We start from the raw sequence: 57,671 nt of genomic DNA, 5'->3' as shown, positions 1-57,671 counted from the left end.
GGCGCCCTGACCGAGGTGGAGACGGCGCCGAGCGGCCGGGTCGGCCGTCCCGGCCGGGCGCTTGCGCTGAGCGACCGGGGGCCGGCCGGTCTCGGTCTGGAGATCGGCGTCTCGCACCTGGCCGCCTGCGTGGCGGACCTGCGCGGCGAGCCCCGGCTCTGGCGGCGGGTGGAGCGGGCCAACGCGGGCCGGCCGGCCGGGCAGGTGCTGGCGGAGCTCGCCGAGCTGGGCGCCGAGGCCGAGGCAGCGGCCGCCGGGCTCGGACTGCGGGTCGAGGGCCGGGTGCTGGCGGTGCCCGGGGTGGTGCCGAAGGCGGCGCAGGGCCTGGTCGAGCACGCCCCCAACCTCGGCTGGCACGCCGTCCGGCCCGCCGAGCACTGGCCGCGGCCGCAGCAGGCGCCGGTTCCGGAGAACGAGGCCAACCTCGGTGCGCTGGCCGAGTACTGGCAGGCCGAACAGGGCGCCGAGACCATCGTGCACGTCTCCGCCGGGGCCGGGATCGGCGCCGCGCTGATCGTCGACGGGCAGCTGTTCCGCGGGGCCGGGGGATTCGCCGGGGAGCTCGGCCACATTCCCGTCCACCCCGACGGCGTGCCCTGCCCGTGCGGTTCGCGCGGCTGCCTGGAGCAGTACGCGGGCGAGGCGGCCGTGCTGCGCGAGGCCGGGCTGACGGCGGGCGGCGATCCGGTCGTCCTGCTCGCCGAGCGGGCGCGCGCCGCGGACCCGGCGGCGCTGCGGGCCCTGGAGCGGGCCGGCCGCGCCCTGGGCCTCGCGCTGGCCTCGGCGGTGAACCTCGTCGACCCCGACGGCCTGGTGCTGGGCGGCGCCTACGCCGAACTCGCCGAGTGGCTGCTGCCGGCGGTCCGGGCGGAGCTGGCCGCCCGGGTCACGGTCCGGCCCTGGCGGCCCGACACCCTGCGCAGCTCCGCGCTCGGGCGGCGCGGCGCGCTGCTCGGTGCCGCGCTGCTGACGGTCCGCCGGATCATCACGGACCCGACCCGGCTGCCGCTGGCCTGACCGGCCCGGCCATCCGCCACCCGACAGCCCGGTGAAGGGAGGCTGACGGCATAATGACCGGTCAGGCAGCTCAGCACTGGAGGCACTGACGTGGCCGTGACGGACGAGGCGATCGAGAAGATCAAGGTGATGATCCTCTCCGGCCGGCTCAAGCCCGGTGACCGGCTGCCCAAGGAGCCCGACCTGGCCGCCCAGCTGGGCCTCTCCCGCAACTCGCTCCGGGAGGCGGTGAAGGCGCTCTCCCTGCTCAACGTGCTCGACGTGCGCCAGGGCGATGGCACCTATGTGAGCAGCCTGGAGCCGGGGCTGCTGATGGAGGCGCTGACCTTCCTCCTCGACCTGCACCAGGACGGGTCGGTGGTGGAGCTCTTCCAGGTGCGGGCGCTGCTGGAGTCGGCCGCCGCCGGACTGGCCGCCCAGCGGGCGACCGAGGAGGAGCTGGCCCGGATGGCCGAGCTGCTGGACGGCCTCGGGCCGGACCCGACGGTCGAGGAGCTGGTGGCGAACGACCTCGAGTTCCACCAGCTGATCGCCCGGGCGAGCGGCAACACCGTGCTGGCCTCGCTGCTGGACTCGCTGGCCCAGCGCACCGCCCGGGCCCGGATCTGGCGCGGCGTGACGCAGGCCCAGGCGGTGGAGCGCACCATGGCCGAGCACCGCGGCCTGCTCGACGCACTGGCCGCGCACGACGTGGAGACCGCCAAGGCGCGCGCCACGGTGCACGTCAACGGCGTGCTGGAGTGGCTGCGCAAGGCGCTCTGAGGGCGGCCGGAGAAGGATCGGCGGCGGGCTCCGGGAACGACGCCACGGCCTCCTCACGGGGGAAGGCCGCCGGGATCCGGCAGCCGCGCCACCCAGGCTGGCTCGGCCGCCGTCGCGAGGCCGCCCACGGCAACTGAGGCACCGTCAGCGCCCCGGCGGGTCAGGGACGCTGGCGGACCGGCGGGTTCAGACGGTGGCGGGCGGGGCGGCGGTGCTGCTCCGCTCCACCAGGGTGGTCGCCAGCTCCACCCGCAGGGTGCTGGGCTGCGCCCCCCGGGCCAGGTCGAGCACCATCCGGGTGGCCACCTCGGCCATCTCGGTGAGCGGCTGGCGCACGGTGGTGAGCGGCGGCCCGACCCAGCGGGCCAGCGGCAGGTCGTCGAAGCCGACCACGCTCAGGTCGTCGGGGATCCGCAGGCCCAGCTCGCGGGCCGCCTGGTAGAGCCCGAGCGCCTGGAGGTCGTTGCCGGTGAAGACGGCGGTCGGGCGGTCCGGTGCGCGCAGCAGCTCCAGACCGGCGCGGTAGCCGGCCTCGTGGTGGAAGTCGCCGTCCCGCACCAGGGCCGGGTCGAACGGCAGGCCGGCGGTCTCCAGGGCCGCCCGGTAGCCGTCCACCCGGGCGCGGCTGCACATCATCCGGGCCGGGCCGGCGATCACGCCGATCCGGCGGTGGCCCAGGTCCAGCAGGTGCCGGGTGGCGGCCAGGCCGCCGTTCCAGTTGGTGGCGCCGACCGCCGGCACCTCCAGGCCCGGGTCGCCGGCCGGATCCACCATCGCGAACGGGATGCCACGGCTGTTCAGCTGCTCGCGCTGGGCCGCGTCGAGGCCGGAGAGCACCAGCACCACGCCGGTGGGGCGGCGGGCCAGCACGCCGTCCACCCAGGACTGGCCCAGGCTGAGCCGGCCGGAGGACTCGGAGAGCACCACCCAGAGCCCCTCCTGGCGGACCACGTTCTCCACCCCCCGGATGACCTCCATCGCCCAGGGGCTCTCCAGCTCGTGGAAGACCAGCTCCAGCAGCGGCGCCGCATGACCGGCGCCGCGCCGCTGGTAGCCGTGCTGGCGCAGCAGCTCCTCGACCCGCTCCCGGGTGGCGGGCGCGACGTCGGCGCGGCCGTTCAGCACCTTCGAAACTGTCGGGGTCGAGACGCCCGCCTCGCGGGCTATCTCCGCCAGGGTCGCCGTTCCGGTCACCGCTGCCTCCCCCTCGGTCCCTGCCTGCGCCTTCGCACTCCCCGAACGTGTCACGGGACGGATGGTAGCCCCTGACCGGCATCCGTGGACAGCAGTGCGAACCTCTGGTCGAGCCCTGGGGCGCCTGGGGTGCGGAACACGCCCCTCCGGCAAGCTTCGGAAATGCCTTCGAAACAATCGAGGTGCCGGCCGGCGCGGCCGGGGCGGCGCGCTGATCCGGCCCGATCCGCCGCCGCCGTCCTACGCTGGAGACCGGGCGCCGGATGCGGTTCCGGCACGCTCGGCGGTCCGGACGGAGGCATCGCTCGTGGAGACGTTCGGTGGACGGGACGCGCCCACGGCGGTCATCGCGGTGGACCCGGACGGCACGGTCAGCGGCTGGAGCGAGGGCGCTTGCCACCTGCTCGGACGGACGGCGGCGGAGACCGTCGGACGCCCGGCCGCGGAGCTGCTGGTGGATCCCCCGGCGGGGTTCCCGGAGAGCTGCGGCACCGGCACCGACCCCGCGGGTCCGGTGGCCTTCCGCCACCCGGACGGTTCCACGCTGGACGCCGTGGTGACGGTGCACCCGCTGCACGGCACCGACGGGCAGCTCCTCGGCCGGGTGGTGACCGCGCAGCGCTGGGACCGCCGCCCGGTGATCGCCGACCGCGCCTTCGAGCAGTGCCCCTTCGCGCTCGGGGTCTATGACCCGGAGCTGCGCTTCCTCTGGATGAACGCCGTGGCCGGCGACGTGATCGCGCACTCGGAGGAGCAGGTGCTCGGTGAGAAGTACCGCGAGCTCTTCCCGGAGCTGGAGGGCCTCGCCTACACCAACCAGCTCTCCGAGGTGGCCAGGACCGGCGAGCCCGCGCGGCTCATCACCGTCTTCCGCCCCCGCGGCAGCGACTACGCCAACGCCTGGGCCACCAGCATGTGGCCGGTCCGGGACGCCGAGGGGCGGATCCGCGCGGTCGCCAACTGGGGCTTCGACATGAGCGCCGAGTACTGGGCCCGCCAGCGGCTGCTCATCCTCAAGGAGGCCGGCAGCGGCATCGGACGGACCCTCGACGTGGTCAGCACCGCCGGGGAGCTGGCCGGGGCGGCCGTGCCGGGCTTCGTGGACCTGGTCACCGTCGACCTCTTCGAGGAGGTGCTGCGCGGCGAGGAGCCGCCCTCCGCCACGAGCTTCGCCGCCGGCGGCACCGTCGTGCTCCGGCGGGCCGGCCGGAGCGGGGCTGAGCAGGAGGAGGACCGGGCCGCCGAACCCCCGCCACCGGTGCACTACTCCCCGAACTCCCTGGTGGTCCGGTGCATGGCGGCCGGCCGGTCGACGGTGCAGCTCGCGGCCGAACCCGGCCCGGGCGGGGAGTGGGGCTTCGGCCCGGGTCTCGCCGCCGACCCGGCGCACTGGCCGCCGGGCAATCCGGTGATCGACGGAACCCTCGGCGCGGTCGGGCAGACCGGCCGGATCATCGTGCCGCTGCTGGCGCGCGGGGCCCTGCTCGGCGTGGTGACCTTCGCCCGCGGGGACCGGCCCGAGGCCTTCACCGCCGACGACCTGATCCTCGCCGAGGAACTGGCCGCCAAGGCGGCCGTCGCCATCGACAACGCCCGCCGCTACACCCGCGAGCACACCACCGCGCTGACCCTGCAGCGCAGCCTGCTGCCCCAGCGGCTGCCCGGCCACCAGGCGGTCGAGGCGGCCACCCGCTACCTGCCGGCCGCCGCCGGGGCGGGCGTCGGCGGCGACTGGTACGACATCATCCCGCTCTCCGGGGCCCGGGTTGCCCTGGTCGTCGGCGACGTGGTCGGGCACGGGCTGCACGCCTCGGCCAGCATGGGCCGGCTGCGCACGGCGGTCCGGACCCTGGCCGACGTGGACCTGCCGCCGGACGAGCTGCTGACCCACCTGGACGACCTGGTCCTGCGGCTCTCCAGCCTCCGGCCGGAGGAGGACGGATCGGCCGGCGAGTCCGGCGCCACCTGCCTCTACACCGTCTACGACCCGGTCTCCCGCCGCTGCACGCTGGCCAGCGCGGGCCACCCGCTGCCGCTGGTCATCGCCCCGGACGGCACCAGCCTCCCGGTGCCCGCCCGCCACGGGCCGCCGCTCGGCATCGGCGGGCTGCCGTTCGAGGCGACCGAGCTCGAACTGCCCGAGGGCAGCCTGCTCGCCCTCTACACCGACGGCCTGGTGGAGAGCCGGGAACGCGACGTGGACCAGGGCGTCGCGGAGCTGCGCCGGGTGCTGGCCGGGCCGTCCTCCTCGCCGGAGGCGCCGTGCGACCTGGAAGCGCTGTGCGACACGGCGTTGGAGGCCATGCTCCCCGTCGACCGCACCGACGACGCCGCGCTGCTGCTCGCCCGCACCCGGGCCCTGGACCCCCAGCACGTGGCCTCCTGCGACATCGAGCCGGACACCTCGCAGGTGGCCGAGGCGCGGCGGTTCGCCGCCGAGCGGCTGCGCGCCTGGGGCCTGGAGGAGGCGGAGTTCGTCACCGAACTGGTCGTCAGCGAGCTGGTCACCAACGCCATCAAGTACGGCCGGCCGCCGATCAGGCTGCGGCTGATCCGCGACCTGGAGCTGATCTGCGAGGTCTCCGACGCCAGCGACACCAGCCCGCGCCTGCGCCGGGCGCGGGACGTCGACGAGGGCGGCCGCGGCCTGATGCTGGTCGCCCAGCTCAGCAAGGCCTGGGGCACCCGGCACGGCACCAACGGCAAGACGATCTGGTGCGCGCAGACCCTCGGCCCGGAGTAGTCAGCGCTCGGCCGGCTCCGCGCGGCGGGGAGCCGGGGCGGTGCTGGCCCGCAGGGAGACCGGCGGGGCGGGCAGGAGGTGGCGCGGCGATCCGCTCCACCAGCAGCTCGACGGCCCGGGCGCCCATCTGCTGGGCCGGGACGTCCGCGGCGGTGAGCGGCGGGCGGAAGTCCTCGGCCCACCGCCGGGCGGCGACGCCGGCGAACGAGAAGCCGCCGGGCACGGGCAGGCCCGCCTCCGCCAGGGCGTGCTGGATGCCGGGCAGGGCGGCCTCGTCGAGGGTGACGGCGGCGGTCACCTCGGGGTGTTCGGCGCGGATGCGCCGGACCACGGCGTGGCCGGCGGCAGCGTCGTCGCCGCACGGGTAGGCGAAGCCCGCGAGGCCGCGTTCGGCGACCGCGGCGGCGAAGCCCTCGGCGGCGCGCAGTCCGGGCCCGTAGCCGGCGGCGACCAGCTCGGGGGAGCGGTTGATCAGGGCGAGGGCGCGGTGCCCGAGGTCGGCCAGGTGGTGTACGCAGCCGGCGATGAGGGCGGCGTAGTCGACGTCGATCCAGGGCATCCGGTGGTCACCGGCGGTGTGGCCGATGCCGACGAACGGCAGGTCCTCGCGCAGCAGCCGGAGGGCGCGCGCCGCGGCGTCGGGCTTGTAGTCCAGCTCGTCGATGACCCGCTGGATGCGCCGCCTGGTGGCCTCGGAGACCGGCCGCTTGCCGCTCAGCGCGTACGAGACGGTGCTGCGGGACACGCCGGCGCGGCGCGCGATCTCCCCCATGTCATCGTGCTCCCGATGCCGGATGTCGCGGCTGATCGAATCGGTTCGATACCCCTAGCCATCCGGCAGCCCGGCTAAACCCCGACTCCTGTCAGAGCTCTTGACGACCCCGTACCGCTCTCCCTACCGTCCTGTCGAACCGGTTCGCCGAACCGGTTCGATGAGCTCGCGCTCCCCACCCGGAGGAGAACCGCCGTGCACCTCACCAGAAGGGCCGGGGCGCTGCTGTGCGCCCTGACCGCCGCCCTCGCGGCCCCGCTCACCGCCACCCCCGCGCACGCCGCCGACACCTCGGTGACCGTCGACTTCGCCACCGCCGGTGGCGCCCCCACCTACCACGCCTCCGGCACCCTCTACGGGATGAGCCCGGACGGCTCCCTGCCGCAGGACCACTTCTACACCGACATCAAGTGGCACCTGGAGCGGGCCGGCGGCGCCCAGCTCAACAGCGGCGGCTACGCCACCAGCCTGGCCGACTACCAGACCCGCTGGAACGCCACCCTCGCCCAGTACAAGCGCACCGCCGCCCTCGGCGGCACCTTCGTCCTGCTCCCGCACGACCTGTGGGGCGCCGACGGCACCACCAACCAGGGCTTCCCCGGCGACAACGGCGACTGGACCCAGTTCGACGCCTTCGTCAGCCGGCTCTTCTCCGACGTCAGGGCCAACGGCATGACGGTGGAGTGGGACCTGTGGAACGAGCCGGACGGCAGTGGCTTCTGGGCCCGGTCGCAGACCCAGTACCTGCAGATGTGGTCGCGGTTCTACGCCGACGTGCGGTCGGCCTTCCCCGGCCAGCTCATCGTCGGGCCGAGCAGCGCGAGCCAGCCGGCCTCCGGCAACTCCTGGTGGAACACCTACCTGAGCTACGTCAAGGCCAACGGCGTCGCCCCGGACATCTACAGCTGGCACGACGAACCCGCCGACCCCGTCCCCGGTACCGCGAGCGCGGACTCCACCCTCGCCGCCCACGGACTCGCCAACACCCGTCCGTACCAGATCAACGAGTACGGCGCCTACTCCCAGCAGAACCCCGGCGGCGCGGCCTGGTACATCGGCCGGCTGGAGCGGTCCGGTGCCGACGGGCTGCGCGGCAACTGGGCCTCGGGCACCGGCCTGCACGACTACGAGGCCAACCTGCTGACCCGGAACAGCGCGGGACAGTACCTGCCGCGCGGCGAGTGGTTCATGTACCGCTACTACGGTGCGCAGACCGGAAACATCGTCAACCTCGTTCCCGGCAACGGCATCGACGGCCTCGCCACCAAGGACGACACGGCGGGCAACGCCAAGGTCCTGCTGGGCTCCAACGGCAACACCGGCAACGTCACCGTCAACCTCACCGGGCTGAACACCACCTCCGTGGTGCAGAACGGGCGGGTCCGCGCCGTGGTGCAGCGGGTGCCCGACGGGGCGGCGGTGGACGGCCCGGTCACCGTCTCCGACAGCACGCTGTCCGTCGGCAACAACGCCGTCTCGGTGACCGTCCCCTACACCAACGCCAAGGACGGCTACACGGTCACGCTGCTCCCGCCCGCCGACACCACCGTCGCCACGGTCGCGGTCAGCGAGAACAGCGGGCAGTGCCTGGACGACACCAACGTCTCCGCCAGCCCCGGCACCCAGTACCAGCAGTACTCCTGCGAGGGCGGGTACCAGCAGATGCTCGACCTGAAGCCGGTGGCCGGCGCGGCCGACACCTACACCGTGGTGAACGAGCACAGCGGTCTCTGCCTCGATGTCTCCGGCGCCTCCACCGCCGACGGCGCGGCGGTGATCCAGTGGAGCTGCAACGGGCGGACCAACCAGGAGTTCACCCTCCGTCCGGTCAGCGCCCTCGGCAACGGGCAGGACTACCAGCTGGTCGCCGCCCACAGCGGCAAGTGCGTCGACGTCACCGGCGTCTCCACCGCGCCGGGTGCCCTGGTCCACCAGTGGACCTGTGACACCGGCAGCACCCTCGGCACCAAGACCAACCAGGTCTGGCGGCTGCTCGGGAAGGGCTGACGGCCCGGCCTCAGCCCGTGAGCTGGTTGGCCCAGAGGCCGGGGTCGTCCACGTTGGCCTTGGTGACCAGGGGGGAGGGCAGCTGGTCCTCCAGGCCGTTGGGCAGGGCGATGACGGTGGAGCCGTGGTCGGTCGGGCCGGGCTTGAGGACCGTGCCGGCCGCCGCGGCCTGGGCGTAGGCGAGGGCGTACTTGGCGTACTGGTCGGCCGGCTGGCTGATCGTCGCGTCGATCGAGCCCTTGCGGATCGCGTCGAGCTCGGCGGGCGTGCCGTCGTCGGCGACGACGGTGATGTGGCCGGCCTGGCCGGCGGGCTTGAGCACGCCCTTCTGCTGGAACAGGTTCAGCACGGGCTGCAGGAAGGCGCCGCCGGACTCCAGGTAGACGGCGTTCAGGTCCGGGGTGGCCGCCAGGGCGTCGCCCAGCTTCGCGGCGGCCACGTCGGGCTTCCAGTCGGTGGGCAGCTGGTACAGCTGGATGCCGGGGAACTCGGTGTGCAGGCAGTGGGCGAAGGCGGTGGACCGGTCGTAGCCGTTGATCGAGTCCTGGGCGCCCTGCAGGTCGGCGACCTTGCCCTTGCCGCCGAGCTGCTTGCCCAGGTACTCGCAGGCGCTGGTGCCCATGGCGCGGTTGTCGGCCCGCACCACCATGTAGACCTCGCCGCTCTCGGGCACGGTGTCCACGCTGATCGCGTGGATCCGCTTGGCCAGCAGCTCGTCCAGCACCGTCTCGGTCGTGGTGGTGTTCTGCGGGGCGAGCACGACGGCGCTGGGCCGCTGGGCGGCGAGCGACCTGACGTTGGCGGCGAACCTGCCGTCGTCACCGTCGGACTGGGTGATGGGCAGGACGTCGAGGTGGCCGGCGGTGATGTCCTGCCGGAGGAACTTGGCGTACGCCTGCCAGAACGCCGTGTCGGTGCGCGGGATGTCGATGCCGATGCCCGCTAATGGCGCGGCGGGTTGGCTGGGGGAGCTGCTGTCCGGTGCGCAGCCGGCCAGGGTGCCGGTGAGCAGCAGGATGCTGCCGCCGATCGCCGTGGCGGGCCCGGTGGTGGGTCTGATCACTGGTCGGACCGTTCTGGGGGTTCGGGCGGGGTTCACGGGTCGAGCAGGCCGGAGCCGTCGGCTGCGCCGCCGGCCAGCCACTCCTCCACCGCGGCGACGTGCACCGCGCTGGCGCTCGCCGCGAGCAGCGCGTCCCGGGCGGTGAGGGCGCGCCAGATCGCCTCGTGCTCGCGGTGGGCCTGCTCGCGCGCGGTGGTGGAGGGGGCTCCGCCGGCGGCGGGCCGGGGGGCCCTGCCGCGGATGATCCGCAGGCGCTGGGTGTGGGTGGAGAGGATGCCCAGCAGGGTGGAGAGCACCGGGTTGCCGACGGCATCGGCGATGGTGCGGTGGAACTCGATGTCCAGCTCGATGAACTCCTCGATGTCCTCCGCCTCGGCGCTGCGGTCGAGGAGGGCGCGCAGGGCGCCGAGCTGGTCGCCGGTCAGCAGGCCGGCCGCCAGGGCGGCGACCGGCGGCTCCAGCAGCCGCCTGACCTGGAGCAGTTGCTGGGCGCTGGCGCCGTGCGAGACGTCCGCGGCGAAGGCCATCGCCTCCAGCAGCAGGTGCGGCTCCAGGCCGGAGACGAAGGTGCCGTCGCCCTGCTTGGTGACCAGGATCCGCATCGCCGTCAGGGCGCGCACGGCCTCGCGCAGCGAGCTGCGGGAGAGGCCGAGCTGTTCGGACAGATCGGCCTCGTTGGGCAGCCGCGCCCCGGGACGCAGGACACCGCCGACGATCATCTCCTTGATCTTCTCGATCGCCTGGTCGGTGACCGCCACGGTCACTCCTGCTTCTCGCCGGAGGCGAAGCGGGAGACGATCAGGGCGAGGATGATGATCGCGCCGTTGAGGAACTGGTTCCACAGCGGCGGGACACCGGCCAGGGTCATCACGTTGACGACCAGCTGGAGGGTGAGCACGCCGGTGAGGGCGCCGAAGAGGGTGCCGCGCCCGCCGTTGAGGCTGACGCCGCCGATGACGGTGGCGGCGAAGACCTGGAAGATCCAGCCGTTGCCCTGGTCGGCGGAGATGGAGCCGTAGTGGCCGGTGTAGAGGACGCCGGCGAAGGCGGCCAGGGCGCCGCCGAGGATCAGGACGCTCCAGACGATCCGGTCGACCCGGATGCCGGCGGCGCGGGCGGCTTCGGCGTTGCCGCCGATCGCGTAGAGCGCGCGGCCGTGGCGCAGCCAGGCCAGGGCGCAGCCGCCGAGGAGGAAGAGCAGGGCGCAGATCCAGATCGCGGCGGGGGCGCCGAGCCAGCTGGCGCCGCCGAGGTAGCGGAAGGAGCTGGGCACGTTGACGATGGACTGGCCCTGGGAGACGGCGACCTGGAGGCCGCGCAGCAGGGTGAGGGCGCCGAGGGTGACGATGAAGCCGTTGAGGCGCAGCTTGAGGATGAGGAAGCCGTTGATCGCGCCGATGGCGGCACCGACGGCCAGGCAGACCGGGATGGCGGTCCAGCTGGGGAGCAGGCCGATGCCGTTGAAGCGGCCGCCGTGGTCGGGCAGGACCAGCCACATGGCGATGACGGGGGCGACGCCGATGGTGGACTCGAGGGAGAGGTCCATCCGGCCGGCGATCAGGATCAGCGCCTCGGCCAGCACCAGCAGGCTCAGCTCGGTGGCCTGCTGGCCGACGCCGAGCAGGTTGTCGGTGGTGAGGAAAGCCGGGGAGACGGCGAAGCCGATGATCCCGAGGACCAGCAGCACGGGGACCAGCGACAGGTCCCGGTAGCGGGCCAGGTCGATCCGACGGCCGGTGGGAGCCGGTGCGAGGGCGCTCGGTTCAGTGGTCGCAGACATGCTCTTCCTTCGGATCGTTCGTGGCGGTCATGCCCTCCATGGCGGTGACCAGTTGTTCGTCGCTCCAGCCGTGGGCGAACTCGGCGACCACCCGGCCGTGGAACATCGCCAGCACCCGGTCGCAGACCCGCAGGTCGTCGAGCTCGTCGGAGACGATCACCGCGGCCTTCCCGCTGTCGGCGACCTGGCGGATGGTGCCGAGCAGGGACTCCTTGGACTTGATGTCCACGCCGTTGGTGGGCCGGATGGCGACCAGCACGTGCGGCTCGGTGGCCAGCGCCCGGGCGATCACCACCTTCTGCTGGTTGCCGCCGGACAGGTCCGAGACCGGCACCTGCGGCCCGGGGGTCTTGATGTCCAGGCCGGCGATCATGCGCTCGGCGAAGGCCCGGGTCCGGGAGGGGAGCACGGTGCCGAACGGGCCGAGCTGGTCGGTGACCGTGAGGGTGGCGTTCTCGGCGACGCTGCGCTGCGGGACCAGGCCCTGGAGGTGGCGGTCCTCGGGGACGAAGCCGATGCCGGCGGCGAGCGCGGCCGGGACCTGGCCGCCGCGGACCGGCCGGCCGGCCACGGTGATGGTGCCCTCCTTGGGGCGGTGCAGTCCGGCCAGGGTCTCGCCGACCTGGACGTTGCCGCTGCCGGCGGCGCCGGCCAGGCCGACCACCTCGCCGGCCCGGGCGGTCAGCGAGAAGTCCCGGTAGGCGCCGGCCAGGCTCAGCCCGGCGGCCTGGAGAAGCGGTTCGCCGTCCGGCACCGTGCGGCCGGCCACCGACCAGGCGGGTTCGGCGCCCCGGCCGGCCTCCCCGGTCATCGCCTCGACCAGGGCCTGCTGGCCGAGCTCGGCCACCGGGGCGGTGAGGATGTGCCGGGCGTCCCGGTAGACGGTGACCGTCCGGCAGACCTCGTACACCTCCTGGAGGTGGTGCGAGATGAAGAGGAAGGCGACGCCCTGCTCCTGGAGTTCGCGCAGCTTGGCGAAGAGCCGCTCGATGCCGCGGGCGTCCAGCTTGGCGGTCGGCTCGTCCAGGATGATGAACCGGGCGCCGAACGAGAGCGCGCGGGCGATCTCAATGAACTGGCGCTGCTCAACGGTCAGTTGCTCGGCCCGCGCGGTGGGGTCGACGTCCACGCCGTACTCGGCGAGCAGCTCGGCCGCCCGGCTGCGCAGCTGCTTCCAGCTGACCGGTCGCAGCGCGCCGGAGCTCTGCCGGTTCAGGAACAGGTTCTCCGCGACGCTGAGCGCGGGGATGATGGTGGAGCGCTGGTAGACGCAGGCCACCCGGGAGCGCCAGGCGTCGGTGTCGCCGGGCGCGGGGGAGGGCTCGCCGTTGAAGCGCAGGGTGCCGGTGTCCGGCTGCTGAAGGCCCGTCAGGATCGAGACGAGCGTGGACTTGCCGGCGCCGTTGCGCCCGACCAGCGCGTGCGACTCGCCGGGGGCGACGGAGATGCGGGCGTCGCTGAGGGCGACGGTGGCGCCGAAGCGCTTGCTGATGCCGTCGGCCTCGACGACGGGGCTGGGATCCGCCATGGCGGGTGTCCTTTCGCGGTGGTACCCGGGCCCGAACGGAGCGGGCCCGGGGACGGATCAGTGGCCGACGTTGTTGCCCCAGAGGGACTTGTCGTCCACGTTGTCCTTGGTCACCAGCGGGGCGGCGAGCTGGTCCTCCAGGCCGTTGGGCAGCGTGATGATGGTGGAGTCGTGGTCGGTCGGGCCGGCCTGGAAGGTCTTGCCCTCGGCGGCGGCCTCCGCGTAGAAGAGCGCGTACTTGGCGTACAGGTCGGCCGGCTGGGAGACGGTGGCGTCGATCTGGCCCTGGCGGATCGCGTCGAACTCCTGCGGGATGCCGTCGTTGGAGACGATGGCGATGTGGCCCGGCTGGCCCACCGGCTTGAGCAGGCCCTTCTGCTGCAGCAGGGCGAGGGTGGGCTGCAGGAAGGCGCCGCCGGCCTGCATGTAGATGCCGGCCAGATCGGAGTTGGCGGCGAGGGTGGACTGCAGCTTGGCGGAGCCGACGTCGCCCTTCCAGTCGGTGGCCAGCTCGATCACCTGCATGTCGGGGAACTCGCTCTTCATGCAGGAGGCGAAGGCCTCCGAGCGGTCCCGGCCGTTGATCGAGTCCAGCGCGCCCTGCAGCTCGGCCACCTTGCCCTTGCCGCCCAGCTGCTTGCCCAGGAACTCGCAGGCCTTGGTGCCGTACGCCTTGTTGTCGGCGCGCACCACCATGTAGACCTGCCCCTTGTCCGGGCGGGTGTCCACCGAGACCACCGGGATCTTCTTCGAGGCCAGGGTGTCCAGGGTGGAGGCGATCGCGCCGGTGTCCTGAGGGGCCATCACGACGGCCTTCGCGCCGGTGTTCTCGAAGACCTGCACGTTGGCGACCAGCTTGGTCACGTCGTTCTGCGAGTTGCTGACCGGCAGGGTGTTCAGGCCCTGGGACGAGGCGTCCGACTTGATGTACTGCCCGTAGGAGTTCCAGAAGTCGGTGTCGGCCCGGGGGAGGTCGATGCCGATCTTCGGCTTGCCGGCGGCGGCGGAGCCGGAGGAGCTGCCGCGGTTGCAGGCGGTGGCGAAGCCCGCGAGCAGGACGACCGAGGCGGCCGTGGCGGCGATTCTGGCGGTGCGAGCCTTCATGGTGGGTGGGTCTCCTTGGCTGGGAAGGCCTGGGCCGTGACGTGGACCGGGAAAGGGGCCGATCGCGGCCGGGTTGCGGTGCCCAGCCTCGTATCCCCTTCCGCAGTCATCGGATGGATCGCGGTAGGGAGGACCATACGAGGCAGTCATCCGGCTGACAAGGGGAGTCCTCGGATGATTCGCAACCGTGACACAGAACCCGCTAGATAGCAGGTCCCATGGGACATCGGATGAGTCCTTGCGGCGGCGGCGAGGTCGCTCGTATGGTTCGGAGTGCGCTTATAGATCGGATGTATCGAAGCGTGAGGAGTGACGGACCATGAAGGTTATGCAGCTCGGCGATCCCGGAGCCGAGACGCCTGCGGTGCTGGCTGAGGACGGGCGCACCTACGCGCTCTCCGGGCTGACCATGCGGGTTGACGGGGCGTTCCTTGCCGGGGGTGGGATCGAGCGGGTTCGCCGGGAGTTGGCGGCGGGTGCGCTGCCCGAGTTGGATCCCGCGGGTCTGCGGGTGGGGGCGCCGGTGGCGCGGCCGGGCAAGGTGGTCTGCATCGGGTTGAACTACCGGGACCACGCCGAGGAGACCGGCGCTGCGATCCCGCCCCGGCCGGTGGTCTTCATGAAGGACCCGGCGACGGTGGTCGGGCCGTATGACGACGTGCTGATCCCCCGGGGTTCGGTGAAGACCGACTGGGAGGTGGAGCTGGCGGTGGTGATCGGCCGCCGGGCCCGCTACCTGGCCGACCCGTCCGAGGCGGCCGGTGTGATCGCCGGCTACGCGGTCAGCAACGACGTCTCCGAGCGCGAGTTCCAGCTGGAGTTCTCCAGCCAGTGGGACCTGGGCAAGTCCTGCGAGACCTTCAACCCGCTGGGCCCCTGGCTGGTCACCCCCGACGAGGTCGGCGACCCGCAGGCACTCGGCCTGCACCTGGCCGTCAACGGTGAGCAGCGCCAGTCCGGCAACACCAAGCACATGATCTTCGACGTGGCCCACGTGGTCTGGTACCTCAGCCAGTACATGGTCCTCAACCCCGGCGACGTGATCAATACCGGCACCCCGGCCGGCGTGGCCCTGGGCCTGCCCCACACCCCCTACCTGCGTGCGGGCGACACCGTCGAGCTGTCCATCGACGGCCTGGGCACCCAGCGCCAGACCCTCGTGAACGCGTGAAAGGCACCACGTTGTCCGTCATCACCGCCATCGACACCCACGACGTCCGCTTCCCCACCTCACGGGAGCTGGACGGGTCGGACGCGATGAACCCCGACCCCGACTACTCCGCCGCCTACCTGGTCCTGCGCACCTCCGACGACAGCCACCAGGGCCACGGCTTCACCTTCACCATCGGCCGCGGCAACGACGTGCAGGTCGCCGCCATCCAGGCACTGCGCCACCACGTCATCGGCCGCCCGGTCGCCGAGCTGTGCGCCGACCCCGGCGCGCTCTACCGCGACCTGATCGGCGACAGCCAGCTGCGCTGGCTGGGCCCCGAGAAAGGCGTGATGCACATGGCCATCGGCGCCGTGGTCAACGCCGTCTGGGACCTGGCCGCCAAACGCGAGGGCAAGCCGCTGTGGCAGCTGCTCGCCGACGCCGAACCCGAGTGGCTGGTCTCCCAGATCGACTTCCGCTACATCAGCGACGCCCTCACCCCCCAGGACGCCCTGGACCTGCTGCGCAAGGGCAAGCAGGGCGCGGCCGAGCGGGCCCAGCGGCTGCTGGAGCGCGGCTACCCCGCCTACACCACCTCCCCGGGCTGGCTGGGCTACTCCGACGAGAAGCTGATCCGCCTCGCCAAGGAGGCCGTCGCGGAGGGCTTCACCCAGATCAAGCTGAAGGTCGGCGCCGACCTGGCCGACGACGTCCGCCGCTGCGCGGCCGCCCGCACAGCGGTCGGCCCCGACATCCGGATCGCCATCGACGCCAACCAGCGCTGGGACGTCGACCAGGCCATCGAGTGGACCAACGCCCTGGCCGCCTTCGACCCGTACTGGATCGAGGAGCCCACCAGCCCCGACGACATCCTCGGCCACGCCGCCATCCGCCGCGGCGTCGCCCCGGTCAAGGTCGCCACCGGCGAGCACGTACAGAACCGCATCGTCTTCAAGCAGCTGCTCCAGGCCGGCGCCATCGACATCCTCCAGCTCGACTCCGCCCGCGTCGCGGGCGTCAACGAGAACCTGGCGATCCTGCTGCTGGCCGCCAAGTTCGGCATGCCGGTCTGCCCGCACGCCGGCGGCGTGGGCCTGTGCGAACTGGTCCAGCACCTGTCCATGTTCGACTACGTGGCCCTGTCCGGGACCACCGAGAACCGGGTCATCGAGTTCGTCGACCACCTCCACGAGCACTTCCTGGACCCGGTCGTGATCGAGCACGGCCACTACAAGGCGCCCACCCTGCCCGGCTTCTCCGCCGAGATGCACCCCGCCACCATCACCACCTTCGAATACCCGAACGGCGAATTCTGGACCGCCGACCTGGCCGGCACCCAGCTGCCCGCCCAGGCCGCCGATACCGCCGAGAAGGAGCTGACCGCGTGAGCACTCCCGAACTGGACGGCCTCAGGGCCGTGGTCACCGGCGGCGCCTCCGGCATCGGCCTGGCCACCGCCATCCTGCTCGCCGGGCGCGGGGCCCGGGTCGCCGTGCTCGACCTCGACCCCAGCGGCGCACCTGAGCCGCTGCTCGGCTTCACCGCGGACGTCAGTGACGACGAGTCCGTGCGCACCGCGGTCGCGGCCGCGGCCGGGGCCCTGGGCGGGATCGACATCCTGGTCAACAACGCAGGCATCGGCGCCGCCGGCACCGTCGCGGACAACGACGACGAGCAGTGGCACCGGGTCCTGGACGTCAATGTGCTCGGCATCGTCCGCACCACCCGGGCCGCACTGCCCCACCTGCGGGAGTCCGCAGACGCGGCGATCGTCAACACCTGCTCGATCGCCGCCACCGCCGGCCTGCCCCAGCGCGCCCTCTACTCGGCGAGCAAGGGCGCGGTACTCTCGCTCACGCTGGCGATGGCCGCGGACCACGTGCGGGAGGGGATCCGGGTGAACTGCGTCAACCCCGGCACGGTGGACACGCCGTGGGTCGGGCGGCTGCTCGACGCCGCCGCCGACCCGGGCGCCGAGCGCGCCGCGCTGAACGGACGCCAGCCGACCGGACGGCTGGTGAGCGCCGAGGAGGTGGCCGCCGCCATCGCCTACCTCGCCTCCCCCTCGGCCGGCAGCACCACCGGCACGGCCCTCCAGGTGGACGGCGGTATGGCCGGGCTGCGGCTGCGGCCGGAGCCCCGGGAATGACGTTCCGTCAGAGACCGCTCGGCAGCAGCGCCGTGGCGATGACCGAACTCGCCTTCGGCGCCGCCGCGATCGGCAACCTGTACACCCCGGTCGACGACGCACAGGCCGAGCAGGCGGTGGAGGCCGCCTGGCAGGAGGGCATCCGCTCCTTCGACACCGCCCCGCATTACGGGCTGGGCCTCTCCGAGCGCCGGCTCGGTGAGGCCCTGCGCGGCCGGCCCCGGAGCGAGTACACGGTCTCCACCAAGGTCGGCCGGATCCTGGAGCCGGCCCCGGCAGCCACCGGCGACGACCTGGCCAACGGCTTCGCGGTGCCCGCCACCCACCGCCGGCGGTGGGACTTCACCGCCGACGGGGTGCGGCGCTCGATCGAGGAGAGCCTGAACCGGCTCGACCTGGACCGGATCGACATCGCCTACCTGCACGACCCCGACGACCACGCCGAGCAGGCCCTCACCGAGGCCTACCCTGCGCTGCACCGGCTGCGCGAGGAGGGCGTGCTCGGCGCCATCGGCATCGGCATGAACCAGGCCGAAGTACCGGCCCGGTTCGTCCGCGAGACCGATCTCGACGTGGTGCTGCTGGCCGGCTGCTACAGCCTTCTGACCCAGCGCGGCCTGGCCGAACTGCTGCCGCAGGCCGCCGAGCGCGGGGTGGGCGTGGTGATCGGCGGCGTCTTCAACTCCGGCCTGCTCGCCGACCCCAAGCCCGGCGCCACCTTCGACTACGCGGCCGCCCCGCCCGAGGTCCTGAACCGCGCCCTGGAGCTGAAGGCGGTCTGCGAGCGGCACGGCGTGCCGCTGCGCGCCGCCGCGCTGCGCTTCCCCTTCGGCCACCCGGCCGTCGCCTCGGTCCTGGTCGGCACCCGCAGCGCCGCCGAGGTCCACGACTGCGCCGAGATGCTCCGCCACCCCGTGCCGGCCGCGCTCTGGGCCGAACTCAAGGAGCGCGGACTCCTGCCGCCCGAGGTTCCCACCCCCGAGGAGAGCTGCCGATGAGGATCGCCCTGCACACCCGGGTCCGTGAGGACCGGATCGCCGAGTACGAAGCCGCCCACCGCGAGGTGCCGGTGGAGCTCACCGACGCCATCCGCGCGGCCAGCGCCACCGAGTGGACGATCTGGCGCAGCGGCACCGAGCTCTTCCACCTGCTGGAGTGCGAGGACTACGCCCGGCTGCTCGCCGAACTGGAGGAGTTGCCGGTCAACATCGCCTGGCAGGCCCGGATGGGCGAGCTGCTGGCGGTCTCGCACGACTACTCGGAGGCGGGTGCCGAAGCCGGCCTCCCGGTGGTCTGGCAGCTGTGACAGCCGCTCGGAACGGCGCCCGGCCGGGGTCCGCCCCGGCCGGGCGCCGTTCCGTTGAAAAAAGTCCGGACCGTCCGGCAACCTTCTGGGCAGCAGCGGCAACCGAGCAGTGAGAGACCGGCTCGATCGACCGAATGGATGGCCATGAAGGCAACGAAGCACTCCGCCCCGCGACCCTGGACCGGGCGCGGGCCGACCGGTGGTGCCCCCCTGGCACTGCTGGCCGTCGGTGCCCTGGTCTGCCTGGCCGTGGTGTTCGCCTTCGGCGGCGGATCGGTCCGCGGGCACGCCACCGCGGCCTCCGCCGCCGCCACCACGGCGGCGCCGACGAGCCCGCCCTCCGCCGCCGGCGCCTCCGCGGAATCCGGCAGTGAGGCCGCCGAACCGTCGGCCGCCGCCACCGCTCCGGCCCCGGCATCCGCCACCCCGGCAGCCGCGCCCTCGGCCGTGCCTCCGGTCGCACCCGCGGCGACCCGCTCGGCCGCACCGTCATCCGCACCCCCGGTCCCGCCCGCGCCCGCGCCCACGCACACGGCCCCGGCCGCGCCGGCCGCAGCCGCGAGCGGCAGCGCGGGCCCGGCCCCCGCCACGGCCACCCTGGCGGGCCGGATCAAGCCGGGCGCCGCCAACCAGGGCGTGGCCACCGCCTACGACGCCGCCGACGGCAACGGCTCCTGCCTCTACGGACCCGCCGACGACATGATGGTCGCGGCGATGAACTACACCGACTACGAGACGGCCAAGGCCTGCGGCGCCTACGTCTCGGTCCGCACCGCGAGCGGCGCCGCCATCACGGTGCGGATCGTCAACGACTGCCCCGCGCCCTGCGCGCCCGGCCAACTCGACCTCAGCCAGCAGGCGTTCGCCAAGCTCGCCGACCTGTCGGTCGGCCGGCTCCCGATCACCTGGACGCTGCTGAGCCCCGAGACGGCCGGCACGATCTCGATCCGCTACAAGACCGGCTCCAGCAAGTGGTGGTGCGGCATCCAGGCGATCGGCCACCGGAACCCGCTGGCGGAGCTGGAGGTCCGCGACGGCAGCGGCTGGCGGCAGCTGCCGCGGGCCGACTACAACTACTTCATCTCCGCGGACGGAACCGGCTGCGGCGGCGAGCTGCGGCTCACCGACATCTACGGCCAGCAACTGACCGTGGACGGGACCACCGTGCAGCCGGACGTGGTGCAGCCCACCCGAACGCAGTTCGCCCGGCATTGACCGCGGCCGCAGCGGGCCGTTGCCGGGCGCTGTTATGCTGCCTCCCCGTTGTTAACGCGCACAAGCGTTTGACCTGTACTGATGAGAGGGCGACCGAGGGATGCTCCTCGATGACGCGTCCGCGGAGTTCCACGATTTCTTCGAACGCCACTACGCCGAACTGTCCCGGCTCGCCCATCTGCTGACCGGCGAGAGCGACGCCGCGGACGACCTGGCAGCCGACGCACTGGTGGCCCTCTGGCAGGGCTGGGACCGGCTGCGCAGGGCCGACCATCCGGTGGCCTACGCTCGCGGAGTGGTGGCCAACATGGCGCGGGAACGGATCCGCGGCGCGGTCCGCGAGAGACGGCGGATCACGCTGTTCTGGACCCGTGCCCCGGAACGGACCGACGGGCCGGACGTGGCGGCCGTACTGGACGTGCGCACGGCGCTCGCCCGCCTGCCGTTCCGCAAGCGGGCGTGCGTGGTGCTGCGCCACGCCTTTGACCTGTCGGAGAAGGAGACCGCGCTGGCCCTGGGCATATCGGTCGGCACGGTGAAGAGCCAGACCTCGAAGGGAATGGCCGAGTTGCAAGGGCTGCTCGGCTCACGAGCGGCCGGCCAACTGGTGGCAGGGAGGAGGAACCGGTGAACGAGGACATTGCCCAGCGGCTGCGTGAGGCCGCCTGGGCACACCAGCCCGACCGCGCCAGGATGCTGGCGAGGGTCGAGCGCGGCGCCGCTGCCGGCGGAGCCGGCACCGGCGCGGTCCGCCGGCACCGGCCGTCGCGCCTGCGGGCCCTGCCGAAGGCCGCGCTCGCCGGCCTGGCGGCCGGCGGACTGCTGGCGATGGGCGGCCTGGCGATGGCCGGCATCGCCGTCACCTCGCCGTCCACGGGCACCGTGACCGTGACGACGCCGGCCGAGCCGTCGCCGTCGGGGACCACCGGTGCGCCCGAGACGCCGTCCGCCCCGCCCGCCCCGGTGGTGCCGCCCCCGGCCGCCACGCCCAGCAGCCCGCGCCCGACCCCGTCGGCCGGCGCGCAGGCGCAGAGCGGGTCACTCTGGTCGGCCGGCTCGGTGGACTCGCACAGCTCGGTCTACTGGAGCCAGGAGAACCTGGTCCTGAAGACCGGCCAACCGCTCACCTCGCTCACCGTGGAACTGCGCTTCGCGCAGACCGGCGGCCTGCAGGACACCGGCAACTGGCGCACCCTGCCGCCCGACGACTTCACGGTCACGGTGCAGCAGAGCGGCGGCACGCTGGTCTACCGCTGGGTCCTCAAGCCGGGCCGCACGGTGCCGGCGGGGCAGCACGAGTTCGCCGGCCAGTTCAACCACGCCGTCGGCATGCGCAGCGCCACCGGCGACACCTACCGGGTGGACGCGCAGGGCCCGGCCGGCCCGGCCACGGTGCAGGGAGGCTTCGGCCCGGGGCGCTGACGCCCGCGACACGACCCGTGCGCCCGCTCGGCGCACGGGTCGTCAGCGCTGCCCCGAGCCTGTGACATCGGATGAATCAGGCCAGTCGACCGTGTTCGGCCGCTGAGGTGACCCGATGTCCCCGCCGCTGGCACAGTGGCCAGCTAGCCGGTCAGTGAACCCGATCCACCGCTCTGGCCTGGATACTTGCCCGCTCCTTCGTGATCCGTCCGATCACCGAAGGCGGATGATCCGCTTCTCGCGGTCGGCGGCGGGCGGCATTGATCGTCACGATACATCGGGTTGATTGCCGCTCAGGGCCTTGACATGTCATGGCAACAGCCGGGATACATGAACTCTGGCTCGCGGAGCCACCCCAACGAGCCTCCCAGAGCAATCGGAGCAGCCATGTCAGGATCCATCGATCGCAGAAGTGTCCTCACCGGTATGGCAGTTGCGAGCGTCGCCGGTGTCGTCGGCTTAGGGCCGGGCGCCGTCGCGGCCGAGGCCGCGGTAGTCGAGGGCGACCCGCTGCCCCTGGTGCCGCTGCGCGTCCCGAAGCAGGACCAGGGTGTCTGGCAGCAGCCGGACAGCAAGATCCAGTGGATGCGTGACAACAAGCTGGCCCTGTTCATCCACTGGGGCGTCTACTCCGCGGCGGCCCAGGGCGAGTGGTACGAGTTCAACTCGAAGGTCCAGCCGAGCGCCTACCGGTCGCAGTGGGCCGGCTCCTTCGCCAGCCAGTCCGCGCACTACGACCCCGCCGCCTGGGCCCAGTTGGCCACCCAGCTCGGCGCCGCGCAGGTGGTGCTGACCACCCGTCACCACGAGGGCTTCGCCCTGTGGCCGAGCGGCCACCCCAACGCCTGGACCGCCGGCGACACCCCGTTCCCGGCCGGCACGGACTTCGTCAAGGGGTATGTGAACGCGGTGCGCGCGGCCGGCCTGCGGGTCGGGCTCTACTACTCGCCGATCGACTGGCGCTACCCCGGCTACTACGACGTCACCGGCGCGACGCCGCCGAGCCCCGCGCTCACCTCCGACTGCGTGCTGCCGAACAGCCCCTACCCGTGGAACTACGAGGGCACCAACCCGGCCGGCTTCGACTACCACGAGAACGCCCGGACGTTGAAGAACGAGGTGTACCAGTCCGTCAAGGAGCTGGTCACCGACTACGGCGCGATCGACGACATCTGGTGGGACGGCGGCTGGCTGGCGCAGCAGGGCACCGACGCGGCCGGCTCGTTCTTCTGGGAGCCCGGCCAGTACCGGGACCCGAACAACGGCTGGCAGGTGGACGCGGCGTACGGCGAGACCGAGGCGGGCACCGGCAGGCCGCTGGGCCTCGCCGGACTGGTGCGCCGGCACCAGCCGAACGCCGTGGCCAACTCGCGTTCGGGCTGGGTGGGCGACTACGACCTGGAGGAGGGCAGCTATGTCACCAGCGGGCCGATCAAGTCCGGCCGCCTGGTCCAGAAGGCCTTCAGCCTGGGCGGCGCCTGGGGCTACAACGGCAGCAACAGCTCGATGTCCTTCTCCTCGGCCCTGGCCGTGCTGGTCAACGCCTTCGTCCGCGACATGTGCGTGATCGTCAACGTCGGCCCGGACGCCACCGGCGCGGTCCCGAGCGCCCAGGCGGCGGTGATCCAGCAGCTCGGCGGCTTCATGAGCGCCAACCACGAGGCCGTCTACAGCACCCGTGGCGGCCCGTGGAACCCGGTCGACGGCCAGTACGGCTTCACCTTCGCCAACAGGACCGTCTACGCGCACCTGCTGGCGGGCTACAACGGCGGCAACAGCTTCACCACCCCCTCGCTGGGCGACGCCAAGGTCACCGCCGTCTACGGCGTGGTCTCCAAGAACGCGCTCTCCTTCAGCACGAGCGGCGGCAACAGCGTCACCGTCACCGGCATCGACCGCACCCGCTACCCCGACGACACCATCGTGGCGATCGTGCTCGACCGCACGGTGGTCCCGACCGACCTCGCCCTCAACCGCACGGTCACGGCCGACAGCCAGCAGACCGCACAGGGGAACCCGGCGTCCAACGCGGTGGACGGGGACACCTCCACCCGCTGGTGCGCGACGGACGGCGACACCGGCCACTGGCTCCAGGTCGACCTCGGTTCGGTGCACTCGCTCACCGGTGTGCGGATCGCCTGGGAGCAGCTCGGCAACGCCTACGCCTTCCGGATCGACGGCTCCAGCGACGGCTCCAGCTGGTCGACCCTGTCCGACCAGACCCGGAACACCACGCCCGCGCAGGTGCAGGCGCTGACCTTCACCGGCCAGGCCCGCTACGTCCGGGTCACCGTCACCGGCGGGGTCAACTCCAACGTCTACGCGTCGATCCGGTCGCTGGAGGTCTACGACCGCGCCTTCCTGGACCCGTCGCTCGTCGGCGGCGACCTGGCGCTCGGCAAGCCCGCCAGCTCCTCCTCCAACGAGAACAGCTCGCTGGCGGCGGCCAACGCCTTCGACGGCAACCCGGCCACCCGGTGGTCCAGCCAGTTCTCCGACCCGCAGTGGCTCCAGGTCGACCTCGGCTCCAGCCAGTGGATCAGCCGGGTGATCCTCAACTGGGAGTTCTCGCACGCGACGGCCTACCAGATCCAGATCTCCAACGACGCCGCCAACTGGACCACCCTCTACTCCACCACCAGTGGCAACGGCGGGGTGGAGAACATCAGCGGCCTGGGCGGCTCCGGGCGCTACGTGCGGATGCTCGGCACGGCCCGCGCCACCCAGTGGAGCTACTCGCTGTACTCGATGCAGGTGTTCAGCAGCTAGCGGCGGACCGACGGACCCGCACCAACGGGGCGGACGAGCCGGGGCCTCCCGGGGATCGGGAGGCCCCGGCCCGTCAGGCCGCCCTCGCCGGGAGCCCGATCAGCTCGGCGCGGCCACCGCGGTCTCGGCGCTCCCGCCACAGCTCCAGGGCGCTGCGGCAGGCGTGGTCGAGATGGCGCACGCCGGAGAGGTCGAGCCTGACCGGGCGGTCGGCGGGCAGCGCCTCCAGGGATTCCAGGGTCTCCAGCAGCCGGGGCAGCCGGAGGAAGGTGGCGTTCCCGTGCAGGGTCACCCGGACGGCACCGTCGGCCGGCTCGGTGACCGTGATGTGCAGGTGCGAGGTGTCCCAGGCGCTCTTGAGCACGGCGAGGAGCAGGCCGAGCAGCACGCCTTCGAGCAGGTTGGTGACCACGATGGTCAGGGCGGTGACCGTCAGGATCACCGCTTCGCCGCGATCGGCCCGCCAGAGCGGCCGCAGCGAGCGGACCGGGACCAGCTTCGCGCCGGCGTGCACCAGCACCCCGGCCAGGGCGGCGAGCGGGATGGCGGAGAGCGCGGCCGGGAACAGCGCGGCGAAGAGCAGCAGCCACAGTCCGTGCAGCACCCGAGCGGCCCTGGTGCGCGCGCCGGCCTGCACGTTGGCGGCGCTGCGGACGATCACGGCGGTCATCGGGAGCGCGCCGAGGAGCCCGCAGACGAGGTTGCCGACGCCCTGGGCGAGCAGTTCGCGGTCGTAGTCGGTGCGGGGGCCGTCGTGCAGGCGGTCGACCGCCGCGGCGCTGAACAGGCTCTCGGCCGAGGCGATCAGGGCGAACGCGAGCGCCGTGCCGAGGACGCCGACGCTGCCGAGCGCCGCGAGTTCGGCTCCGCCCGGCAGATTGACCACCCCCGCCAGACCGGCCACCCGGACCCGGGCGACCGGCAGGTCGAACAGGGCGGTGGCAGCCGTCGCGGCGGCGACGGCGGCGAGCGGTGCGGGCACCACCCGGATCCGGGCGGGCAGCCGCTTCCAGAGCACCAGGACCGCCACCGTTCCGGCACCGATCGCCACGGCGGCGAGGGCGTGCGGGCTCCCGGCGACGTCGGTGGCCAGGCCCGGGAGGCCGGCCAGCTTGGCGAGTCCGCCGGCCGGTCCCTTGGTGTCGGCCAAGGAGTAGAGCTGACCGGCGATCAGGACCAGGCCGATCCCGGCGAGCATGCCCTGGACGACGGAGACGGAGATGGCCCGGAACAGCCGGCCGAGCCGGGCGGCGCCCATGGCGAGCTGCAGCAGGCCGGCCGCGGCGGTGATGACGCCGAGGGCGGCGAGGCCGTGTTGCTGGACGGCGGCGAAGACCAGCACGGTCAGGCCGGCGGCGGGGCCGGACACCTGGAGGCTGCTGCCGGGCAGCAGCCCGGTCACCAGGCCGCCCACGATGCCGGTGAGCAGGCCGAGTTCGGCCGGCACGCCGGAGGCGACGGCCACGCCCACGCAGAGCGGGAGGGCGACCAGGAAGACGACGAGGGAGGCGGGGAGGTCAGAGCGCAGAGTGCTCAGCCGAAGGGCGGGACGACTGGTCATCGGGTCCTCGGGAGAGTGGTGGTGCGGACGGTGTCGGGAGGGCACGGGTGCACGGCAGGAGCCGCGGTCCGCTGTTCGTTCGCCTCGACTTCACGGCCCCTTCACAGCGGAAGGAAGAGGCCGGTGTCGGGCCGGTGCGCGAGCACCAGCCCGGTGTGGATCTCGTAGAACCAGCCGTGCAGCCGGATCAGGCCCTCGCGCGAGCGCCGCGCCACGGCCGGGTAGCCGCGGAGCCGGTCCAGCTGGGTGAGGACGTGGCGCTGCACGGGCTCGGCGACGGTGGGGTCGAACACGTCCGCCCCGTCCCCGCCGAGCTCGGCGGGATCGGCCTGGCGCAACCAGGCACGGACGGCGGGCACGACGCTGAGGTCCTCGCCGCAGACCACGGCGCCGACGGCACCGCAGTGCGAGTGGCCGCAGACCACGATGTCGCGGACGCCGAGCACCTCGACGGCGTACTCGATGGTGGCGCTCTCGCCCGAGGCCCGGTCGGACCGGTAGGCGGGGACGATGTTGCCCGCGGTGCGGAGTTCGAAGAGGTCGCCGGGGTCGGCGTTGGTGATCAGCGCGGGCACCACGCGCGAGTCCGAGCAGGTGATGAAGAGGGCCTGCGGTGCCTGGCCGCCGGCGAGGCCGGTCAGTTCCCGGCCGGTGTCGCCGGCGCGCTGCGGAAAGGCCCGGGCCCGGTCGATGAGCGGATCCATGGGGTTGATGCCTCCTTGGTGGTCCCGGCGGTCTCGACCGCGGGAGCGCTGTGCGGGCAGTGCCTAGGGGGCGTGCGGTTCCGGGCGGAGGCCGCTCGGCGCGACCGGTGCGGCACACCGGGCCGCCGCGTCGTCTCCGGTGTCAGCCCGGTGTTCTGATGGAGAGTCAAGAACGAGTAAAACACGGCCATGGTGACAGTAAAGGCGAATCTCAGGTTCAAGGTGTGTTGATATCGTCAACATCCTGTTGCGCCGAAAAGCCGATCGGCGTGGGGAGGCCCAGCGGGGCTCCCCACGCCGATCGGCGTGTTCCGGCTCGGTTGGGTGTGGTCAGTGCTCGACCACGACCATCGTGTGTCCGTCCAGGGAGGTGACCCGCAGGTGGAGGTAGGTGCCGTCGTGCTCCCAGGCCGGTTCCGCTCCGGCGGGCTGCAGCCGCACCGCGCGCGGCGCGTCCGCCAGTCGCAGCGAGACCGGGACCTCGACCAGCGGGAAGGGGTCGTGCACCAGGTCGAGCCCGGGCGTCTCGCGGGAGGGCAGGAAGCTGATCAGGTGCAGCACCGTGCCGGTGGCGGTGCGCACCACGCTGGTCTCCAGGTGGACCGGACCGCCGGCGCGGACCAGCGGGTCCGGCAGCAGGCGGTCCAGCGCGGCGCCGAGCAGCAGTCGGTACTGCTCCAGGCCGTGCTCGTGGAACTGCTCCAGCAGCGGGACGGCCACCGCCGCCACCCCGCCGCCGACCGCGACGGCCACCTCCTCGGTGGGGTCCGCCGGCGGCGTGTAGGAGTGGCCGCAGAACCGGTCCCAGCTGCGCGGGAAGTAGGGCGCCACCACCCGGGCGAGGACCTCCGCGCCGGCCGCGGCCCGGGCGGAGATCCGGGAGCCGTAGCTGATCACCGGGAAGTCGGCCGGGACACCCGGCACGCCCTCGCAGGCGAGGAAGGACTCGCCGGCCGGCGCGGGCGCCAGGTCCTCCACCGGCAGGCCGGGCAGGGCCGGCTCGATGCCCTCGGTGCCGTTGCGGAGCAGGGCGGGCCCGATCAGCAGCACGGCCCCGCCGCCCTCGCGGTACCGCTGCAGGCGCTCCGCCAAGGCGTCGTCGACCGGGGTCGACTCCGGCACCACGACCACCCGGTAGCCCGCCAGGTCCGCGGTCGGCGGGAGCAGGTCGAACTGCGCGCGGAGCTGCTGCAGCACCCGCACCGCGCCGATGCCGCTCGCGCCCGGGTTGTCGCCCAGCGCGGGGTCCACCAGCACGGCGAGCTCGCTGACCACCCGGCCGCCCTCGACGAACGGCTCGCAGCGCTCGACGTGCCCGTAGACCGAGCCGATCAGGTCGTAGACCGCGGGGGAGAGCGCACCCCGCGGATGCAGCACGTCGCCCACCCCGCGGGTCAGGCCCAGGCTGAGCATCTGGCTGGTCTCGTAGGCCAGCGCGGCCCGCGGCTTCAGCGCGGCGTTGTCGCCCCAGCTCTCGTGGAAGCGGCCGGTGTGGCTGAGCGTCGGCAGCTCCAACGGGCGTACGTAGCGGGCGACGTAGGGCAGGAAGGCGTAGCCCCAGCCGCCGGTCGGCAGGCCCTCGATCTCGACGTGGCGGACGTGCTTGCGCTCCTCGGCCAGGGCGGTCTTCGGCCGGCCGTTGAACCAGACGCCCATGGTGGAGCCGGCCGGCAGCGCCTGCTCCACCATCGCGGAGTAGCGGGCCATGTAGCGCTGGGCCACCAGGTCGGCGTACTCGGCCCGGTGGTCCGCGTCGGTCGGGTCCAGGCCCTCGCGGCGCATCCCGTCCACCGCCCAGCGGGTCGCGCTGGGCTGGGTCCAGCACATGTCGACGAAGATCCCGTCGACGGGGGCGAAGCGCCGCAGGACCTCGTCCAACTGGTCGGCGAAGTAGTCCGCGTAGGGGCTGGACAGGTCGAGCACGTGCCAGGCCGCCTCGAAGGCCCCGGCGCTCCACTTGGTGATCCGCAGGGACTCGTCGTGCGCGATCCACTCGGGGTGCTCCCGGGCCGCGTACTCGTCCACCTGGAGGGAGAGGTAGATCGGGGTGCGGATGCCCACCGAGTGCAGGGCCTCGATCTGTGCGGAGAGCAGGTCGAAGCCGGGGGCGAGACCGGGGTGGCGCTCCGGCCGGTCGGTCTCGTAGTAGAGGCGGCCGTGGTGGCACTTGGCGAAGAGGGTCACGCTGTCCACGTGGGCCTCGCGGAAGGTCCGGGCGAACTCGGCCGGATCGAAGTCCCGGCCGACGTCGGTGATCTCCGGGGCGGTGTGGAAGTCCAGGTGCACGGTCCTGAGCGGAAAGCGGCTCGGGTCAGGGGAGTTCGGGTGCGACACGGGGTCTCCTCAGTGGCGGCGCGGGTGGAGTCGGGGACCGGTGGGCGGTCGGTCCGGCGGACTCCGGCGCGCTCCTCGCCGGTCCTGCGCGGCGGTGGCGCGGGTCACGGCTCCTCATGCGGGTCAACCCTATACATTGGATGTATGTGGAGGAGCCCTTTCCTCGAGGCTCAGTGCTGGGTGCGGATGTTTCGCGAAAGTCGTGGTCACTGCGGCCTGTTGGCGGACAGCCAGTGCTCCCGGCCGCGCAGAATGATCCCCTCCCTTTCCAGACATAGGATCACCTGTTAGGTTGGCGCTGTGTCACTGACCGACCAGGCGATCACCCGGATCCGCCAGCTGATCCGCGACGGGGACCTGCCCCCGGGGGCCAAGCTGCCGTCCGAACCGCAGCTCGCCGCCACGCTCGGGCTCTCGCGCAACAGCATGCGCGAGGCGGTCAAGGTGCTGGTCGTCTCCCGGGTCCTGGAGATCCGGCGCGGTGACGGCACCTATGTGACCAGCCTGGCGCCCGCCCTGCTGCTGGAGGGCCTCGGCGGCGCGGTCGAACTCCTCCAGGGCGACACGGTGTTGGAGCTCACCGAGGTGCGCAGGCTGTTCGAGCCCGTCGCCACCGGCCTGGCCGCGACCCGGGCCACCGCCCAGGACCTGGCCGAAGTGGAGCGGCACCTGGCGGCGATGCGGGCGGCGCGGGAGGACATCGAACTGTTCAACCAGCACGACGCGGCCTTCCACCAGGCGGTGGTCCGGGCCACCGGCAACGAGACCCTGGCCGCGCTGCTGGAGCACATCGCGGGGCGCACCCTGCGGGCCAGGATCTGGCGCGGCCGGTCCGAGATCGGGGCCTCCGACCGGACCATCCGGGAACACGAGGCGATCCACGCCGCCCTGGTCGCCGGCGATCCCGAACTGGCCCGGGCCGCCGCACTGATGCACATCAACACCACCGAACGCTGGCTGCGCGAGCACCTGGCCGAAGGGGACCGGATCCCGTCCGGCCCGTCCGGCCTAGGGCAGCCGCCCGCCGGCCCGTCCGGTGCGACCGGACTCCCGGTGCCCCACGAACCGTCGACCGAGGAGTGATCGCGCGTGAGAATCGACGCGCACCACCACGTCTGGGAGCTCGCCAGGCGCCCGCAGGACTGGCTGGAGGAGCCGGAGGCGGCGCCGATCCGGCGTGACTTCAGCCTGGCCGACCTGGCGCCGCTCGCGCAGGCGGCGGGCATCGCGCGCACCGTGCTGGTGCAGGTGCTGCCGAGCCTCGCGGAGACGGAGGAGTTCCTGGCGCTGGCCGCCGCCGACCCGCTGGTCGCCGGTGTCGTCGGCTGGGTGGACCTCACCGCTCCCGGGGTCGCCGGGACCCTCGCCGCACTGCGGGCGGGGCGGGGCGGCGAACTGCTGACCGGCGTGCGGCACCTGGTCCAGGGGGAGGCCGACCCGGCCTGGCTCGCCCGCCCCGACGTCCGGCGCGGACTGCGCGCGGTGGGCGAGGCCGGCCTGCGCTACGACCTGCTGGTGCTGCCGCACCAGCTCCCGGCCGCCATCGACACGGTGCGCGCCCTGCCGGAGCAGGCCTTCGTCCTCGACCACCTCGCCAAGCCGCCGATCGCGAGCGGTGAACTGGCGCCCTGGGCCGAGCGGTTGCGCGAGCTGGCGGCCGAGCCCAACGTCTCCTGCAAGCTCTCCGGCCTGGTGACGGAGGCCGACCGGAACCGGTGGACGGTCGCCGACCTGCGCCCGTACGCCGAGGTCGTGCTGGACGCCTTCGGTCCCGAGCGCGTCATGTTCGGCTCCGACTGGCCGGTCTGCCTGCTGGCCGCCTCCTACGGCGAAGTCATCGGCGCTGCGGAGGAGATGACGGACCGTCTGGCGGAGCACGAGCGCGCGCTGGTCTTCGGCGGCACGGCGGCCCGGGTGTACGGGCTCGCGGAGAGCGCGGGGGAGGAGGCGGCATGAAGGTCCGACTCGCCTACGGCAGCACCGGCCTGGAGATCGAGGTCGACCCCGCCGTCACCACCGTGGTGGAGCCGCTGCACCACCCCGGCGCCGCCGACCAGACGGCGGTGCTCCGCGCCGCGCTGCGCCACCCGGTCGCCGGACCGCCGCTGCGCGAACGCGTCGCGCCGGGACAGACCGTGGCCATCTCGGCCTGCGACGGCACCCGCCCGCAGCCGCGCCACCTGATGATCCCGGCCGTCCTCGCCGAACTCGAGGGCATCATCCGGCCCGAGGACGTGGTGATCCTGGTCGCCACCGGCACCCACCGCGGGAACGACCCGGAGGAACTGCGGCGGATGTTCGGCGACGAGGTGGTCGACCGGATCCGGATCGTCAACCACGACGCCCGCGACTCCGCGCAGTTGGCCTGGATGGGCCACTGGGGCGACGGCGTGCCGGTCTGGCTCAACCGCGCATGGGTCGACGCCGACGTGCGGATCACCACCGGCTTCGTCGAGCCGCACTTCTTCGCCGGCTTCTCCGGCGGCCCCAAGCTGGTCGCGCCCGGACTGGCCGGGCTGGAGACGGTCCTGGTGCTGCACGACGCCAAGCGGATCGGCGACCGGCGGGCGACCTGGGGCAGCGTGCACGGCAACCCCGTGCACGACGACGTGCGCGCCATCGCCGACGGCACCGGCGTCGACTTCTCGCTGGACGTGGTGCTCAACCGCGAGCAGCGGATCATCGAGGCCTTCGGCGGCGACCTGCTGCCCATGCACGAGGCCGCCACCGCCGCCGCGCGGCGCCTGGCCATGCGTCCGGTGGACCGGCTCTTCGACGTGGTCGTCACCACCAACGCCGGCCACCCGCTGGACCAGAACCTCTACCAGTCGGTCAAGGGCATGTCGGCCGCCCACACGGTGGTGCGGCCCGGCGGGCTGATCGTCTGTGCGGCCGAGTGCCGCGACGGCTTCCCGGACCACGGCTCCTACCGCGAGGTGCTGGCCTCGGCGGCCTCCCCGCAGGCCCTGCTCGCCGAGATCGCGGCCAGGCCGCAGACCGTGCCCGACCAGTGGCAGGTGCAGGTCCAGGCGCGGATCCAGTCCTCCTGCCGGGTGGTGATGCACACCTCCCACCTCAGCGACGCCGAGCTGGCGACCGCCCACCTGGAACAGACCTCCGACATCTCGGCGACCGTGGCCGAGGCGCTCGCCGCCGCCGGCCCGGACGCCCGCCTGTGCATCCTCCCGGAGGGGCCGATGACCATCCCGTACCTGCGCCAGGACGAGGACACAACCGTATGACGCAGCGTCAGATCCTGGTCTGCCTGGACAAGTTCCGCGGATCGGCCAGTGCCGTGCAGGCCTGCGGCTGGCTCGCCGACGGGATCCGGGAGGCCGCGCCCGGACTGCCGGTCCGCGAGGCGCCGGTCGCCGACGGCGGCGAGGGCACGGTCGAGGCCTTCCGCGCCGCCGGCTACCGCACCGTGCCGGTCCCGGTCAGCGGCCCCACCGGCGAGCCGGTCACCGCCGAGCTGGCCGTGCTCGGCGACCGCGCGGTCGTCGAACTGGCCCAGGCCAGCGGACTGCACCTGCTGCCGCAGGACCGGCCGGCGCCGCTCACCGCCGCCACCGACGGCACCGGCCAACTGCTGCGCGCCGCACTGGACCTGGGCTGCCGGGAGGTGGTCCTGGCGGTCGGCGGCAGCGCCACCACCGACGGCGGCTCCGGACTGCTGCGGGCCCTCGGCGCCCGGCTGCTGGACGCCCGGGGCGAGGACCTCCCGCCGGGCGGCGCGGCCCTGGCCGAGCTGGCCGAGGCCGACCTGAGCGGCCTGGACCCGCGACTGCGCGACACCCGCCTGGTGCTCGCCTCCGACGTCGACAACCCGTTGCTCGGACCGGACGGCGCGGCCCAGGTCTTCGGCCCCCAGAAGGGCGCCGACAGCGACCAGATCGCCCTGCTGGAGACCGGGTTGGGCAGGTTCGCCCGGGTCCTGGCCCAGCAGACCGGCACCGACCTGTCGGGCCTGCCCGGCGCCGGCGCCGCCGGCGGAGCCGGTTTCGCCGTGCTGCTGCTGGGCGCCCGCCGGCAGTCCGGGGTCGAGGTGCTGCTCACCGAACTCGGGCTCGACGAGGAGCTGGACCGGGCCGCCCTGGTGGTGGTCGGCGAGGGCTGCCTGGACGCCCAGAGCCTGCGCGGCAAGGCCCCCGTCGGCGTCGCGGCCCGGGCCCGCCGGGCCGGCGTCCCGGTGGTGGCCGTCGCCGGGCGGGTGGAGGTCGCGCCCGCCGAACTGGCCGCCCACGGCATCGAGTCCGCCCACTCGCTCACCGAACGGGCCGGCAGCCCCCGGACCGCGATGGCCGAGACCCGCCGCCTGCTCCACGAGACCGGCGCCGAACTCGCCGCCCGGTTCGCCTGACCCACGGAACCCGCGAGGAACGGAAAGCCATGCACCCCACCCGCGTCCACGACCTCGAGTTCGCGCAGCTGGACCTCGGCCGCGAGCAGCGCCAGGGGCTGCCCGAGGTCGTCTACGGCCCCGGCAAGACGCCCGAGCAGATCCGGCGGATCGCCGACGAGCTGCTGCGGCACAACACCGGCCCGGTGCTGGTCACCCGGGTGGACGACGCGACCGCCGCCAAGGTCCTCGACGAGCTGCCGGGCGGCGACTACCACGCCCTGGCCCGGCTGCTGGTCTGGCGCCCGGCCGAGACGGACGGCTTCGAGCTGACCGTGGTCTCGGCCGGGACCTCCGACCTGCCGGTCGCGGCGGAGGCCGCCGCCGTGGCCGCCGCGGTGGGCCTGGCCGTCACCACCGTGCAGGACGTGGGCGTCGCGGGCCTGCAGCGGGTGCTGCGGGTGGCGGAGCTGCTGCAGGCGAGCGACGCGGTCGTGGTGGTGGCCGGCATGGAGGGCGCCCTGGCCAGCGTGGTGGGCGGCCTGGTCGGTTGCCCGGTGATCGCCGTCCCGGTCTCCACCGGCTACGGCGCCTCGCTGGAGGGGGTGACCGCCCTGCTGGCGATGCACGCCTCCTGCGCCGCCGGCGTCACCGTGGTCAACATCGACTCCGGGTTCGGCGCGGCGATGGCCGCGCACCGGCTCGCCTGGGCGGGGAGGCGGCGCGCGTGATCTGCTGGATCAACCCGTTCACCGGACTGGCCGGCGACATGCTGCTGGGAGCGCTGCTGGACGCCGGGGCGCCGCTGGAGCAGGTCCGGGACTCGATCGCGGCGACCGGCCTGACCGGCTGGGAGCTGGACGCAGTCCGGATCAACTCGCACGGCCTCACGGCCACCAGTGCCCGGGTGCGGGTCACCGACCACGCCACCGAGCGGCGGGCCGCCGAACTCATCGCCCTGGCCGCCGCCGCCCGCCCGGAGCCGGTGGCCGCGCTGGCCGTGGCGGCGCTCACCGAGATCGCCCGCGCCGAGGGCCGGCTGCACGGCACCGATCCCGCCGACGTCCACCTGCACGAACTCGGCGGCCACGACGCCCTGGTGGACATCGTCGGGGTCGCCGCCGCGCTGCACGCCCTCGGCGTCGCCGAGTTGGTCTGCGCCCCGCTGCCGCTCGGCACCGGCCGGGTCCGCTCCGCGCACGGCGTGCTGCCCTGCCCGGCCCCGGCCACCATGGCCCTGCTCACCGGGGCCGCGGTGACCGGCACCGACCTGCCCGGCGAGACCGTCACCCCGACCGGCGCCGCCCTGCTCCGCGCGGCCGGCACCCGCTACGGGCCGCCGCCGCCGATGACACCGGTGGCGACCGGCTACGGCGTCGGCACCCGGACCCTGGCGGACCGGCCCAACGTGGTGGCCGTGACCCTCGGCAGCCCGCCGGTGCCCTCGGCCGCGCAGTCGGCGGTCGAGGAGGTGGTGACCCTGGAGACCAACCTGGACGACGTCACGGGCGAGATCCTGGCCCACACCATCGCGCGCGCCCTGGAGCAGGGCGCCCTGGACGCCTGGACCACGCCGGCCGTGATGAAGAAGGGCCGGCCGGCCCAGGTGCTGCACGTGCTCGCCCGCCCGGCCGACGCCGGGGCGCTGCGGGAGCTGGTGCTGGCCGAGACGGGCACGCTCGGCATCCGGCAGACCGTGCAGACCCGGGTGGTGGCGCCGCGCCGGATGCGGACCGTCGAGGTGGACGGCGTGCCGGTCCGGGTGAAGCAGGGGCCGTTCGGCGGCAAGGCCGAGCACGACGAGGCCGCGGCCGCGGCGGCGCGCCTGGGCCTGCCGCTGCGCACCGTCGCCGACCGGGCCCGGCGGCTGGCCGAGGCGGAGCCGATCGGCGGTTCGACGAGGGAAGGCGGTACCCGGTGACCAGCGAATCCGACCAGGCCGGCGAGAAGGCGCTGACGCTGCTGGCGGTGGTGCGCGAGACCGGGCCGTTCGCGGTCGCCTACTCCGGCGGCGCCGACTCCGCGCTGGTGCTCGCGGCGGGCGTCCGGGCGCTCGGCGCGGGCGCCGTGCTCGCCGTGACGGCGGACTCGGAGAGCCTCGCCAGCGGCGAGCTGGCCGCCGCCCGAGCCGTGGCCGACACCCTCGGCGTGGCCCATGTCGCCCATCGGACACGGGAGTTGGAGAGCCCGGGCTACCAGGCCAACGGCCCGGACCGATGCTACTTCTGCAAGTCCGAAGTGCTCGACGGCATCCTCACCGTAGCCCGCGAGCACGGCTTCCGGCAGGTCGCCACCGGCACCAACGCCGACGACGCGGCCGACCCGTTCCGGCCCGGCATCCGCGCCGGGCGGGAGCGCGGCATCCGCACCCCGCTGCGCGACTCCGGCCTCAGCAAGGCGGACGTCCGGGCGATCAGCCGGCTCTGGTCCCTGCCGACCTGGGACAAGCCCGCCACCCCCTGCCTGGCCAGCCGGATCCGCTACGGCATCCAGGTGACCGGCCACCGGCTGAGCCGGATCGACCGGGCCGAGACGGCGGTCCGCGCGGTGCTCGACCGGGCCGGGCTGCCCGCCGCGCAGCTGCGGGTGCGCGACCTCGGCGACGCGGTGCGGGTCGAACTCGACGGCGGGACGGCGGCCCGGGCGGCCGGACTGGCCGAGCTGGCGGCGGCCGTGGCCGCCGCCGGCTTCGGCGAACTGCCGCTCACCGTCGAGCCGTTCGCCTCCGGCCGGCTCAACCACGAACGGCTCGACCAGCAACGGGCTTCGGCGGGCGGCGGCCGCTGACCCCAGGCCGCCGCGCCCCTGACGATCGGAACGAGACTGTGCTGACGGACCCCCACCGGACCCCCACCGAGCAGCTCTGGTACCGCCGCCCCGCCAACGGGCTGCTGGAGGCGCTGCCGCTCGGCAACGGCCGTCTCGGCGCACTGATCCACGGCGGCGTGCGCACCGAGCGGATCGACCTCAACGAGGACACCCTCTGGTCCGGCGGGCCCGGCGCGCGCGACCGCACGGGCGGCGCCGGCCACCTGGCCGAGCTGCGGGCGGCCGTGCTCGGCGAGCGCGACTACGCCCGGGCCGACGCGATCGCCGCCGACCACCTCCAGGGGCCGAACACCGAGGCGTACCAGCCGCTCGCCACCCTGACCCTGGACTTCCCCGCCACCGGGGAGGAGCGGCAGCCCGAGGACTACCGCCGCGCCCTGGACCTGGACCGGGCCGTGCACACCGTCTCGTTCACCGCCGGCGGCGTCCGCTGCCTCCGGGAGAGCTTCGTCTCCGCCCCGGCAGGCGTGCTGGTCGTCCGCCTGCGCGCCGGCGCGCCCGGTGCGCTCTCCTTCCGGGCCGGCTTCAGCACGCCCCACGAGGGCGCCCGCCCGGCCATCGACCCCCTCGACGGCAGCCTGTCGATCCGCGGCCGGGCGCCGGTGCGGGTCCCGTGGCCGGACCAGCCCTCCGCCTACCGGGAGGACGAGGGCACCGGATTCGCGGCCGTGCTGCGGGTGCACACCGTCAACGGCCGGGCCACGGCGGCAGCGGGGTCGGTCGAGGTCACCGGCGCCGACGAGGCGCTGCTGCTGGTCTCGGCCGGCACCGGCTTCCGCGGCTGGCAGCAGCAGCCCGAGGGCGCCGCGGCGGCGCTCGCCGAGGCGCGCCGGTGGCTGGCCGAGGCCGACGGCAAGGGGTTCGACGCCCTGCTCGCCGACCACGTGACCGACCACCACCGCCTCTTCGGCACGGCCGGCCTGCGGCTGCTCGGCCCGGCCGCGGCGCCGCCGCGGCCGACCGACGAGCGGCTGGCCGCCGCCAACGCGGGCGAGCCGGACCCGGGCCTCGCCGCCCTGCTCTTCGCCTACGGCCGCTACCTGCTGGTCGCCTCCTCGCGGCCCGGCACCCAGGCCGCCAACCTCCAGGGCATCTGGAACACCGAGGTCACCCCGCCCTGGAACGCCAACTGGACCTCCAACATCAACCTCCAGATGAACTACTGGCCGGCGGAGAGCACCGGCCTGGCGGAGTGCCACCAGCCGCTGTTCGACCTGCTCGCCGACCTCGCCGTGGCCGGGCAGGGCACCGCCCGGGCCTACTACGACGCCCCGGGCTGGTGCTGCCACCACAACCTGGACCTCTGGCGCGCGACCAACCCCGTCTCCTGGGACCCGGTCTGGGCCAACTGGCCGATGGGCGGCCCCTGGCTGGCCGCCCACCTGTGGGACCACCACCTCTTCCACGGGGACCGCGACTTCCTCGCCGAGCGCGCCTATCCGGTGCTGCGCGAGGCCGCCCGGTTCCTCACCGGCCTGCTGGTCGAGGACGCCGACGGGAAGCTGGTCACCTGCCCGTCCACCTCGCCCGAGCACCACTTCCTGCTCGCCGACGGCAGCATGGCCGCCGTCGCCGCCGGCAGCACCATGGACCACTGGCTCACCGCCGAGCTCTTCGACAGCACCGTCGCCGCCGCCCGCGAACTCGGCACGGACCACGAACTGGCGGCCGAACTCGCCGACCTCCGCAGCCGGTTGCGGCCGCCGGCGATCGGCGCCGACGGGCGTCTGCTGGAATGGTGGGAGGACCTGCCGGAGGAGGACCCCGGCCACCGGCACCTCTCCCACCTGTACGGCCTCTACCCGGGCAGCGCCGTCGACCCGCTCGGCGACCCGGCCCTGCTCGACCCGGTCCGCCGCGCCCTGGACCGGCGCCTGGAGCACGGCGGCGGCGGGACGGGCTGGAGCCTGGCCTGGGTCGCGGCGCTGGCCGCCCGGCTCGGCGACGGCGCCCTCGCCGGCCACGCCGTCGAGCGGCTGCTCGCCACCTCCGTCGCGCCCAACCTCTTCGACCTGCACCCGCCCCGGCTCTTCCAGATCGACGGCAACTTCGGCATCACCGCCGCCATCGCCGAGATGCTGCTGCAGAGCCACAACGGCGTGCTGCGCCTGCTGCCCGCGCTGCCGCCGGCCTGGGCGGACGGCGAGGTCCGCGGACTGCGGGCCCGGGGCGGCGTCACCGTCGACCTGACCTGGCGTCAGGGGCGGCTGACCGGAGCCGACCTGCTGGTCACCCGGGAGGGCCCGGTCGAGCTGCGGCTGCCGGCGGACGCGCTCCGCCCCGTGCTCACCGACCACACCGGGAGCAGCGTCCCGCTCGAGCCGGTCCCCGGCGACGGCCGGCGGTTCCGGTTCCACCCGGCGGCCGTCGCCCGCTACCACCTCGTCCCGGGAGCCCTCGCCGGCCGATAGCCGGGCCCCGGGCCCGGGTCGGCGAAGAAATCCGGCGCACCGTTGAACGCACCAGCCACGCGCTGCGTACCACCGGTCGTCGTATCCGACGCTCCTCACCACGACCCCCGACGATCTGGAGACCCGATGTCCTTCTCGACGAACGCCGACGCGCTCGTGCACCGGGCCAAGCCGCACGCGACCGCCGCCCTGCGGATGGTCGCCGCCCTGCTCTTCAGCTGCCACGGAGCGGCCACCCTGTTCAACGTGCTCGGTGGCGCCCACGGCGGATCGGTGCCGGTGGGCCAGTGGCCGGGCTGGTGGGCCGCGATGATCCAGCTGGTCGGCGGAATACTCGTCCTGCTGGGCCTGGGCACCCGGTACGCGGCCCTGCTCTGCTCCGGCTCGATGGCCTACGCCTACTTCTCGGTGCACCAGGAGCACGCGCTCTGGCCGATCCAGAACGGCGGCGAGCTCTCGGTCCTGTTCTGCTGGATCTTCCTGCTCATCGCGATCACCGGTCCGGGCAGCCTCGCCCTGGACCAGCTGCTGCGCCGGGCTCCCCAGCCCGCCGTGGCCTAGCCGGAAGCCCGCCTCCAGGACCGGACTGTGTGATCATGCTGTCCATGTCGATCGCCGCAACCACGGCAGTGCTGCTCATCGCCGCGCTGCACGTCTACATCCTGGTCCTGGAGATGTTCCTGTGGACCACCCCGAGGGCCCGGGCGGCCTTCGGCACGAGCGCCGAATTCGCCTCCGCCACCAAGGCGCTGGCCGCCAACCAAGGCCTGTACAACGGCTTCCTCGCCGCCGGCCTGGTCTGGGGAGCGGTGACCGCGGACCCGGTGGGCTTCCAGGCGAAGGTGTTCTTCCTGGTCTGCGTGGCGGTGGCCGGCGCCTACGGCGCGGCCACCGCCAGCCGGCGGATCCTCTTCGTCCAGACCGTCCCGGCCCTGATCGGCCTCGCCCTGGTGCTGGCGAGCCACTACTGACCCGGTGACGGGCGGTCAGACCGCCGGGAGCGGGCCGGAGCCCGGCGCGGGCGAGGAGTCGCGGACGGTCAGCCGGGTGGGCAGGACCAGCGGACTCGGATCCTCGCCCGCCACCGCCGCCACCAGCATCCGGGCCAGCTCCCGGCCCAGCGCGCGCAACGGCTGGTGCACGGTGGTCAGGGCCGGTTCCGCGTGCCGGGCCTCGGCCAGGTCGTCGAAGCCGACCACCGCCACGTCCTCCGGCACGCGCCGGCCGTGCCGGCGCAGCGAGCGCAGCGCGCCCAGGGCCATGCCGTCGTTGGCCGCGAAAACCGCGTCGAGATCCGGACGCGCCGTCAGCAGCCGGTCCATCGCCGCTTCCCCGCCGGCCCGGGTGAAGTCGCCCGCGGCCAGGCCCGCGGGGGAGAGCCCGGCCAGCGCCAGCGCCTCCCGGAAGCCCTGCTCGCGGGCGACGGCGGCCTGCAGATCCGCCTGACCCGTGATCATCGCGAGGGCCGTGCGCCCGTCGCGCACCAGGTGCTCGACGGCCAGCCGCGCGCCGCCCCGGTTGTCCGGGTCCACGTACCAGCGCGGCGTGCCGGTCAGCGGCAGGCCGCCGAAGACCACCGGCAGCTCGGTCCGCTCGGCGAGCCGGCAGAGCGGGTCGTCCCCGTGCACCGCCAGCAGGATCACGCCGTCCGCCCGGCGGGAGCGCAGCAGGCGCCGCAGGCGCTCCTTGCCGTGTGCGGTGTCGGCCAGCAGCAGGACCAGTTCCAGGTCCGCCTGCTCCAGGAACGAGCTGACGCCCATCGTCACCTCCGCGAAGAACGGGTCGGCGAAGATGCCCGGCTGCTCGCTGGAGATCGCCAGTACCACCGTGCCCGTGCGGGAGTTGGCGAGCGCCCGCGCCGTCGGATTCGGCACGTAGCCGAGCTCGCGGACGGCCCGCTCCACCGCGGCCCGCTTGGCCGCGCTGACGTACGGCGCGTTGTTGATCACCCGTGAGGCCGCCGTGCGCGAGACCCCGGCCCGGGCGGCGACCTCGTCCAGGGTGGGGCGCCGGGGCGGAGCCGTCTCCGTGCTGGGCATCGCTCCGTGTACCTCCTGCGGCGGGGGAAGCAGTCGGCTCCCGGGCTTCGATATGGGAGCGGTTCCACATCCTAGGGCATGAGTGCGGATGCCTGTCGAGCACCCGTCCAGCTGCGCTTCTTCTGAAGTGCTGCGTGATGGAAGGCCTGTCGGGGTTCTTGACAGCAGCTCATGGGCGACCCAATCATCTGGCAACTGGAAGCGCTCCCACACTTCCGACTCCCACCCAGCCTCCCGCCTCCACCCCACCCCCAGCGGAGGAACCACCATGAGCCGTACCCGCCGGCGGCTGTCGCTGTTCGCGACGGCCGCACTGACCGCCCTGCTGGCCGCCGTCCAGCCCGGGACCGCCTACGCGGCCGACCCCACCACCATGACCCACGGCTTCTACACCGACCCCGCCTCCAGCGCCCAGCAGTGGCTCAACGCCAACCCCGGCGACGGCCGGGCCGCCACGATCCGGGCCTCGATCGCCAACGTGCCGACGGCCCGCTGGTTCGGCAACTGGAGCGGCACCATCGGCACGGCGACCGGCGCCTACGTCGGCGCGGCGCAGGCCCAGGGCAAGCTGCCGATCCTGGTGGCGTACAACATCCCCGACCGCGACATCTGCGCGGGCCTGTCCGGCGGCGGCGCGGGCTCCGACGCCGCCTACGACAGCTGGATCGCCGCCTTCGCCAGCGGGATCGGCAGCCGCCCGGCCGTCGTCGTGCTGGAGCCCGACTCGCTCGGCGACGAGAGCTGCATGTCGGCGGCCCAGATCAGCGAGCGCAACACGCTGCTGCGCAACGCCATCGCCCAGTTCAACGCCAAGGCCCCGAACACCTGGGTCTACCTGGACGCCGGCAACCCCGGCTGGCTGAGCGCCACCACCATGGCCCAGCACCTCGCCGACGCCGGGGTGAGCGGGGCGCGCGGCTTCTCGCTGAACGTCTCCAACTACTACACCACCGGGCAGAACACGGCCTACGGCAGCGCTGTCGACTCGGCCCTGCAGTCGGGGTACGGCTACACCAAGCCGTACGTCATCGACACCAGCCGCAACGGCAACGGCTCCAACGGCCAGTGGTGCAACCCGACCGGCCGCCGGACCGGCACCCCCACGCAGCTGGGCGGCGGCGCCGAGATGCTGCTGTGGATCAAGGCGCCCGGCGAGTCCGACGGCAACTGCGGCGCCGGCGCCGGCTCCAGCGCCGGCCAGTTCCTGCCGCAGATCGCCTACAACCTGGTCTACGGCTACTGAACCACCGTCACCGGTGACCAACCCACCCTCACCGATCCCACGGCCAACGAGAAAGAATTGGAAACTCACGTGAGTCGCAGAATCCCACCCCTGCTGGTCTGCACCGGTGCGGCGGCCCTGCTGGCAGTACTGGCGGTCCCCGTCCAGGCCCAGGCCGCCACCGGCGGCCACACCCTGCCGGCCGGCACCCGGTTCTACGTGGACCCGCGCAGCGACGCGGCCAAGCAGGTCGTCAGCGACCTGCGCGACCACGACCTCGCCGGCGCCGCCGCGATGGCCGAACTCGCCAGCTGGCCCGAGGCCCAGTGGTTCACCGACGGCACCCCGCAGCAGGTCGGGGACCAGGTGCACCGGCTGGCCGCCCGGGCGGCGGGCAGCGGCACCGTCCCCGTCATGGTCGCCTACAACATCCCCGGCCGGGACTGCTCGCAGTACTCCAGCGGGGGCGCGCAGTCCGACGCCGCCTACCAGGCCTGGATCGCCGGACTGGCGCAGGGCATCGGCCGCAGCCGGGCCGTGGTGATCCTCGAACCGGACGCGCTCGCCAACCTGCCCTCCGACTGCTCGCCGACCACCGACCCCACCGGGGCCCTGACGGCCGGCCGGCTCGCCGACCTGCGGTACGCCGTCGACGTGCTGGAGCAGCAGCCGAACACCACCGTCTACCTGGACGCGGGCAACAGCCACTGGCAGAGCGTCGGCACCGCCGCGCAGCGCCTGCTGCAGGCGGGGGTCGAGAAGACCCAGGGCTTCTCGCTGAACGTGTCGAACTTCTTCGGCACCGACCGCACCGACCACTACGGCACCTGGGTGTCGGACTGCCTCTGGTACGCCACCAAGGGCCCGGCCGCCGCGCACGGCCACACCGACTGGTGCGCCAGCCAGTACTACTCCCCGGCCGCGCCCAACGACGGCCTGCCCGGCGACTCGGTCAACGCGGACGACACCGGCACCTGGCACTGGACGGACCAGTGGTTCCAGCAGAACACCGGCACCGCCCCGGCGGACCAGCTGACCCACTTCGTGGTCGACACCAGCCGCGACGGGCAGGGCGGCTGGACCCCGCCGGCCGGCAAGTACAGCGGTGACCCGCAGGTCTGGTGCAACCCGCCCGGCCAGGGCATCGGCGACCGGCCCACGGCCGACACCGGGGTCCCGCTGGTCGACGCCTACCTGTGGATCAAGACGGTCGGCCAGTCCGACGGCCAGTGCAACCGCAGCATCCCCGGCGGCACGATCGACCCGGAGTACGGCGTCGTCGACCCCGCGGCCGGCACCTGGTGGCCCGCGCAGGCCGTCTCCCTGGTGCGGAACGCCAACCCGCCGCTGACCTTCAACACCGGGCGCTGACCCCGGGGCCGGCGGCCGTCCCGGAGGCTCGGCGGAGCTCCCGGGGCGGCCGCCGCACGCGGCGGCCGGCTGACCGGCACTGCGCCCGCCGGTCAGCCGGTCAGCCGGTCGAGCGGCCGAGGTAGGTCAGGACGCCGGCGTCGGCGACCGGGATCTCGTGGAAGCCCATCCGGTCGTAGAAGCCGCGGGCGGCCGTGTTCGCGGTGACCATGCCCAGGTGGACCCGCGCCGCCCCCGCGTCGGCGAGCGCCGCGAACAGGGTGGCGAGCAGGTTCCGGCCGTGGCCGCGCCCCTGGAACTCGGGCAGCAGGTCGATGTGCAAGTGGGCCGGGTAGTCGGCCAGTTCGGGGACGATCATGCGCTCGGGGCGGTGCAGCAGCGCCGCCATCACCTCGTCGGGCGTCACGGGCTCGCCGGCCGGCAGCGGATGCCGGCCGGCGACCTCGGGCAGCCACTTCTCCCGGAACTCGCGGACGAAGCGCCCGGTGTCGCTGGTGCCCAGCACGTAGCCGACCGGCTGCCCCGTCCCGTCGTCGAGGACGAAGGCCAGGTCCGGTTCGAGGACGGTGTAGGGCGCGGCGAAGTTGTTCGCCAGCACGTCCCAGTCGCGGTAGATCCCGCGGGCGTCGCCGCCCGCCTCGGCGGTGCGGACGCAGATGTCGAAGACGGCCGCCCGGTCCTCGGGGCGGTAGCGGCGGATGACGGGCACGGGCATGGTGGTCCCCCCGGAGTCGGACGACAGCTATGACAACCCTATGGGAGCGCTCCCATAGGGTTGTCATCGTTGCATTCCCGACCGGCCGGGGGAAGGGCGGGCCCGGGCCGTGCGGTTCGCACGGCCCGGGCCCTCGTGCCGGTCCGGTCAGCGGGCGCCGAGCAGGTGCTCGTAGGCCAGCTGGTCGAGCTGCTCGAACGCCATGCCGCGGGCGGCCGCCGCGTCGACGTCGAACTCCTCGAAGGCGGTGCGGTCGGCCAGCAGGCCGGCCAGGCCGTCCTCGGCGGTGGTGCGGGCGAGCTCGGGCAGCCGGGCGGCGGCCAGGGCGGCCTGCACCTCGGGGTCGGCGCGGAAGGCGGTGGCGCGCTCCTTCAGCAGCAGGTAGTTGCGCATGCAGCCGGCGGCCGAGGCCCAGACGCCGTCGAAGTCCTCGGTGCGCGGGGGCTTGAAGTCGAAGTGCTTCGGGCCCTGGTAGCCGGCCGACTCCAGCAGGTCGACCAGCCAGAAGGCCTGGCGCAGGTCGCCGGCGCCGAACCGCAGGTCCTGGTCGTACTTGATGCCGGACTGGCCGTTGAGGTCGATGTGGAAGAGCTTGTCGTGCCAGAGCGCCTGGGCGATGCCGTGCGCGAAGTTCAGGCCCGCCATCTGCTCGTGGCCGACCTCCGGGTTGAGGCCGACCCGGTCCGGGCGCTCCAGCTCGTTGATGAAGGCCAGGGCGTGGCCGACGGTGGGCAGCAGGATGTCGCCGCGCGGCTCGTTGGGCTTGGGCTCGATGGCGAAGCGCAGGTCGTAGCCCTGCTGCTCGACGTACTCGCCGAGCAGGTCGAAGGCCTCCTTCAGCCGGTCGAGCGCGGTGCGCACGTCCTTGGCGGCGCCGGACTCGGCGCCCTCGCGCCCGCCCCAGGCCACGTAGACCGAGGCGCCGAGCTCGGCGGCCAGGTCGATGTTGCGGATGGTCTTGCGCAGCGCGTAGCGGCGCACGTCGCGGTCGTTGGCGGTGAAGGCGCCGTCCTTGAAGACCGGGTGGGTGAAGAGGTTGGTGGTGGCCATCGGCACCGCCAGCCCCGCGTCGTCGAGCGCGGCGCGGAACCGCTTGACCACCGCGTCCCGCTCGGCCTCCGAGGAGCCGAAGGGGATCAGGTCGTCGTCGTGGAAGGTGACGCCGTACGCGCCGAGGCCGGCGAGCCGCTGCACGGTCTCGACCGGGTCGAGGGCGGGCCGGGTGGCGTCGCCGAAGGGGTCCCGGCCCTGCCAGCCGACGGTCCACAGGCCGAAGGTGAACTTGTCGGCCGGGGTGGGGACGAGGGGGTCGCTGGTCACTGCTGGCTCCGATCACTGCCTGGAAGAACTTCTGCCCGGTAGACCTGTTTGTCAGGGCAAAAAACAAATTAGTATGCCGAGGCGTCGAAACGGAAGCCCCACGATGGAGGAACGCATGTCAGCGCAGCGCGCAGTGATCGGAGTCGACAGCTCCACCCAGTCCACCAAGGCGATCGCCGTCGACGTCGAAACCGGTGCCGTGCTGGGCCACGGCCGGGCCGCGCACACGGTCAGCGGGGGCGCCGGACGCGAGAGCGACCCCGAGCAGTGGTGGCAGGCGTTCGGGGAGGCGGTGGCCGCGACGGGCTGGGCCGACCGGGCGATGGCCGTCTCGGTGGCCGGCCAGCAGCACGGCCTGGTCGCCCTGGACGCCGAGGGCCGACCGGTGCGCCCGGCGCTGCTCTGGAACGACGTCCGCTCCGCGCCCCAGGCCGAGCGCCTGCGGGACGGCTTCGGCCGGGAGGAGATCGCCCACCGCACCGGCAGCGTCCCGACCGCCGCCTTCACGGCCGCCAAGTGGGCCTGGCTGCGCGAGCACGAGCCCGCCGCGGCCGACCGGGCCGCGGCCGTCCGGCTGCCGCACGACTTCCTGACCGAGCGGCTGACCGGCGAGCCCGCCACCGACCGCGGGGACGCCTCGGGAACCGGCTGGTGGGGCCCGGACGGCTACGACCGGGAGATCCTGGACCGGATCGGCCTGGACCCCGGGCTGCTGCCGCCGGTCCTCGAACCGGGCTCGGCGGTCGGCTTCGTCCGGGCGGACCTGCCGGTGCGTCAGGGAGCGCTGGTCGCCACCGGAACCGGCGACAACATGGCCGCGGCGCTCGGGCTCGGCCTGACGCCCGGTCAGCCGGTGCTCAGCCTCGGCACCTCGGGCACCGTCTACGCCGTCGGCCGCAAGCGGCCCACCGACCCGAGCGGGACGGTGGCCGGCTTCGCCGACGCCCTGGACGGCTGGCTGCCGCTCGCCTGCACCCTCAACTGCACCCTGGCCGTCGACCGCTTCGCCGCGCTGCTCGGCCGCAGCCGCGAGGAGGTGGAGGGCGGCGGCACGGCGGTGGTGCTGCCCTACCTGGACGGCGAACGCACCCCCGACCTGCCGGGCGCCTCCGGCCTGGTGCACGGCCTGCGCCACGACACCACCCCGGGCCAGCTGCTCCAGGCCGCCTACGACGGCGCCGCCCACGCCCTGCTCACCGCCCTGGACGACGTGCTGCGCTGGGGCGGCGAGAGCCCCGACCCGGAGGTGCCGCTGCTGCTGATCGGCGGCGGCGCCCGCGGGCAGGCCTGGCAGCGGACCGTGCTGCGGCTGAGCGGCCGCGCCGTCCAGGTGCCGGCCGCCGAGGAACTGGTCGCCCTCGGCGCCGCCGCGCAGGCCGCCGCCCTGCTGACCGGGGAGCCGGCCGACGCGGTGGCCCGCCGCTGGCGCACCGCGGAGGGCCTGCTGCTGGAGCCCGTGGCACGGGACGAGCAGGCCCTCGAGCGGATCAGCGACACCCTGCGCCGGGCGGGGGCGCTGCAGGGGGCCTAGGGTCTGGCCCGGCGAGCGCTACCGCGCCAGGGCGGGTTGCCGCGCGCCGGGCAGCAGCTGGTCCAGGGCGAGGCTGCCCGGACCGGTGATCGCGATGAGCAGGAAGATCCAGCAGAACAGGACCGAGAGCTCGCCGCCGTTCTGGATCGGCCACAGCGCGTGCTCCTGGTGCACCGAGAAGTAGGCGTAGGCCATCGAGCCGGAGCAGAGCAGGGCCGCGTACCTCGTGCCCAGGCCCAGCAGTACCAGGGCGCCGCCGATCAGCTGGATCATCGCGGCCCACCAGCCCGGCCACTGGCCCACCGGCACCGATCCGCCGTGGGCGCCACCGAGCACGTTGAACAGGGTGGCCGCTCCGTGGCAGCTGAAGAGCAGGGCGGCGACCATCCGCAGGGCGGCGATCGTGTGCGGCCTGGCCCGCTCGGTGAGGTCGGCGGTGGCGGCGGGGAAGGACATCACGGCTCCATCGGGTCGGGGAGGGGTGCGTGCGGGCAGCGCACGGCGACGGCCGGCAGTGGGCCGGCCGCCGCCGTGCTGATCCCCGGTCAGCTGCAGGGAGTGCCGTTCAGGGTGAAGGCGCTCGGGGCCTGGTTGGCGCCCGAGTAGGAGGCGTTGAAGCCGAGGGTGGTGCTCTGGCCCGGCGCCAGCGAGCCGTTGTAGGACAGGCTGGTGGCGGTCACTGTGCCGCCGGACTGGGTCCAGGCGGCGTTCCAGCCGTTGGTCAGCTGCTGGTTGCCGGCCCAGCCGAAGGAAAGCGTCCAGCCGTTCACCGGGGTGCTGCCGGTGTTGGTCAGCACCAGGGAGGCGGTGAAGCCGCTGCCCCAGTCGTTCACCGAGTAGCCGACCTTGCAGCTGCCGCCGCCGGTCGCGGCCGCCGTGGTCACCGTGACGGTGCCGGAGCGGGCGGACCGGTTGCCCGCGGTGTCCCTGGCGTAGACGGCGAAGGTGTAGGCGGTGCTCGGCCGCAGGCCGCTCAGCGTGGCGCTCGCGCCGGTGGGGGTGGCCAGCACGGTCTCGGTGCTGCCCTGGACCTGCACCACGTCGTAGCCGGCCAGGCCGGCGGAGCTGCTGGAGGGCGCCCAGCTCAGGCCCACCGAGGAGCTGGTGACGCCGGAGCCGGTCGGCGTGCCCGGGGTGGTCGGCGGGGTCACCGCGCTGCCGGGCTGCAGGGTGAGCAGCACCGCGCTGTACGGGGCGACGGTCTGGGTGGCGGCGGTGCCGGCGGTGGCGGTGCTCAGCGCCGCCGAGGCGCCGGCCATGGTGGTCACGCTGGGCGCCCCGGCGGCCGGGGTGAAGCCGGTGTAGCCGAGGTTGACCTGGTAGCTGTTGGCCGGGTCGTCGTTGACCAGCAGCACCCGCAGCGAGCCGTCGGAGGCCTTCACCGAGTAGGACTTGAGCAGCGACTGGTCCGAGCCGGCCTGGACCAGGGTGTCGCCGGGGTGGGCGAACCGGCCGAGCAGGGTCATCCCGTTGTAGGCGGGGAACGGCGTGTCGGCGGCGGGCTCGCAGAGCTGGCTGCCGTTGACGGTGCCGCAGCTGCCGTCGGCGAGCATCCCGTAGTCGCCGTAGTTCGCCGAGCCGTAGAGCGCGGAGCCGTTGTCGCTGCCGGTGACGATGCCGTTGTGGATCTGCCACCAGTCCACGCTGGACACGCCGTTGGCCAGCCAGCCGAGGTAGTCCTGCGGCAGGAAGAGGGCGTTGACCAGGCCGACGGTCTGCTTGCCCGGGTTGGAGGAGACCGAGTTGGTCTCGGTGATCATGATCGGCACCGAGCTGCTGCCCGCGTACTGGCCGAGCTGCGAGCGCAGCGTGCTGACCATGGACGGGATCTGCGCCGGGGCGGAGAGCAGGCCGGCGTCGGTCGGGCCGGGCGGGGTGACGCTGCTGGGGTTCTGCGGGTACCAGTGGACGTCGGCGAAGTCGATCTGGCCGGCCAGGGCCGTCATGACGGCCTGGTTCCAGGACTGCGGGTTGGCGCTGTTGGTCACCCCGTCGGGCCAGTTGCCCGGGGCGGTGAGCACCACGCCGATCTGGATGCTCGGGTCCACCGCCTTCATCGCGGCGATGTAGGCCTTGGCGTTCTGCGCGTACACCGCCGGGCCGCAGCCGGTGCCGCCGGTGCCGCAGTGCTTGTCGGTCTCCCAACCGCTGCCGCCGTACGTACCGTTGCCGTAGATCTCGTTGCCGATCTCCCAGTACTTGATGTGGTCGTTGTGGGTGACGTTGGCGTAGCGCACCCAGTCGGCGGCCAGCTGGGGACCGGTCTCGGCGGGGCTCTCGCTCGCGCCGACGGTGTCGCCGCTGCCGTAGTTGACGGTCACCATGCCCTGCGCGCCGGACTGCTGGAGCATCGTGGCGTACTGGTCGAAGTCGACCGCCTGGGTGCCGTTCGTGAGGTCGCTGTTGGTCTTCCAGTTGTAGCTGTCCGACGAACTGCCGCCCGGGAAGCGGACCAGGCCGACGCCGGCCTGCTGCAGCAGGCCGGGCACGGCGGCGTCGGTCAGCTTGCTGTCGTACACCGAGCCGTTGGTGCCGATCGCCGTCGCGGGCACGGTGGCGAGGGACTGCGCGGCGTTGACGCTCACCGTGGCGGTGGTGGTGGCGGAGGCGGCTGCGCCGGCGCTCGGCACGGTGGTCCAGAGCGGGCCGGCGGCCAGCAGGGCCAGGCCGGCCAGGGCGGCGGGCAGGCGCAGCCCGCTCGAGGGGGACCGCAGGGGCATGGGGGTGTTCCTCTCAACGGGTGGGTGCCGCCGGGGCGTCGCGGGTGGGTGGGACGGGAGGCGCCGGCGGTGACCCGAGGTTCGGCGGTGGCGCCGGCGGGCGTCTACGGCGCCCTCCGGGCCCGGCGCCGGAGCGGCGGATGAGCTGCGGTGCACGGCGGGCGGTGCGGCGTAACTTTCATGACGCGGCGTCAGGGGGCCCGCCGGAGCGCGTTCCGGCGGACCCCCTGTGAGCAGCCCGGGTCAGCTGGTGGTGCAGGAGACCGTCGGCCAGCTGGTGTTGCCGTTCTTCATGATGGTCATGCCCCAGTTGTCGCCCGCGCCGTTCGGGGTGGCGACGAGGGTCTGGGAGTTGGGGTAGGAGGCGTTGATGTTCCAGGTCGAGCTGATCTGCTCCGGCGAGGGGACGTTGACGGTCACCTTCCAGGTGCTGGAGCCGGTCACCGCGACGTTGAGGTTGTAGCGGTCGCTCCAGGAGGCGCCGGCGGAGAGCGTCGCGGTGCAGGCGCCGCCGCCCCCGCCGCCGCCACCGCCGCCGGTGGTGGTGCCGAGGGTGATGTTGGAGCTGCCGCTGCTCTGGTAGCCCTCGGTGGCCAGGATCTCGTAGTTCATGGAGCCGAGGTTCATGCCGTTGCGGGCCCAGGCGTCGAAGTGGTTGCCGACCGTGATGGTGCCGCCGGTGCGGCGGTTGCGGCGCACGCTCCAGTACTGGTTGAAGGTCTGGGTGCCCTCGATGGAGGGGGCGTTGACCCGGGTCGTCTCGTAGATGTCGTAGGTGTCGCCGTCGCTGGTGACGGTGCCCTTGTAGGTGCCGGTGGGCTTGTAGGAGCCGTAGTTGTCGACGATGTAGTACTCGACCAGCGGGTTGGTGCTCCAGCCGTAGAGCGACAGGTAGGCGTTGCCGTTGGTGCTCCAGGTGCCCGAGTAGGTCACCGGGTTGCGGGAGCCGGTGCTCCAGCCCTTGCCGGCCACGAAGTTGCCCGCGTTGGTCCAGGAAGTGCCGTAGTTGCCGCCGCCGTTGAGGGACATCGAGGCGGCGCCGTCGCCCTGGGTCCAGAACGAGTAGAAGTAGCCGCCGTCGTTGCCGGTCTGGCTGTTGGTGATGGTCGAGGCGTCGGCGGTGCCGGGCAGGGCCAGCACGGCGGCCAGGGCGGGCACGAAGACGCGGGAGGAGCGCAGGAGGCGCCGCAGGCGGTCGGTCCGGCGGCTCTCGGGGTGGGGGAGGTGCATGGCGTGGTCCGTCCTACCAGTGAGTGGGGGTGGATGGGCACGGCTGCGCGCCCGGGGTGGCCGCGGTGGAGGTGGGGGCGGCGGGACCGCGTCGCGCAGCGGTGTGCAGGGCCGGCGAGTCATCAAGTCGGCTGTGCCAGGAGCCGGTTGGAGAGCGGGGGCCGACTGCGGCGCCGCTCGGACTCGTCGACGGCGCCAGTGTTGGGCTGCTCCGGAGGGGATGTCAACGCTTTCGACCGGATCGCCGATCGATTCGGCCCCCGGACGGGTCCTGCCGCGGGCGGCCGCGCTCGCGCGCACCCGGCCGGATGCGGAGGTCAGGGCGGAGAGCCCGGCCCTGGGCAGCGCGGTTGTCGCCGGCCGGGTGCGCTGGCCGGCCGGCGCAGGGCGGGCGGATGGTACTCGAAAGTTTCAGTCGCCGCCCGTGGGATCCGGTGTGCGCCGCACCCTATTCGTCATGGCGGCCAACAAATTAGTATGCCGAGATCGGGGCGGCGAGCGGCGGCGGGGCCGGCGCCCCGGTGTCCGCCTGCCCGGGCCGCCGTCGGCGGCCCGGGCGAGGGCGGTCGGAACGTCGAAAGGCCGGCGAACGGGAGGCCCGTGCGGTGCGATCAGGGCAGTTTGGGCGCCGCCGTGCTGGAGCGCACCACCAGGGTGGTGGACAGTTCCAGGCGGGTCGGTGTGGCGGCGGCCTCCGCCCCGGCCCGGAGGGTGAAGATCAGCCGGGTCGCCTGCTCGGCCATCTCCCGCAGCGGCTGGCGGACGGTGGTCAGCGCCGGGCTGGTCCACTTCGAGATGTCCAGGTCGTCGTAGCCGACCACGGACAGGTCCTCGGGCACCCGCAGCCCGTGCACCCGGGCCGCCTCCAGTACCCCGAGCGCCTGCAGGTCGCTGCCGGCGAAGATCGCGGTGGGCCGGTCCGGCAGCTCCAACAGCCGCTTGCCCTGGGCGAATCCGCCCTCCGCGTGGAAGTCGCCGAAGGCGCCCAGCGCGGGATCGACCGGCATCCCCGCCATCGCCAGCGCCGAGCGGTAGCCGTCCAGCCGGGCCAGCGAGCAGAGCATGTCCCCGGGCCCGGTGATGATGCCGATCCGCTGGTGGCCGAGCCCGATCAGGTGCCGGGTGGCGGCGAGGCCGCCGGCCCAGTTGGCCGAGCCCACCGAGGGCACGTCCGGGTCCGGGTTGCCGGCCGGATCGATGATCACGAACGGGATGGACCGGGCGCGCAGCTGGCGCTTGAGCTCGGGCGGCAGGCTGGAGAAGACCAGGATGACGCCGAGCGGGCGCCGGCGCAGCACGGCCTCGATCCACTCGGGGCCGGGGGCGTGGCGTGAACCGCTGTGGGTCACGACGAGCGCGGCTCCGTGCTCGTTCGCCACGGTTTCGACGCCGCGCAGGAGTTCCATCGCCCAGACGCTGTCGAGCTCGTGGAAGACGATCTCCACCAGCGGCGCCTCGGCGCCGCCGCGGGCGGTGCGCTGGTAGCCGTGGTCGCGCAACACGTTTTCGACCCGGCCGCGGGTGGCGGCCGCCACGTCCGTCCGGCCGTTGAGCACCTTCGAAACTGTCGAAACGGAGACCCGGGCCTCCCGCGCGATGTCCGCGAGGGTGATCCGTCCCAGTTCATCGCCCTTTTCCATGGGTCGAAGCATAGAGCACAAGGGAATTGGGCCCGATCGCCGGATCACGCTTCAGTAACCCTCGGGCCAAGGGGTTGACCCGCAACATGCCCGCAACCTAGCGTCCCGCCATCGGATCTTTCGGCAATCGGACCGAAACTTTTAGGGGAGTTCAGATGAAGAGACGCGCCTTCGCCGTTGCCCTCGGACTGTCCCTGGCGACGGTGGGGCTGACGGCCTGCGGTGGCTCCTCCGCCGGGGGTTCGGGCGGCACCATCCACGTGCTGGTCTACGGCGACGCCAGCAACAAGGTCGAGAAGCAGCTGGTCGACACGTTCAACAAGACCTCGAAGGTCAAGGCGGTCCTGGACACCATCCCCGGGGCGGACTACCAGGCGAAGCTCAACACCATCATCAACACCCCGCAGGCCCCCGACGTTTTCTTCAACTGGGGCGGCGGCAGCATCCAGCCCTTCGTGAAGTCGGACCTGCTGCTCCCGCTGGACGACATGATCGCCGCGGACCCGGGCCTGAAGAGCAACTTCCTGCCGTCGGTGTTCAACACCGCGATGATCGGCGGCAAGTCCTACGGCGTCCCGATGCGCGGCACCCAGCCGGTCCTGCTGTTCGACAACAAGAAGGTGCTCGCCGACGCCGGCCTGAGCGTCCCGAAGACCTGGGACGACCTGCTCAACGCCGTCAAGGTGCTCAAGGGCAAGGGCATCACGCCGTTCGCCCTCGGCGGCGGCGACCAGTGGCCGACCCTGATGTGGTACGAGTACGTCTTCGACCGCGTCGCGGGCCCCGAGCTGTTCCAGAAGGCGCTCTCCGGCGACAAGACCGCCTGGGAGAGCGACGACGCCAAGAAGGCGCTGGGCATGCTCAAGCAGCTGGTCGACGCGGGCGCCTTCGGCACCAACTTCGACTCGGTCAAGTTCACCGACGGCGGCTCGCCGGCCCTGCTGGCCAAGGGCAAGGCGGCGTTCGAGCTGATGGGCTCCTGGGAGTACGCCACCCAGCAGGACGCCGACCCCGACTTCGCCAAGAACGACCTCGGCTACAGCAACTTCCCCAGCGTCACCGACGGCAAGGGCGACCCGGCCGACGTGGTCGGCAACACCAACAACTTCTACTCGGTGCTGAAGAAGACCAAGCACCCGGACGCGGTGGCCGCCTTCCTGAAGCTGATGTACTCCGACGAGTTCGTGAAGGCGCAGCTGGCGATCGGCAATCTGCCGACCACCACCAACACCGAGCAGTTCCTCGACACGGCCGCCAACCCGGACTACTCGAAGTTCCAGTTCGGCCTGGTCAAGGCCGCGCCGTCGTTCCAGCTCTCCTGGGACCAGGCCTACCCGCCGGCCGCCGCCACCCCCCTCCACACCGCGGTCCAGCAGTTCATGGACGGCAAGATCGACGTGGACGGCTTCATCAAGGGCATGCAGGCCCTGTCCGCCTCCTGAGACGAATCGCCATGAGTGCTTCCTCCTCCCTGCCGTCCGCCCCCGGCCGCCGTGCGCGGCCGGGGCGCCGGACCGGCGTCGGGGTGACCCGCCCGGGCCTCGCCTGGGCGCTGCCCGCGACCGTATTCTTCCTGATGTTCGCCATCGTGCCGCTGGTGCTGGTGGTGGTGCTCTCCTTCGCCGACTGGAACGGCGTCGACGCGCCCCGGTTCAACGGCTTCGCCAACTGGACCAAGCTGCTGCACGACCCGGTGATGGCACAGAGCGTCTGGCTGACCCTGCTGCTCACCGTGGCCGGCGTGGTCGTGCAGACCCCGGTGAGCATCCTGCTGGGCGTGTGGGCGGCCGGGCACCAGCGCAACCGCGCGGTGCTCTCCGCGATCTTCTTCGTCCCGCTGCTGCTCTCCGCGACCGCCATCTCGGTGGTCTGGCGCGCCATCCTGGACCCCAACTTCGGCCTGCCCTCGCAGCTCGGCTGGCTGTTCGGCGACGGCAACCTGCTGGGCAGCCAGAGCGGCGCCATCGCGGTGCTGACCTTCGTCGGCATGTGGCAGTGGACGCCCATGCACGCGCTGCTCTACCAGGGCGGCGCCCGGGCGATCCCGCCGGTGCTCTACCAGGCCGCGCAGATCGACGGCGCGGGCAAGCTGCTCCAGTTCCGCCACATCACCCTGCCGCAGCTGCGCAACACCATGATCACCTCGATCATCCTGATGCTGGTCGGCGGCCTCACCACCTTCGACACCGTCCTGATCCTGACCCAGGGCGGCCCCGGCACCGACACCACCAACAGCGCCTACTACATGTACCAACAGGCCTTCAAGGAATACGACTTCGGGGCGGGATCGGCCATCGCGCTGGTCCTGGTCGTGGTCGCCACCCTGATCTCGCTCGCGGTCGTGCGGCTGTCCGGCTACGACAAGATGCGTAGCAGCGCGGAGGGACTGTGATGCGACAGCGCCCCAACTACCTCGCCGGACTCGGCTCGCTGGTCTGGCTGGCCGTGGTCGGCTTCCCGCTCTACGTCCTGCTGATCGCGACCTTCCGGACCCGCTCCAACTACTCCTCGCAGGGCCCGCTCACCTTCCCCTCGAAGCTGACCCTGCAGAACTACGTCAACGACTTCTCCAACGGCTTCGGCCAGGACTTCCTCAACACCCTGCTGGTGACCGTGAGCGTGGTCGCCATCGTGCTGCTGGTGGTGCCCCCGCTGGCCTACGCGATCGTCCGCGCCCAGGGCCGGACCATCGCCACGGTGTTCCGGATCTTCCTGCTGGGCCTGGCGATCCCGGCCCAGGCCGTGATCGTGCCGATGTTCTACGTGATCAGCAAGGCCGGCTTCTACGACCACCTGCCCGGCGTCATCCTGCCCACCGCGGCGTTCTGCCTGCCGGTCTGCACGCTGGTCCTCACCGGCGCGATGCGCGACATCACCAGCGAGCTCTACGAGGCCATGGCCATGGACGGCGCCAGCCCCTGGCGGGTGTTCTGGCAGCTGGTGGTGCCGCTCTCCAAGGGCGGCCTCTCCTCGATCGTGGTCTTCTCCGCGCTCCAGGCGTGGAACGGCTTCCTCTTCCCGCTGATCCTCACCCAGTCGGAGAGCACCAAGGTCATCACCCTCGGCCTGTACAACTACCAGACCGAGCACGGCGTCGACGTGCCGGGCCTGCTCAGTGCCGTGGTGCTGTCGATGCTCCCGATCTTCATCGTCTACCTGTTCGCCCGACGTGCCTTGGTCCAGGGCCTCATGGGCGTCGGGGGAAAGTGACCGGAAACATGAACCTGGTCGACCCGACCGCTGGCCGGACCGCTCGCTGGCGCGATCGCGCGCTCAGCCCCGAGGAGCGCGCGGACGCCCTGATCGCCGAGATGACCCTGCCCGAGAAGCTGGCCCAGTTGGTCGGCGTCTGGGTCGGAGCCTCCGAGGAGGGCGGCGACGTCGCTCCCCACCAGCACGACATGGAGGAACCGCCGGACCTCGACGGGCTCCTCCCGACCGGACTGGGCCAGCTGACCCGCCCGTTCGGCACCGCGCCGGTCGATCCGGCGCTGGGCGCGCTCTCGCTCGCCCGCAGCCAGCAGCGCATCGCCGCCGCCAACCGGTTCGGCATACCTGCGCTGGCCCACGAGGAGTGCCTGGCCGGCTTCGCCGCCTGGGGCGCCACCGCCTACCCGGTGCCGCTCTCCTGGGGCGCCACCTTCAACCCGGAGCTGATCCGGCGGATGGCCGGGGCGATCGGCCGCGACATGCGCGCGGTCGGCGTCCACCAGGGCCTGGCCCCGGTCCTCGACGTGGTCCGCGACGCCCGCTGGGGCCGGGTCGAGGAGACCATCGGCGAAGACCCCTACCTGGTGGGCACGGTGGCCACCGCCTATGTGCAGGGCCTGGAGTCCGAGGGCATCGTGGCCACCCTCAAGCACTTCGCCGGCTACTCCGCCTCGCGCGCCGGACGCAACCTCGCCCCCGTCGGCATGGGGGCGCGCGAGCGCGCCGACGTGATCCTGCCGCCGTTCGAGATGGCGGTGCGCGAAGGCCGGCCGCGCTCGGTCATGCACGCCTACACCGACACCGACGGCGTGCCCTCGGCCGCCGACGAGGCACTGCTGACCGGACTGCTGCGCGACACCTGGGGCTTCCGGGGGACGGTGGTGGCCGACTACTTCGGCATCGCCTTCCTCAAGCTGCTGCACGGCGTCGCGGGGGACTGGGCCGAGGCCGCCGGCCTGGCGCTGGCCAGCGGCGTGGACGTGGAGCTGCCCACGGTCAAGACCTTCGGCGAGCCGCTGCTGCGCGCCGTCGAGGACGGCACCGTGCCCGCGGAGCTGGTCGACCGGGCGCTGCGCCGGGTGCTCGTGCAGAAGGCCCAACTCGGGCTGCTGGACGAGGACTGGGAGGCCGTCCCGGCCGCCCTGGCGGGCCTGGCGCTGGACGATCCGCGGGCGCTGCGCGGCTCGGTCGACCTGGACCGCCCGGAGAACCGGGAGCTCGCCCGGGAGATCGCCGAGCAGGCCGTGGTGCTGCTGCGCAACGACGGCACCCTGCCGCTGCGGAGCCCGCGCCGGATCGCGCTGATCGGGCCGAACGCGGACACGCCGACCGCGGTGCTCGGCTGCTACGCCTTCCCGGTGCACGTCGGCAGCCAGCACCCGGAGGTGCCGGTCGGCATCGAACTGCCGACGCTGCGCGAGACGTTGGCGGCCGAGTTCCCCGACAGCGAGATCCGGACGGTGGCCGGGGCCAGCGTCGACGGGCTCGACACCTCGGGCATCGCGCAGGCGGTGGCGGCGGCCGGGGAGGCCGAGGTGGTGGTGGTCGCCCTGGGCGACCGGGCCGGCCTCTTCGGCCGCGGCACCAGCGGCGAGGGCTGCGACGCCGAGTCCCTGGAACTGCCGGGCGTGCAGCAGCAGTTGCTGGACGCACTGCTGGACACCGGCAAGCCGGTGGTGCTGGTCCTGCTGGCCGGCCGGCCCTATGCGCTGGGGCGGGCGGCGGGCGGTGCGGCGGCCGTGGTGCAGGCCTTCTTCCCCGGGGAGGCCGGGACGGAGGCGGTGGCCGCCGTGCTCAGCGGCCGGACCAACCCCTCGGGCCGGCTGCCCGTCAGCATCCCGGCCCGGCCGGGGGTGCAGCCCTCCACCTACCTGGCGGCCCGGCTGGCCGGCCCCAGCGAGGTGTCCAGCACCGACCCGACGCCCGCCTTCGGCTTCGGGCACGGCATCGGCTACACCACCTTCGACTGGTCCGACCTGGAGGTGGCGCAGCAGGCCGTGGGGACCGAGGGCGCGGTCGACCTCGCCTTCACGCTGCGCAACAGCGGCGGGCGGGCCGGCAGCGAGACCGTCCAGCTCTACCTGCACGACCCGGTCGCCAGCGTGGTGCAGCCGGTGCAGCGGCTGATCGGCTACCGGCGGATCACCCTGGAGGCGGGCGAGGAGACCCGCGTGCGGGTCAGCGTGCCGGCCGACCTCGCCTCGTTCACCGGGAAGGACGGCCGACGCGTCGTGGAGCCGGGGGAGCTGGAGCTGCGGGTCGCCGCCTCCAGCACCGACGTCCGGCTGACCGCCACCGTCCGGCTGGCCGGGCCGGCCCGGGTGCTGGACCACACCCGGCGCCTGCACGCGGAGTTCCGCACGGGCTGAGCCGGTGCCGCTCCCGAGCCGCCGGGGGGGGCCCCCCCCGGGGGGCCCGCCGGGGGGGGGGGGGGGGGCGCGCCGGGGGCCCGGGGGGGGGGGGCCCCCCCCCCCCCCCCCGGCCGGGGGGGGGGGGGGGGGGGCGGGGTGG

Annotated in this window: 47 protein-coding genes (1 of these 47 running past the window's edge); 30 read left to right on the top strand and 17 right to left on the bottom strand. The window is 73.4% G+C overall.

Going from position 1 to position 57,671, the window contains the following annotated elements; genetic code table 11:
- Together ACFYNO_RS38510 and ACFYNO_RS38505 are read left to right on the top strand one after the other, a co-directional pair.
- A protein-coding gene (locus ACFYNO_RS38510) for an ROK family protein (protein WP_388022720.1) crosses the window boundary here: on the top strand, positions 1–1,017 show its 3' portion. It extends 135 nt beyond the left edge of the window; the window shows 1,017 of its 1,152 coding nt (coding positions 136–1,152); its start codon lies beyond the left edge, outside the window; its stop codon occupies positions 1,015–1,017.
- 90 nt (positions 1,018–1,107) lie between these two features.
- Complete coding sequence (locus tag ACFYNO_RS38505) at positions 1,108–1,779, top strand: FadR/GntR family transcriptional regulator (RefSeq protein ID WP_388022718.1); 672 nt, start codon at positions 1,108–1,110, stop codon at positions 1,777–1,779.
- Positions 1,780–1,965: 186 nt separating this feature from the next.
- On the opposite strand, the gene ACFYNO_RS38500 is transcribed toward ACFYNO_RS38505, so the two are convergent.
- Positions 1,966–2,973: a LacI family DNA-binding transcriptional regulator gene (locus ACFYNO_RS38500; protein WP_388022716.1), complete on the bottom strand. Its 1,008-nt coding sequence runs from the start codon at positions 2,971–2,973 to the stop codon at positions 1,966–1,968.
- 307 nt (positions 2,974–3,280) lie between these two features.
- On the opposite strand from ACFYNO_RS38500, the gene ACFYNO_RS38495 reads away from it, so the two are divergent.
- The gene (locus ACFYNO_RS38495) at positions 3,281–5,716 is read left to right on the top strand and encodes a SpoIIE family protein phosphatase (protein ID WP_388022715.1); all 2,436 of its coding nucleotides are present in this window, start codon (positions 3,281–3,283) and stop codon (positions 5,714–5,716) included.
- On the opposite strand, the gene ACFYNO_RS38490 is transcribed toward ACFYNO_RS38495, so the two are convergent.
- A complete protein-coding gene (locus ACFYNO_RS38490; RefSeq protein WP_388022713.1) occupies positions 5,640–6,488 on the bottom strand; it encodes a substrate-binding domain-containing protein in 849 nt (282 codons plus the stop codon). The genes ACFYNO_RS38495 and ACFYNO_RS38490 overlap by 77 nt on opposite strands.
- 195 nt (positions 6,489–6,683) lie before the next feature.
- Here ACFYNO_RS38490 and ACFYNO_RS38485 point away from each other — a divergent pair, with 195 nt between their 5' ends.
- Positions 6,684–8,495, top strand: coding sequence for an RICIN domain-containing protein (locus tag ACFYNO_RS38485; RefSeq protein WP_388022711.1), 1,812 nt, complete (start codon positions 6,684–6,686; stop codon positions 8,493–8,495).
- A gap of 10 nt (positions 8,496–8,505) precedes the next feature.
- On the opposite strand, the gene ACFYNO_RS38480 is transcribed toward ACFYNO_RS38485, so the two are convergent.
- From ACFYNO_RS38480 to ACFYNO_RS38460, 5 genes are read right to left on the bottom strand one after another with little or no spacing between them, the layout of a single operon-like run.
- Complete coding sequence (locus tag ACFYNO_RS38480; protein ID WP_388022740.1) at positions 8,506–9,555, bottom strand: sugar ABC transporter substrate-binding protein; 1,050 nt, start codon at positions 9,553–9,555, stop codon at positions 8,506–8,508.
- 35 nt (positions 9,556–9,590) lie between these two features.
- On the bottom strand, positions 9,591–10,316 hold the full coding sequence (locus tag ACFYNO_RS38475; RefSeq protein ID WP_388022709.1) for a FadR/GntR family transcriptional regulator: 726 nt from the start codon (positions 10,314–10,316) through the stop codon (positions 9,591–9,593).
- A gap of 2 nt (positions 10,317–10,318) precedes the next feature.
- Entirely contained in the window at positions 10,319–11,338 is a 1,020-nt protein-coding gene (locus ACFYNO_RS38470) for an ABC transporter permease (RefSeq protein ID WP_388022706.1), read from the bottom strand.
- Positions 11,322–12,866 (bottom strand): sugar ABC transporter ATP-binding protein, encoded by a 1,545-nt coding sequence (locus tag ACFYNO_RS38465; protein WP_388022705.1) that lies wholly within the window; start codon positions 12,864–12,866, stop codon positions 11,322–11,324. Before ACFYNO_RS38465 ends, ACFYNO_RS38470 begins: the two co-directional genes overlap by 17 nt.
- Positions 12,867–12,923: 57 nt before the next feature.
- On the bottom strand, positions 12,924–13,970 hold the full coding sequence (locus ACFYNO_RS38460) for a sugar ABC transporter substrate-binding protein (RefSeq protein ID WP_388022702.1): 1,047 nt from the start codon (positions 13,968–13,970) through the stop codon (positions 12,924–12,926).
- A 319-nt stretch (positions 13,971–14,289) separates the two neighbouring features.
- On the opposite strand from ACFYNO_RS38460, the gene ACFYNO_RS38455 reads away from it, so the two are divergent.
- The 9 genes from ACFYNO_RS38455 to ACFYNO_RS38415 all read left to right on the top strand — a co-directional run bounded on the left by ACFYNO_RS38455 (position 14,290) and on the right by ACFYNO_RS38415 (position 23,984).
- Positions 14,290–15,141: a fumarylacetoacetate hydrolase family protein gene (locus ACFYNO_RS38455; RefSeq protein WP_388022700.1), complete on the top strand. Its 852-nt coding sequence runs from the start codon at positions 14,290–14,292 to the stop codon at positions 15,139–15,141.
- Between the two features lie 11 nt (positions 15,142–15,152).
- Entirely contained in the window at positions 15,153–16,511 is a 1,359-nt protein-coding gene (locus ACFYNO_RS38450) for an L-fuconate dehydratase (RefSeq protein WP_388022698.1), read from the top strand.
- Positions 16,508–17,272 (top strand): SDR family NAD(P)-dependent oxidoreductase, encoded by a 765-nt coding sequence (locus ACFYNO_RS38445; protein WP_388022696.1) that lies wholly within the window; start codon positions 16,508–16,510, stop codon positions 17,270–17,272. The genes ACFYNO_RS38450 and ACFYNO_RS38445 overlap by 4 nt, the downstream gene beginning before the upstream one ends.
- Entirely contained in the window at positions 17,269–18,270 is a 1,002-nt protein-coding gene (locus ACFYNO_RS38440) for an aldo/keto reductase (RefSeq protein WP_388022693.1), read from the top strand. The genes ACFYNO_RS38445 and ACFYNO_RS38440 overlap by 4 nt, the downstream gene beginning before the upstream one ends.
- Positions 18,267–18,578, top strand: coding sequence for an L-rhamnose mutarotase (locus tag ACFYNO_RS38435; protein WP_388022691.1), 312 nt, complete (start codon positions 18,267–18,269; stop codon positions 18,576–18,578). The genes ACFYNO_RS38440 and ACFYNO_RS38435 overlap by 4 nt, the downstream gene beginning before the upstream one ends.
- A gap of 144 nt (positions 18,579–18,722) precedes the next feature.
- On the top strand, positions 18,723–19,793 hold the full coding sequence (locus tag ACFYNO_RS38430; RefSeq protein ID WP_388022688.1) for an expansin EXLX1 family cellulose-binding protein: 1,071 nt from the start codon (positions 18,723–18,725) through the stop codon (positions 19,791–19,793).
- Between the two features lie 100 nt (positions 19,794–19,893).
- Positions 19,894–20,424 carry a SigE family RNA polymerase sigma factor gene (locus ACFYNO_RS38425; protein WP_388022685.1) on the top strand — a complete coding sequence of 177 codons (531 nt, stop codon included), beginning with the start codon at positions 19,894–19,896 and terminating at the stop codon, positions 20,422–20,424.
- Positions 20,421–21,215, top strand: a complete 795-nt coding sequence (locus ACFYNO_RS38420) for a hypothetical protein (RefSeq protein ID WP_388022684.1) — start codon at positions 20,421–20,423, stop codon at positions 21,213–21,215. Before ACFYNO_RS38425 ends, ACFYNO_RS38420 begins: the two co-directional genes overlap by 4 nt.
- A 426-nt stretch (positions 21,216–21,641) precedes the next feature.
- On the top strand, positions 21,642–23,984 hold the full coding sequence (locus tag ACFYNO_RS38415) for an alpha-L-fucosidase (RefSeq protein ID WP_388022681.1): 2,343 nt from the start codon (positions 21,642–21,644) through the stop codon (positions 23,982–23,984).
- A gap of 73 nt (positions 23,985–24,057) precedes the next feature.
- Here the strand turns inward: ACFYNO_RS38415 and ACFYNO_RS38410 are convergent, their stop codons facing one another.
- From ACFYNO_RS38410 to ACFYNO_RS38400, 3 genes are all read right to left on the bottom strand, one after another.
- Positions 24,058–25,545 carry a SulP family inorganic anion transporter gene (locus ACFYNO_RS38410; RefSeq protein WP_388022680.1) on the bottom strand — a complete coding sequence of 496 codons (1,488 nt, stop codon included), beginning with the start codon at positions 25,543–25,545 and terminating at the stop codon, positions 24,058–24,060.
- A gap of 101 nt (positions 25,546–25,646) precedes the next feature.
- Entirely contained in the window at positions 25,647–26,249 is a 603-nt protein-coding gene (locus ACFYNO_RS38405) for a carbonic anhydrase (protein WP_388022679.1), read from the bottom strand.
- Positions 26,250–26,579: 330 nt separating this feature from the next.
- The gene (locus tag ACFYNO_RS38400; RefSeq protein WP_388022676.1) at positions 26,580–28,583 is read right to left on the bottom strand and encodes a beta-galactosidase trimerization domain-containing protein; all 2,004 of its coding nucleotides are present in this window, start codon (positions 28,581–28,583) and stop codon (positions 26,580–26,582) included.
- Positions 28,584–28,883: 300 nt separating this feature from the next.
- Here ACFYNO_RS38400 and ACFYNO_RS38395 point away from each other — a divergent pair, with 300 nt between their 5' ends.
- The 10 genes from ACFYNO_RS38395 to ACFYNO_RS38350 all read left to right on the top strand — a co-directional run bounded on the left by ACFYNO_RS38395 (position 28,884) and on the right by ACFYNO_RS38350 (position 39,133).
- Positions 28,884–29,666, top strand: a complete 783-nt coding sequence (locus ACFYNO_RS38395) for a FadR/GntR family transcriptional regulator (RefSeq protein ID WP_388022674.1) — start codon at positions 28,884–28,886, stop codon at positions 29,664–29,666.
- Positions 29,667–29,672: 6 nt separating this feature from the next.
- Complete coding sequence (locus tag ACFYNO_RS38390) at positions 29,673–30,539, top strand: amidohydrolase family protein (protein WP_388022672.1); 867 nt, start codon at positions 29,673–29,675, stop codon at positions 30,537–30,539.
- Positions 30,536–31,825 (top strand): nickel-dependent lactate racemase, encoded by a 1,290-nt coding sequence (gene larA / locus ACFYNO_RS38385; protein WP_388022671.1) that lies wholly within the window; start codon positions 30,536–30,538, stop codon positions 31,823–31,825. Before ACFYNO_RS38390 ends, larA begins: the two co-directional genes overlap by 4 nt.
- Positions 31,822–32,943 (top strand): glycerate kinase, encoded by a 1,122-nt coding sequence (locus ACFYNO_RS38380; protein ID WP_388022668.1) that lies wholly within the window; start codon positions 31,822–31,824, stop codon positions 32,941–32,943. The genes larA and ACFYNO_RS38380 overlap by 4 nt, the downstream gene beginning before the upstream one ends.
- 29 nt (positions 32,944–32,972) lie before the next feature.
- Positions 32,973–33,653 (top strand): nickel pincer cofactor biosynthesis protein LarB, encoded by a 681-nt coding sequence (gene larB / locus ACFYNO_RS38375; protein ID WP_388022666.1) that lies wholly within the window; start codon positions 32,973–32,975, stop codon positions 33,651–33,653.
- A complete protein-coding gene (gene larC / locus ACFYNO_RS38370; protein WP_388022665.1) occupies positions 33,650–34,843 on the top strand; it encodes a nickel pincer cofactor biosynthesis protein LarC in 1,194 nt (397 codons plus the stop codon). The genes larB and larC overlap by 4 nt, the downstream gene beginning before the upstream one ends.
- Positions 34,840–35,709 (top strand): ExsB family transcriptional regulator, encoded by an 870-nt coding sequence (locus tag ACFYNO_RS38365; protein WP_388022663.1) that lies wholly within the window; start codon positions 34,840–34,842, stop codon positions 35,707–35,709. The genes larC and ACFYNO_RS38365 overlap by 4 nt, the downstream gene beginning before the upstream one ends.
- Positions 35,710–35,747: 38 nt before the next feature.
- Positions 35,748–38,162, top strand: coding sequence for a glycoside hydrolase N-terminal domain-containing protein (locus ACFYNO_RS38360; RefSeq protein ID WP_388022662.1), 2,415 nt, complete (start codon positions 35,748–35,750; stop codon positions 38,160–38,162).
- A 126-nt stretch (positions 38,163–38,288) separates the two neighbouring features.
- Positions 38,289–38,723 (top strand): DoxX family protein, encoded by a 435-nt coding sequence (locus ACFYNO_RS38355; protein ID WP_388022660.1) that lies wholly within the window; start codon positions 38,289–38,291, stop codon positions 38,721–38,723.
- A 44-nt stretch (positions 38,724–38,767) separates the two neighbouring features.
- Positions 38,768–39,133: a DUF1304 domain-containing protein gene (locus tag ACFYNO_RS38350; protein WP_388022659.1), complete on the top strand. Its 366-nt coding sequence runs from the start codon at positions 38,768–38,770 to the stop codon at positions 39,131–39,133.
- Positions 39,134–39,148: 15 nt separating this feature from the next.
- Here the strand turns inward: ACFYNO_RS38350 and ACFYNO_RS38345 are convergent, their stop codons facing one another.
- Positions 39,149–40,201 (bottom strand): LacI family DNA-binding transcriptional regulator, encoded by a 1,053-nt coding sequence (locus tag ACFYNO_RS38345; RefSeq protein ID WP_388022657.1) that lies wholly within the window; start codon positions 40,199–40,201, stop codon positions 39,149–39,151.
- A 268-nt stretch (positions 40,202–40,469) separates the two neighbouring features.
- On the opposite strand from ACFYNO_RS38345, the gene ACFYNO_RS38340 reads away from it, so the two are divergent.
- Entirely contained in the window at positions 40,470–41,444 is a 975-nt protein-coding gene (locus ACFYNO_RS38340) for a glycoside hydrolase family 6 protein (protein WP_388022654.1), read from the top strand.
- 69 nt (positions 41,445–41,513) lie between these two features.
- Positions 41,514–42,794 (top strand): glycoside hydrolase family 6 protein, encoded by a 1,281-nt coding sequence (locus ACFYNO_RS38335; RefSeq protein WP_388022652.1) that lies wholly within the window; start codon positions 41,514–41,516, stop codon positions 42,792–42,794.
- Between the two features lie 100 nt (positions 42,795–42,894).
- On the opposite strand, the gene ACFYNO_RS38330 is transcribed toward ACFYNO_RS38335, so the two are convergent.
- Complete coding sequence (locus ACFYNO_RS38330; protein ID WP_388022651.1) at positions 42,895–43,509, bottom strand: GNAT family N-acetyltransferase; 615 nt, start codon at positions 43,507–43,509, stop codon at positions 42,895–42,897.
- Between the two features lie 147 nt (positions 43,510–43,656).
- The gene (xylA, locus tag ACFYNO_RS38325; RefSeq protein WP_388022650.1) at positions 43,657–44,829 is read right to left on the bottom strand and encodes a xylose isomerase; all 1,173 of its coding nucleotides are present in this window, start codon (positions 44,827–44,829) and stop codon (positions 43,657–43,659) included.
- 115 nt (positions 44,830–44,944) lie between these two features.
- On the opposite strand from xylA, the gene xylB reads away from it, so the two are divergent.
- On the top strand, positions 44,945–46,360 hold the full coding sequence (gene xylB / locus ACFYNO_RS38320) for a xylulokinase (protein WP_388022649.1): 1,416 nt from the start codon (positions 44,945–44,947) through the stop codon (positions 46,358–46,360).
- 18 nt (positions 46,361–46,378) lie between these two features.
- On the opposite strand, the gene ACFYNO_RS38315 is transcribed toward xylB, so the two are convergent.
- From ACFYNO_RS38315 to ACFYNO_RS38300, 4 genes are all read right to left on the bottom strand, one after another.
- Positions 46,379–46,816 (bottom strand): DoxX family protein, encoded by a 438-nt coding sequence (locus ACFYNO_RS38315; protein ID WP_388022646.1) that lies wholly within the window; start codon positions 46,814–46,816, stop codon positions 46,379–46,381.
- 89 nt (positions 46,817–46,905) lie between these two features.
- Positions 46,906–49,080: a cellulose binding domain-containing protein gene (locus ACFYNO_RS38310; RefSeq protein ID WP_388022643.1), complete on the bottom strand. Its 2,175-nt coding sequence runs from the start codon at positions 49,078–49,080 to the stop codon at positions 46,906–46,908.
- A 243-nt stretch (positions 49,081–49,323) separates the two neighbouring features.
- Positions 49,324–50,310: a glycoside hydrolase family 11 protein gene (locus tag ACFYNO_RS38305; RefSeq protein ID WP_388022642.1), complete on the bottom strand. Its 987-nt coding sequence runs from the start codon at positions 50,308–50,310 to the stop codon at positions 49,324–49,326.
- Positions 50,311–50,921: 611 nt separating this feature from the next.
- Positions 50,922–51,962: a LacI family DNA-binding transcriptional regulator gene (locus ACFYNO_RS38300; RefSeq protein WP_388022640.1), complete on the bottom strand. Its 1,041-nt coding sequence runs from the start codon at positions 51,960–51,962 to the stop codon at positions 50,922–50,924.
- A 143-nt stretch (positions 51,963–52,105) separates the two neighbouring features.
- Here ACFYNO_RS38300 and ACFYNO_RS38295 point away from each other — a divergent pair, with 143 nt between their 5' ends.
- The 4 genes from ACFYNO_RS38295 to ACFYNO_RS38280 are packed head-to-tail and all read left to right on the top strand — an operon-like array spanning position 52,106 to position 57,529.
- Positions 52,106–53,392, top strand: coding sequence for an ABC transporter substrate-binding protein (locus tag ACFYNO_RS38295; protein ID WP_388022638.1), 1,287 nt, complete (start codon positions 52,106–52,108; stop codon positions 53,390–53,392).
- Between the two features lie 11 nt (positions 53,393–53,403).
- The gene (locus ACFYNO_RS38290; protein WP_388022635.1) at positions 53,404–54,342 is read left to right on the top strand and encodes a carbohydrate ABC transporter permease; all 939 of its coding nucleotides are present in this window, start codon (positions 53,404–53,406) and stop codon (positions 54,340–54,342) included.
- Positions 54,342–55,160: a carbohydrate ABC transporter permease gene (locus tag ACFYNO_RS38285; RefSeq protein ID WP_388022632.1), complete on the top strand. Its 819-nt coding sequence runs from the start codon at positions 54,342–54,344 to the stop codon at positions 55,158–55,160. The genes ACFYNO_RS38290 and ACFYNO_RS38285 overlap by 1 nt, the downstream gene beginning before the upstream one ends.
- 8 nt (positions 55,161–55,168) lie before the next feature.
- Positions 55,169–57,529, top strand: coding sequence for a beta-glucosidase (locus ACFYNO_RS38280; RefSeq protein WP_388022629.1), 2,361 nt, complete (start codon positions 55,169–55,171; stop codon positions 57,527–57,529).
- Positions 57,530–57,671 lie beyond the last annotated feature (142 nt).

Origin of the sequence: Kitasatospora sp. NPDC006697, from assembly GCF_042869935.1 — a bacterium.
Taxonomy (GTDB): Bacteria; Actinomycetota; Actinomycetes; order Streptomycetales; family Streptomycetaceae; genus Kitasatospora.
Note: the sequence above shows the minus strand (reverse complement) of the source record. Positions and strands in the feature narration are given on the sequence as shown.

Coding starts and splice junctions, on each gene's coding strand:
- ACFYNO_RS38490 (WP_388022713.1), bottom strand. CDS start 6,488: ATGGGGGAGATCGCGCGCCGCGCCGGCGTGTCCCGCAGCACCGTCTCG.
- ACFYNO_RS38470 (WP_388022706.1), bottom strand. CDS start 11,338: ATGTCTGCGACCACTGAACCGAGCGCCCTCGCACCGGCTCCCACCGGC.
- ACFYNO_RS38465 (WP_388022705.1), bottom strand. CDS start 12,866: ATGGCGGATCCCAGCCCCGTCGTCGAGGCCGACGGCATCAGCAAGCGC.
- ACFYNO_RS38460 (WP_388022702.1), bottom strand. CDS start 13,970: ATGAAGGCTCGCACCGCCAGAATCGCCGCCACGGCCGCCTCGGTCGTC.
- ACFYNO_RS38455 (WP_388022700.1), top strand. CDS start 14,290: ATGAAGGTTATGCAGCTCGGCGATCCCGGAGCCGAGACGCCTGCGGTG.
- ACFYNO_RS38440 (WP_388022693.1), top strand. CDS start 17,269: ATGACGTTCCGTCAGAGACCGCTCGGCAGCAGCGCCGTGGCGATGACC.
- ACFYNO_RS38435 (WP_388022691.1), top strand. CDS start 18,267: ATGAGGATCGCCCTGCACACCCGGGTCCGTGAGGACCGGATCGCCGAG.
- ACFYNO_RS38430 (WP_388022688.1), top strand. CDS start 18,723: ATGAAGGCAACGAAGCACTCCGCCCCGCGACCCTGGACCGGGCGCGGG.
- ACFYNO_RS38425 (WP_388022685.1), top strand. CDS start 19,894: ATGCTCCTCGATGACGCGTCCGCGGAGTTCCACGATTTCTTCGAACGC.
- ACFYNO_RS38415 (WP_388022681.1), top strand. CDS start 21,642: ATGGCAGTTGCGAGCGTCGCCGGTGTCGTCGGCTTAGGGCCGGGCGCC.
- ACFYNO_RS38410 (WP_388022680.1), bottom strand. CDS start 25,545: ATGACCAGTCGTCCCGCCCTTCGGCTGAGCACTCTGCGCTCTGACCTC.
- ACFYNO_RS38405 (WP_388022679.1), bottom strand. CDS start 26,249: ATGGATCCGCTCATCGACCGGGCCCGGGCCTTTCCGCAGCGCGCCGGC.
- larA (WP_388022671.1), top strand. CDS start 30,536: ATGAAGGTCCGACTCGCCTACGGCAGCACCGGCCTGGAGATCGAGGTC.
- ACFYNO_RS38380 (WP_388022668.1), top strand. CDS start 31,822: ATGACGCAGCGTCAGATCCTGGTCTGCCTGGACAAGTTCCGCGGATCG.
- larB (WP_388022666.1), top strand. CDS start 32,973: ATGCACCCCACCCGCGTCCACGACCTCGAGTTCGCGCAGCTGGACCTC.
- ACFYNO_RS38355 (WP_388022660.1), top strand. CDS start 38,289: ATGTCCTTCTCGACGAACGCCGACGCGCTCGTGCACCGGGCCAAGCCG.
- ACFYNO_RS38350 (WP_388022659.1), top strand. CDS start 38,768: ATGTCGATCGCCGCAACCACGGCAGTGCTGCTCATCGCCGCGCTGCAC.
- ACFYNO_RS38345 (WP_388022657.1), bottom strand. CDS start 40,201: ATGCCCAGCACGGAGACGGCTCCGCCCCGGCGCCCCACCCTGGACGAG.
- ACFYNO_RS38340 (WP_388022654.1), top strand. CDS start 40,470: ATGAGCCGTACCCGCCGGCGGCTGTCGCTGTTCGCGACGGCCGCACTG.
- ACFYNO_RS38330 (WP_388022651.1), bottom strand. CDS start 43,509: ATGCCCGTGCCCGTCATCCGCCGCTACCGCCCCGAGGACCGGGCGGCC.
- xylB (WP_388022649.1), top strand. CDS start 44,945: ATGTCAGCGCAGCGCGCAGTGATCGGAGTCGACAGCTCCACCCAGTCC.
- ACFYNO_RS38315 (WP_388022646.1), bottom strand. CDS start 46,816: ATGTCCTTCCCCGCCGCCACCGCCGACCTCACCGAGCGGGCCAGGCCG.
- ACFYNO_RS38310 (WP_388022643.1), bottom strand. CDS start 49,080: ATGCCCCTGCGGTCCCCCTCGAGCGGGCTGCGCCTGCCCGCCGCCCTG.
- ACFYNO_RS38305 (WP_388022642.1), bottom strand. CDS start 50,310: ATGCACCTCCCCCACCCCGAGAGCCGCCGGACCGACCGCCTGCGGCGC.
- ACFYNO_RS38300 (WP_388022640.1), bottom strand. CDS start 51,962: ATGCTTCGACCCATGGAAAAGGGCGATGAACTGGGACGGATCACCCTC.
- ACFYNO_RS38295 (WP_388022638.1), top strand. CDS start 52,106: ATGAAGAGACGCGCCTTCGCCGTTGCCCTCGGACTGTCCCTGGCGACG.
- ACFYNO_RS38290 (WP_388022635.1), top strand. CDS start 53,404: ATGAGTGCTTCCTCCTCCCTGCCGTCCGCCCCCGGCCGCCGTGCGCGG.
- ACFYNO_RS38285 (WP_388022632.1), top strand. CDS start 54,342: ATGCGACAGCGCCCCAACTACCTCGCCGGACTCGGCTCGCTGGTCTGG.
- ACFYNO_RS38280 (WP_388022629.1), top strand. CDS start 55,169: ATGAACCTGGTCGACCCGACCGCTGGCCGGACCGCTCGCTGGCGCGAT.